The 57,671-nt window shown below is 61.2% G+C and carries 44 protein-coding genes and 2 tRNA genes (1 of these 46 running past the window's edge); 25 read left to right on the forward strand and 21 right to left on the reverse strand.

Features of this window, described 5'->3' with window-relative positions; all coding sequences use genetic code 11:
• The 6 genes from LJ738_RS08985 to LJ738_RS09010 all read right to left on the reverse strand — a co-directional run.
• On the reverse strand, positions 1 to 245 hold a 245-nt coding region (locus LJ738_RS08985), incomplete at its 3' end, for a mannonate dehydratase (protein ID WP_227785999.1).
• 43 nt (positions 246 to 288) lie between these two features.
• Positions 289 to 1,173, reverse strand: a complete 885-nt coding sequence (locus LJ738_RS08990; RefSeq protein ID WP_227786000.1) for an SDR family oxidoreductase — start codon at positions 1,171 to 1,173, stop codon at positions 289 to 291.
• Between the two features lie 6 nt (positions 1,174 to 1,179).
• A complete protein-coding gene (gene bglX / locus LJ738_RS08995) occupies positions 1,180 to 3,432 on the reverse strand; it encodes a beta-glucosidase BglX (RefSeq protein ID WP_227786001.1) in 2,253 nt (750 codons plus the stop codon).
• A 396-nt stretch (positions 3,433 to 3,828) separates the two neighbouring features.
• Positions 3,829 to 5,682, reverse strand: coding sequence for a glycoside hydrolase family 2 protein (locus LJ738_RS09000; RefSeq protein ID WP_227786002.1), 1,854 nt, complete (start codon positions 5,680 to 5,682; stop codon positions 3,829 to 3,831).
• Between the two features lie 240 nt (positions 5,683 to 5,922).
• Complete coding sequence (locus LJ738_RS09005; protein ID WP_227786003.1) at positions 5,923 to 7,503, reverse strand: RagB/SusD family nutrient uptake outer membrane protein; 1,581 nt, start codon at positions 7,501 to 7,503, stop codon at positions 5,923 to 5,925.
• Between the two features lie 26 nt (positions 7,504 to 7,529).
• Complete coding sequence (locus LJ738_RS09010) at positions 7,530 to 10,562, reverse strand: SusC/RagA family TonB-linked outer membrane protein (RefSeq protein WP_227786004.1); 3,033 nt, start codon at positions 10,560 to 10,562, stop codon at positions 7,530 to 7,532.
• Positions 10,563 to 11,053: 491 nt separating this feature from the next.
• Between LJ738_RS09010 and LJ738_RS09015 the strand changes: the two genes are divergently transcribed.
• The 6 genes from LJ738_RS09015 (at position 11,054) to LJ738_RS09040 (ending at position 21,215) form a co-directional block, all read left to right on the forward strand.
• Complete coding sequence (locus LJ738_RS09015) at positions 11,054 to 12,079, forward strand: LacI family DNA-binding transcriptional regulator (RefSeq protein ID WP_227786005.1); 1,026 nt, start codon at positions 11,054 to 11,056, stop codon at positions 12,077 to 12,079.
• Between the two features lie 309 nt (positions 12,080 to 12,388).
• The gene (locus LJ738_RS09020) at positions 12,389 to 14,314 is read left to right on the forward strand and encodes a cellulase family glycosylhydrolase (protein WP_227786006.1); all 1,926 of its coding nucleotides are present in this window, start codon (positions 12,389 to 12,391) and stop codon (positions 14,312 to 14,314) included.
• A 14-nt stretch (positions 14,315 to 14,328) separates the two neighbouring features.
• Positions 14,329 to 16,827, forward strand: coding sequence for a beta-glucosidase family protein (locus tag LJ738_RS09025; RefSeq protein ID WP_227786007.1), 2,499 nt, complete (start codon positions 14,329 to 14,331; stop codon positions 16,825 to 16,827).
• 41 nt (positions 16,828 to 16,868) lie between these two features.
• Positions 16,869 to 19,568 carry a glycoside hydrolase family 2 TIM barrel-domain containing protein gene (locus LJ738_RS09030; RefSeq protein ID WP_227786008.1) on the forward strand — a complete coding sequence of 900 codons (2,700 nt, stop codon included), beginning with the start codon at positions 16,869 to 16,871 and terminating at the stop codon, positions 19,566 to 19,568.
• 36 nt (positions 19,569 to 19,604) lie between these two features.
• The gene (locus LJ738_RS09035; protein ID WP_227786009.1) at positions 19,605 to 20,906 is read left to right on the forward strand and encodes a glycoside hydrolase family 2 TIM barrel-domain containing protein; all 1,302 of its coding nucleotides are present in this window, start codon (positions 19,605 to 19,607) and stop codon (positions 20,904 to 20,906) included.
• A gap of 129 nt (positions 20,907 to 21,035) precedes the next feature.
• On the forward strand, positions 21,036 to 21,215 hold the full coding sequence (locus tag LJ738_RS09040; protein ID WP_227786010.1) for a hypothetical protein: 180 nt from the start codon (positions 21,036 to 21,038) through the stop codon (positions 21,213 to 21,215).
• Positions 21,216 to 21,256: 41 nt separating this feature from the next.
• Here LJ738_RS09040 and LJ738_RS09045 read toward each other — a convergent pair.
• The 3 genes from LJ738_RS09045 to mutS form a co-directional block, all read right to left on the reverse strand.
• A tRNA-Leu gene (locus LJ738_RS09045) sits at positions 21,257 to 21,339 on the reverse strand.
• A 67-nt stretch (positions 21,340 to 21,406) separates the two neighbouring features.
• A tRNA-Gly gene (locus LJ738_RS09050) sits at positions 21,407 to 21,482 on the reverse strand.
• 131 nt (positions 21,483 to 21,613) lie between these two features.
• Positions 21,614 to 24,322 carry a DNA mismatch repair protein MutS gene (mutS, locus tag LJ738_RS09055; protein ID WP_227786113.1) on the reverse strand — a complete coding sequence of 903 codons (2,709 nt, stop codon included), beginning with the start codon at positions 24,320 to 24,322 and terminating at the stop codon, positions 21,614 to 21,616.
• A 281-nt stretch (positions 24,323 to 24,603) separates the two neighbouring features.
• Here mutS and LJ738_RS09060 point away from each other — a divergent pair, with 281 nt between their 5' ends.
• Genes LJ738_RS09060 through LJ738_RS09070 form a run of 3 tightly spaced genes read left to right on the forward strand, consistent with a single transcriptional unit; the run spans position 24,604 to position 26,433 of the window.
• Positions 24,604 to 25,137, forward strand: a complete 534-nt coding sequence (locus LJ738_RS09060) for an RNA methyltransferase (RefSeq protein WP_227786011.1) — start codon at positions 24,604 to 24,606, stop codon at positions 25,135 to 25,137.
• Between the two features lie 49 nt (positions 25,138 to 25,186).
• A complete protein-coding gene (locus LJ738_RS09065; RefSeq protein WP_227786012.1) occupies positions 25,187 to 25,636 on the forward strand; it encodes a hypothetical protein in 450 nt (149 codons plus the stop codon).
• A gap of 14 nt (positions 25,637 to 25,650) precedes the next feature.
• Positions 25,651 to 26,433 carry a J domain-containing protein gene (locus LJ738_RS09070; RefSeq protein ID WP_227786013.1) on the forward strand — a complete coding sequence of 261 codons (783 nt, stop codon included), beginning with the start codon at positions 25,651 to 25,653 and terminating at the stop codon, positions 26,431 to 26,433.
• A 21-nt stretch (positions 26,434 to 26,454) separates the two neighbouring features.
• On the opposite strand, the gene LJ738_RS09075 is transcribed toward LJ738_RS09070, so the two are convergent.
• Together LJ738_RS09075 and LJ738_RS09080 are read right to left on the reverse strand one after the other, a co-directional pair.
• Positions 26,455 to 27,225: a TerC family protein gene (locus tag LJ738_RS09075; protein ID WP_227786014.1), complete on the reverse strand. Its 771-nt coding sequence runs from the start codon at positions 27,223 to 27,225 to the stop codon at positions 26,455 to 26,457.
• Positions 27,226 to 27,319: 94 nt separating this feature from the next.
• A complete protein-coding gene (locus LJ738_RS09080; RefSeq protein WP_227786015.1) occupies positions 27,320 to 27,811 on the reverse strand; it encodes a YajQ family cyclic di-GMP-binding protein in 492 nt (163 codons plus the stop codon).
• Between the two features lie 105 nt (positions 27,812 to 27,916).
• Between LJ738_RS09080 and LJ738_RS09085 the strand changes: the two genes are divergently transcribed.
• Positions 27,917 to 28,378, forward strand: a complete 462-nt coding sequence (locus LJ738_RS09085; RefSeq protein ID WP_227786016.1) for a GNAT family N-acetyltransferase — start codon at positions 27,917 to 27,919, stop codon at positions 28,376 to 28,378.
• Here the strand turns inward: LJ738_RS09085 and LJ738_RS09090 are convergent.
• A complete protein-coding gene (locus tag LJ738_RS09090) occupies positions 28,375 to 28,680 on the reverse strand; it encodes an Mpo1-like protein (protein WP_227786017.1) in 306 nt (101 codons plus the stop codon). The two genes, LJ738_RS09085 and LJ738_RS09090, sit on opposite strands and share 4 nt — an antisense overlap.
• A gap of 131 nt (positions 28,681 to 28,811) precedes the next feature.
• On the opposite strand from LJ738_RS09090, the gene LJ738_RS09095 reads away from it, so the two are divergent.
• Entirely contained in the window at positions 28,812 to 29,318 is a 507-nt protein-coding gene (locus LJ738_RS09095; RefSeq protein ID WP_227786018.1) for a PaaI family thioesterase, read from the forward strand.
• A gap of 267 nt (positions 29,319 to 29,585) precedes the next feature.
• On the opposite strand, the gene LJ738_RS09100 is transcribed toward LJ738_RS09095, so the two are convergent.
• Both LJ738_RS09100 and LJ738_RS09105 read right to left on the reverse strand, forming a co-directional pair.
• Entirely contained in the window at positions 29,586 to 30,587 is a 1,002-nt protein-coding gene (locus tag LJ738_RS09100) for an NYN domain-containing protein (protein WP_317206792.1), read from the reverse strand.
• A gap of 389 nt (positions 30,588 to 30,976) precedes the next feature.
• The gene (locus LJ738_RS09105; protein WP_227786019.1) at positions 30,977 to 31,717 is read right to left on the reverse strand and encodes a metal-dependent hydrolase; all 741 of its coding nucleotides are present in this window, start codon (positions 31,715 to 31,717) and stop codon (positions 30,977 to 30,979) included.
• Between the two features lie 245 nt (positions 31,718 to 31,962).
• Here LJ738_RS09105 and mfd point away from each other — a divergent pair, with 245 nt between their 5' ends.
• The 4 genes from mfd (at position 31,963) to LJ738_RS09125 (ending at position 37,052) form a co-directional block, all read left to right on the forward strand.
• Positions 31,963 to 35,376, forward strand: coding sequence for a transcription-repair coupling factor (mfd, locus tag LJ738_RS09110; protein ID WP_227786020.1), 3,414 nt, complete (start codon positions 31,963 to 31,965; stop codon positions 35,374 to 35,376).
• Positions 35,377 to 35,465: 89 nt separating this feature from the next.
• Positions 35,466 to 35,807, forward strand: a complete 342-nt coding sequence (locus LJ738_RS09115) for a hypothetical protein (RefSeq protein ID WP_227786021.1) — start codon at positions 35,466 to 35,468, stop codon at positions 35,805 to 35,807.
• A gap of 100 nt (positions 35,808 to 35,907) precedes the next feature.
• A complete protein-coding gene (locus LJ738_RS09120; RefSeq protein WP_227786022.1) occupies positions 35,908 to 36,594 on the forward strand; it encodes a DUF6624 domain-containing protein in 687 nt (228 codons plus the stop codon).
• 8 nt (positions 36,595 to 36,602) lie between these two features.
• Positions 36,603 to 37,052 (forward strand): GNAT family N-acetyltransferase, encoded by a 450-nt coding sequence (locus tag LJ738_RS09125; protein ID WP_227786023.1) that lies wholly within the window; start codon positions 36,603 to 36,605, stop codon positions 37,050 to 37,052.
• Positions 37,053 to 37,107: 55 nt separating this feature from the next.
• Here the strand turns inward: LJ738_RS09125 and LJ738_RS09130 are convergent, their stop codons facing one another.
• Positions 37,108 to 37,812 carry a DsbA family oxidoreductase gene (locus tag LJ738_RS09130; RefSeq protein ID WP_227786024.1) on the reverse strand — a complete coding sequence of 235 codons (705 nt, stop codon included), beginning with the start codon at positions 37,810 to 37,812 and terminating at the stop codon, positions 37,108 to 37,110.
• A gap of 101 nt (positions 37,813 to 37,913) precedes the next feature.
• Positions 37,914 to 38,411, reverse strand: a complete 498-nt coding sequence (locus LJ738_RS09135) for a YciE/YciF ferroxidase family protein (RefSeq protein WP_227786025.1) — start codon at positions 38,409 to 38,411, stop codon at positions 37,914 to 37,916.
• Positions 38,412 to 38,819: 408 nt separating this feature from the next.
• Between LJ738_RS09135 and LJ738_RS09140 the strand changes: the two genes are divergently transcribed.
• The 4 genes from LJ738_RS09140 to LJ738_RS09155 all read left to right on the forward strand — a co-directional run bounded on the left by LJ738_RS09140 (position 38,820) and on the right by LJ738_RS09155 (position 42,909).
• Complete coding sequence (locus tag LJ738_RS09140; protein ID WP_227786026.1) at positions 38,820 to 39,818, forward strand: aldo/keto reductase; 999 nt, start codon at positions 38,820 to 38,822, stop codon at positions 39,816 to 39,818.
• Positions 39,819 to 40,076: 258 nt separating this feature from the next.
• Complete coding sequence (proB, locus tag LJ738_RS09145; RefSeq protein ID WP_227786027.1) at positions 40,077 to 41,168, forward strand: glutamate 5-kinase; 1,092 nt, start codon at positions 40,077 to 40,079, stop codon at positions 41,166 to 41,168.
• A gap of 2 nt (positions 41,169 to 41,170) precedes the next feature.
• Positions 41,171 to 42,421 carry a glutamate-5-semialdehyde dehydrogenase gene (locus LJ738_RS09150; RefSeq protein ID WP_227786028.1) on the forward strand — a complete coding sequence of 417 codons (1,251 nt, stop codon included), beginning with the start codon at positions 41,171 to 41,173 and terminating at the stop codon, positions 42,419 to 42,421.
• A 2-nt stretch (positions 42,422 to 42,423) separates the two neighbouring features.
• The gene (locus LJ738_RS09155; protein ID WP_227786029.1) at positions 42,424 to 42,909 is read left to right on the forward strand and encodes a YdeI/OmpD-associated family protein; all 486 of its coding nucleotides are present in this window, start codon (positions 42,424 to 42,426) and stop codon (positions 42,907 to 42,909) included.
• A 289-nt stretch (positions 42,910 to 43,198) separates the two neighbouring features.
• Here LJ738_RS09155 and LJ738_RS09160 read toward each other — a convergent pair whose 3' ends face one another.
• Positions 43,199 to 43,636: a DUF2141 domain-containing protein gene (locus LJ738_RS09160; RefSeq protein ID WP_227786030.1), complete on the reverse strand. Its 438-nt coding sequence runs from the start codon at positions 43,634 to 43,636 to the stop codon at positions 43,199 to 43,201.
• Between the two features lie 189 nt (positions 43,637 to 43,825).
• Here LJ738_RS09160 and LJ738_RS09165 point away from each other — a divergent pair, with 189 nt between their 5' ends.
• Together LJ738_RS09165 and LJ738_RS09170 are read left to right on the forward strand one after the other, a co-directional pair.
• Positions 43,826 to 45,157 (forward strand): NAD(P)/FAD-dependent oxidoreductase, encoded by a 1,332-nt coding sequence (locus LJ738_RS09165; RefSeq protein ID WP_227786031.1) that lies wholly within the window; start codon positions 43,826 to 43,828, stop codon positions 45,155 to 45,157.
• A 240-nt stretch (positions 45,158 to 45,397) separates the two neighbouring features.
• Positions 45,398 to 45,778: a hypothetical protein gene (locus LJ738_RS09170; protein WP_227786032.1), complete on the forward strand. Its 381-nt coding sequence runs from the start codon at positions 45,398 to 45,400 to the stop codon at positions 45,776 to 45,778.
• A 78-nt stretch (positions 45,779 to 45,856) separates the two neighbouring features.
• Here the strand turns inward: LJ738_RS09170 and LJ738_RS09175 are convergent, their stop codons facing one another.
• Positions 45,857 to 48,727, reverse strand: coding sequence for a TolB family protein (locus tag LJ738_RS09175; RefSeq protein ID WP_227786033.1), 2,871 nt, complete (start codon positions 48,725 to 48,727; stop codon positions 45,857 to 45,859).
• Positions 48,728 to 49,111: 384 nt separating this feature from the next.
• Between LJ738_RS09175 and LJ738_RS09180 the strand changes: the two genes are divergently transcribed.
• A complete protein-coding gene (locus LJ738_RS09180) occupies positions 49,112 to 50,449 on the forward strand; it encodes a Gfo/Idh/MocA family protein (protein ID WP_227786034.1) in 1,338 nt (445 codons plus the stop codon).
• 113 nt (positions 50,450 to 50,562) lie between these two features.
• Positions 50,563 to 51,126 (forward strand): YceI family protein, encoded by a 564-nt coding sequence (locus LJ738_RS09185; RefSeq protein WP_227786035.1) that lies wholly within the window; start codon positions 50,563 to 50,565, stop codon positions 51,124 to 51,126.
• Positions 51,127 to 51,256: 130 nt separating this feature from the next.
• On the opposite strand, the gene LJ738_RS09190 is transcribed toward LJ738_RS09185, so the two are convergent.
• The 3 genes from LJ738_RS09190 to LJ738_RS09200 form a co-directional block, all read right to left on the reverse strand.
• Complete coding sequence (locus tag LJ738_RS09190) at positions 51,257 to 53,716, reverse strand: TonB-dependent receptor plug domain-containing protein (RefSeq protein WP_227786036.1); 2,460 nt, start codon at positions 53,714 to 53,716, stop codon at positions 51,257 to 51,259.
• Between the two features lie 181 nt (positions 53,717 to 53,897).
• Positions 53,898 to 54,905, reverse strand: a complete 1,008-nt coding sequence (locus tag LJ738_RS09195) for a fatty acid desaturase (RefSeq protein WP_227786037.1) — start codon at positions 54,903 to 54,905, stop codon at positions 53,898 to 53,900.
• Positions 54,906 to 55,003: 98 nt separating this feature from the next.
• Positions 55,004 to 55,402: a hypothetical protein gene (locus tag LJ738_RS09200; protein WP_227786038.1), complete on the reverse strand. Its 399-nt coding sequence runs from the start codon at positions 55,400 to 55,402 to the stop codon at positions 55,004 to 55,006.
• 359 nt (positions 55,403 to 55,761) lie between these two features.
• Here LJ738_RS09200 and msrA point away from each other — a divergent pair, with 359 nt between their 5' ends.
• Together msrA and LJ738_RS09210 are read left to right on the forward strand one after the other, a co-directional pair.
• Complete coding sequence (gene msrA / locus LJ738_RS09205; protein WP_227786039.1) at positions 55,762 to 56,436, forward strand: peptide-methionine (S)-S-oxide reductase MsrA; 675 nt, start codon at positions 55,762 to 55,764, stop codon at positions 56,434 to 56,436.
• A 152-nt stretch (positions 56,437 to 56,588) separates the two neighbouring features.
• A protein-coding gene (locus LJ738_RS09210) for a PAS domain-containing protein (RefSeq protein ID WP_227786040.1) crosses the window boundary here: on the forward strand, positions 56,589 to 57,671 show its 5' end (the start). The gene runs 3,606 nt beyond the window's last position; 1,083 of the gene's 4,689 nt are visible here — the first part of the coding sequence; the start codon lies at positions 56,589 to 56,591; the stop codon falls past the right edge of the window.

The following is a 57,671-nucleotide window of genomic DNA, read 5'->3' on the forward strand; positions in this document are numbered from 1 at the left end:
TGCTCGAACTGCCCGGTGCGGGTTTTGATGTGCTCGTGCACCGGCACGCTTTCCACCACGCTCCAGGCGAGGCCGGCTGCGGCTACCTCGGCCTGGCGCTTCTGGATTTCGGCCACGGGCCACACCTCCCCGTTTGGGATGTGGTGCAGGGCCGATACGACGTCGGTAGCACCGGCCTGGCGGATGTCCTGGAGGCTGACCGGGTCATTGGGGCCGTACCAGCGCCAGCTTTGGATAATGGGCATATTTTAAACGTTTAAACCGCCATGCAGAGCACACTCTACGTAATTACACGCCGCTGTAGGCGTTGAAGCCGCCGTCAACCATCACTGTTTCGCCGCTCACGAAGCGTGAGGCATCGCTGAGGAGGTAAATGAGGGTACCGGTGAGTTCCTCGGGCTTGCCGAAGCGCTGGAAGGGCGTGTGAGCAATAAACTTATGGGCACGCTCCGTGTGGCCGCCATCGGGGTTCACCAGCAGGCTGCGGTTTTGCTCGGTGAGGAACACGCCCGGCGCAATGGCGTTCATCCGCAGGGCGCCGCCGTAGCGCAGGCCCAGTTCCACGGCCATCCACTGGGTGTAAGCTTCCACGGCTTTCTTGGCCATGGTGTACCCCAGCACCCGCGTCAGGGGCCGCTGCGCAGTCAGCGACGACACGTTGACGATGCTACCTCTGCCCTTTTCGGCCATCACCCGGCCGAACACAGTGGTCGGTATTACAGTGCCGAACAAGTTGAGGTCGACGGCACCGCGGGTTTGCTCGATGCTGAAGTCGAACAGGTCCTGGTCGGGACCCACGGTAGCGCCGGGCATGTTGCCTCCGGCAGCGTTCACCAGCCCGTCGATGGTACCCCACGCGCTGAGGACTTTATCGCAGGCCGCCTGCATCTGGTCCTGGTCGAGCACGTCAGCCAGCACCGCCATGGCCTCACCCCCGGTGGCTTCAATGGCATCAACACGGGCCCGGGCTCGGGCATCGTTGCGGCCGAGGACCACCACGCGGGCCCCGGCTTCGGCCACGGCGAGCGACATGCTCTCGCCTAGTACTCCGGTGGCACCAGTAATGACGATGACCCGGCCGCGTAGGGAAAACTGGTCGAGGGCCGGCAGGTAACGCGGCGCAGCTACGGGCGCACTAGGAGAATGTGTTGGGGTAGATAGGTCCAGATTCATAGTTAATTAAGGCAGTAGTTCGAATTTGCTTTCCAGCCGAATATCATTTGAGGCGCTGCCAATCATTAGCTTGAACTCGCCGGGCTCGGCACCCCACTCCAGCTGCTGGTTGTAGAAGGCAAGTTTGTCGCGGTCGATAGTAAAGGCCACGGCTTTGCTTTCGCCAGCCTGCAGATGCACTTTTTTGAAGTCCTTGAGTTCCTGTAATGGCCGCACCACCGACGCCACCATATCCCGCAAGTAGAGTTGCACCACCTCTTCGCCGGCCACCTTGCCCGTGTTGGTGAGCCTGAGCTGCACCTGCACGTTTTCGGCGGCAGTGAGCTGCGAGCGGCTGAGCTTTAAATCCGAATACTTGAAAGTGGTGTAGCTCAGGCCGTGGCCGAAGGCGAAGCGCGGCGTGTTAGCTCCGTCGATGTAAGCCGATTTGTAGGTGGCATCGCCGGGCTTGGTGATGGGGCGGCCCGTGTTGTACTGCTGGTTATAGGCGATGGGAATCTGGCCTACGGCGCGAGGGAAGGACATGGGCAGCTTGCCAGCGGGGTTGTAGTCGCCGTAGAGCACGTTAGCCAGGGCGTTGCCGCCCTCTGAGCCTGGCCACCAGCCGTATAGAATAGCGTCGGCCTGGTCAGAAATGGCATTGAAAATCAGGGGTCGCCCGCCCAACACGACTACCACAATAGGCTTACCGGTAGCCTTAAGGGCCTGGAAAAGCTCCTCCTGCACGCCGGGCAGATGGATATCAGACCGCGACTTGGCCTCGCCGCTCATGTTCCAGGTTTCGCCCACGGCCAGTACTACCACTTCGGCATTTTTGGCGGTTTCCACGGCCTGGGCGAAGCCAGCGCGGGAGTCGCCGGTTACGTCGCAGCCCTTAGCATAGCGCAGCTGGGTTTTGCTGCCCACTTTTCGGGTCAGGCCTTCCAGTAGGGACACGGTCAGTGTGGTGTCGGAGGCCACCGACCAGCTACCATCGAGGTCGCGCTTGGCTCTCACCAATGGGCCGATGACGGCCACGCTGTGCAGCTGCCGGCTCAGGGGCAGCACGGCTTTTTCGTTCTTGAGCAGCACCATCGACTTTTCAGCCATCTGGCGGGCGGCCACGCGGCTTTGCGGGTCGTTCAGCACCTGCTTCTCACGCTTCTCGTTCGAGAATTTGTAGGGGTCGTCAAAAAGGCCCAGCTCGAATTTCTTGCGTAGCACCCGGCGCACGGCATCATCTACCAGAGCTATGTCAACCTTGCCGGCTTTCACCAGCTCGCCGAGGTGGTTGTGGTAGGCATCGCTCTCCATGTCCATATCGCTGCCGGCCGTAATAGCTTTTTGGGCTGCGTCGGCCTTGTCTTTGGCGTATCCCCACGGCACCTGCTCGGCAATGGAGCCCCAGTCGGAAACCACGAAGCCCTGGTAATTCCACTTGCCCTTGAGAATGTCGCGCTGCAGGTAGCGGTTACCCGTAGCGGGCACACCGTTCAGGGCGTTGAAGGAATTCATAAAGGTAGCCGCGCCAGCATCGAGTGCTGCTTTGAAGGGCGGCAGGTACACCTCCCACAGTTGCTGGGGGCTCAGGTCGACGGCGTTGTAGTCGCGGCCGGCAATGGCGGCGCCGTAGGCAGCAAAGTGCTTGGCACAGGCCAGCACGGCATCGGTGCCGCCCAGCTTTTCGCCCTGAAAGCCCAGCACCCGGGCCCGGGCAATCTGGGAGCCCAGGTAAGGGTCTTCGCCGGCCCCTTCCATCACGCGGCCCCAGCGCGGGTCACGGGCAACGTCGACCATGGGCGCAAACGTCCAGTGCACGCCAGAGGCCGCCGCCTCTCGGGCCGCCAGGTGCGCCGCTTGCCGTATGGCGTCCAAATCCCAGGAGGCCGCCTCGGCCAGCGGAATCGGGAACACCGTCTTGTAGCCGTGAATGACGTCGAGGCCGAACAGCAGCGGAATTTTCAGGCGCGACGCCATGGCCACAGTCTGTACTTCGCGGGTGTCTTTAACGCCTTTCACGTTCAGCACCGAGCCTGCTGTGCCCTCGCGGATGCTGTTGAGCAGCGTGGTTTTGCGGATACTGGCCGGCCCGGTTAGCTGGCTGCCGGTGTACTGCGTCAGCTGGCCCACTTTCTCTTCTAATGTCATCTGGGCCAGCAGGCCACTGATACGTTGCTCAATACTGGCGGTATCGGCTACATGCTTCTGGGCATGACTCGGGAAGCTGACAAAGCCCAGCAGGGCAATGACTAAAGTAGATTTATAAACAGAAAAACGCATTGATTTTAGCTTGGGATGGATTGCGGTGTGGGGCCACCCGGAACGGGAGGCAACTCACTGGCGGCCACTGGTAGCTCGCCCGGTCCGGTGCTTTCTGCATTCACTCACAAAATGCAGAGCGTATTTCCGGCTAAGCAAGCGCCCTCCCCCATTTCCCATTGGGGGTGGCCGCCAGGAAAGCTCCACAAGCCAGGGCGGGTGCCCAGGCCTTGCCACCCGTGGCCATGGTGGCACGTGCAAAGGGCCACAGCGGGTGGACGGATTGTTATTCAACAGCCTGCACGTTTGCTACTGCTCCGGGCGCTGAGCTTCCTGGTACGTGGAAGGTCATAGCGGTTAAAATCGGGGCTTCTCTAGGTACTCAGGCGCTGGTTTTTGCTATATGTAGCCGTAGCTTTATCTATGTTCGTACTTTTGAGCCATCTGCCGATAGTAATCCTGTAGCACGAAGAAGGCTTTTTTCTTCTGGCCGGTGCTCGAAATGAGGCCCTTGCGGTTGAATCCGTTCTGGTACACGGGATGCTGGCGGCGGGTGGCGCGGAAGTCGGTCAGAATCCAGGGTGTCATACCGCGCAGGCCGCTGATGCCGCTGAGCATCTTGAGCTGGTTCTGGTACAGCGCCTCCTGGTACTCCTCGCTCCAGCGGGTGTCAGCGTCGCCGTGGTAGCCGGCCAGCGCATCTCCCCCAAACTCGCTGATGACCACCGGCTTGTTGTACTTGATAGTGAACTTGTAGTTGAGCAGGTCGCTCAGCTTGTCGCCCCAATACCACCCGGCATACTCGTTGAAGCTGGTCAGGTCGAGCTCGGCGCCAAGGGCGTCGTCCACTAGTACATTGGGGCCGTCGCGGTGCAACTCCAAAGCCGCCGACACCAGCCGGGTGTCGTCGAGGGCGCGGGCTTTGCGTACCAGGCTGGTCATGAACTTCAGGCGGGCGTCGCCTGGCGGCGTTTCGTTGCCCACTGACCATACCACAATGCTGGCGCGGTTTTTCCCCATGTTGACGAGGTCAGAGAGCTGGGCTTCGGCGTTCTGGTAAGTGGCGGGGTTTTCCCAGGCAATGGTCCAGTACACGGGCACTTCGGCCCACACCAGCAGGCCCATTTCGTCGGCCAGCCGCATCATGGTTTCGGGGTGGGGGTAGTGGGCCAGGCGCACGTAGTTGCAGCCCAGCTCCTTGGCCCAGGTGAGCAGCATGCGCTGGTCGCCCTCGCCGCGGGTGCGGCCGGGGATGAGCGGGTTTTCGTCGTGAATGGAAATGCCGCGCATGAAAATGGGCTTGCCGTTCAGTAGAATGTCCTGGCCCCGCGTCTGAATGGTGCGGAAGCCGATACGGTCCTGCACGGCATCGGGGCCGCTGCTCAGGCGCACGGCGTAGAGCCTGGGGCTCTGCGGCGACCACAACTGTAGCTTTTTGGCGGGCAGGCTGAAGGTGGCGCGGCCGTTGGCGTCGGTCTTCAGCGTTTGCCTGATGCCGGCTTCGGCGATGTTCAGGGTCACGGCCTGGCCGCCTTTGCCCTCGCCGCTGAGCTGCACGTAGCCGGCCAGCTTGCCGGGGTCGTTTTTGGCCAGCTGCACCTGGTAGTCGGCGATGTATGTGGCCGGTGTTTCGGCGATGTACACGTCGCGGGTGATGCCGCCGTAGTTCCACCAGTCGGTGTTGATGGTGGGCACGGCCTCGGCGTGGCGGGTGTTGTCGGCCTTCACGATGACGAAGTTGTCACCGGTAGTGCTCAGTCGGTCGGTGATGTCAAACTGAATGGGCGTGAAGCCGCCCCGGTGCATGCCCAGTTTCTTGCCGTTCAGGTACACGTGGGCTTCGTAGTTCACGGCCCCGAAGTACAGGAAGTAGCGTTTGCCGGCCTGGGGCTTCAGCGAAAAGCTCTTTTTGAACCATATGGTGCCTTCGTAGTACAGCAGCTTGGGGTCCTGCGAGTTCCAGTCGCCGGGAATCTGCATCACCGCCGATTTATCAAAGTCGTACTCAATCAGCTCTGGCTCCTTGGGCGAGCTGGGCTTCTGGTTGTCATAGTAGCCGCCCTTGCCCGAGGGAGACTGGTCGAAGGCCATTCGACGGTAGTCGTAAAAGCCGGTTTCGTAGGGGTCGAGAATGTAGTTCCAGCTGCCGTTGAGGCTGAGCAGGCGGCGGCCGGGAGCATTTTGAAGAAGGGTAGGCTGAGCGTAGCCGGGCAGGTAAAGGGCGAGCAACAGCAGCGCCATCAGCAGCCTCAACAGGGTTCGGTTGGTCATCAAGGGAGATAGCTGGGCAGCGGGAATGGCGAAATGGAAATCAACAGCGGCCAGCCCTTGCAGAGGCCGGCCGGCGCGAGGGTAGAGTTTTCCATTTCACCAACCCACCAGCAGGATAAATGGGTGTTCGATTTTGAATAAGCTTACCATATAGACCGTCCTGCTCGGCGGCAGCGATGCGTCGGCTCCGCGCGGCAGGACGGTCATATTTTACTGCTCTGGCTACCCGGTCTATACCGGTTAGTACCCTGGGTTCTGCGTCAGCCCGCCGCCTACGTTCCGGTCGATTTCCGACTGCGGAATGGGCAGCAGCAGGTTTTCGGGGCGCAAGCCGGTGATGGAGCTGCCGTTCAGGCGCGTCACACGGTCGATGAGGGTGCCGGTGCGCACTAGAGTTATGCGGCGGTTTTCTTCGCCGATGAGCTCGCGGGCGCGCTCGTCGAGAATGAAGTTCAGGTCAATGTTGGCGGCCGTAACCTGAGCAGCCTGGGCGCGGGTGCGCAGCACGTTGATGCTAGTGGCGGCACCTGCCGTGTTGCCCTGCTTGAGCTGCGCCTCGGCCAGCAGCAGGTAGGTTTCGCCCAGGCGCATCATCGGCAGGTCCTTCACCGTGGCCAGGCCAAACTCGTCGACGGGGTTGTACATGTTCCACTTGGTGATGTAGGGGGTGATGCGGACGCTGGTATCCGAGCCGGTCACTATCACGCGTTTGCCATACAGGGCGGGCTTGCTGGGGTCGTTGTAGTAGAACTTGCGCTTCAGGTTGTACTTCGAGTTGCGCATGTCGGCGGCGGCATACAGACGGTAGTCCACCCACTGGCTGAGACGCATACGGCCAATGCCCCGGCCACCGAGCGAGTCGGCGATGAGCATGCCCGTGATGTTGTAGTAGCCCGGCACCCACATGCGGCGCTGCTGGCCGCCGTTGCCGTTTTGGCCACCGGGGACGTTCAGCTGCTGCTCAATGCCCCAGATGATTTCGGTGTTGCCCTGGTTGCGGCGCTGGTTGCCGATGATGAACATATCGGAGTAGTAGTCGCCCGGGGCGCTGGCTCGTACGCCAAAGCGGGCCGTGATGAGCTTATACTGGTTGCTGGTCAGGATGGCCTGGCACTGCTGCTCGGCCAGGTTGGCCTGGTTGGTGCGCAGGTACACCTCAGCCAGCAGCTGGCGGGCAGCACCCTGCGTTATGCGGCCCGATGCCGCTTTATTGGCCAGAAATAGATTAGGGATGGCCGTCGTCAGGTCGTTGATGATGGCCGTGTTAACCTCTGCCACCGGCGCGCGGGTAAAGTCGGTGCGCGGTGTGGCTATCGGCTCCAGCACCAGGGGCACGGCACCGTAGAGCGTGGTGAGGAAGTTGTAGGCGTAGGCCCGGTAGAAGCGGGCTTCGGCAGTGATGCGATTTTTGTAGCCTTGGCGCAGCGAGGATGGCGCATTCGCCGCGGCTTGGATGAGGATGTTGGCGTTGTTGATGATGCGGTACGCCGCCGTCCAGTAAAAGGCAGCGCCGCCGTCCTGCGACTGCAGCTTCTCGTAGTTGTAGTAAGGCACTTCCACGCCCTGGGGCATGGCCGGGCTCACGGCATCGGTGCCCACCTGCATCACGCCTAGCAGGCCCTGGGGCTCGGTGGTAGTGTACATGTCGCGCACCACGGCCTGCAGGCCGGTCATGCCGGCCTCAAAGCCCAGGGAGTCAACCAGCGTGGTCTGGGGAGTGTAGAGCGACTGCGGGTTTTCGTCGAGGAAGTCTTTTTTACAGGAGCTAAGGCCCTGGGCCAGGCCCAGAAGGGCAGCGGCGCTGAATAGTATCCGTTTCATTGAAATTGAAAGAGCAGTGGTGGGAATTAACGCAGGCCTAGGTTGACGCCGAAGACGAAGGAGGCCACGTTGGGGAAGTTGGGCTCAGCAAATTGCCCTTCGGTGTTGCCGGCGCCGTAGCCCTGGCCGTAGTTCTGCTCGGGGTCGTAGCCAATCCACTTCTTCCAGGTGTAGATGTTGCGCCCGCTTACGTACACCGAGAGGCTGCCCAGCTTGGCTCGGTCGAGCAGGGCCGTGGGGAAGGCGTAGCTCAACGTCACGTCCTTGAGCCGGGTGTAGCTAGCGTCGGAGGGGTAGCCGTAGCCGCGCGTGTTGGTGTAGATGAGCGAGGGCCGGTCGTTGCTCCGGTTTTCGGCCGTCCAATAGCCGATGTTGGCCGGCTGGTTGATTTTCCAGGCGAAATCGCCCCGGTTCAGAAGGTCGTTGTTTTTGAGGATGCCCTGGGCCGTCTGCACGAATACCCGCAGGCTCAGGCCTTTGTAGGTGAACGTGTTGGTGAGGCCGGCTGTGTAGTCGGGCAGCGTGGAGCCCAGGTACTTTCGGTCAGAGGCGTCAATTTTATGGTCGCCGTTCTGGTCCACAAACTTTAGGTCGCCGGGCTTGGCGCTGGGGTCCTGGCCCGAGGCATCTTCGCCTACTTGCCACACGCCCGCCAACTCGTAGTCGTAGATGGCACCCAGCGGCTTGCCAATGAAGCGCTTACTGCCAATGTCATCGCCGTTCCCCAGCAGCGCCAGCACCCGGTTGCGGTTGGCCGAGATGTTGAAGCTCGTTTCCCAGGTGAAGTCCTTTTGCTGGATGTTCACTGTGTTCAGGGTGGCCTCAATGCCCTTGTTGTTCACCGAGCCAATGTTGTCGAGGATGCTGCCGTAGCCCGTGATGGTGGGCAGCGAGCGCGCCAGCAGCAGGTCTTTGGTAGTAGCGTCGTAGTACTCCAGCGTGCCGCCGATGCGGTTCTTCAGTATGCCAAAGTCGAGGGCAATGTTGCTGCTGGTGGTGCTTTCCCATTTCAAATTGCTGTTGCCCAGGTTGCCGGCCCGCAGGCCCACCGTGGTCACACCACCGGACACGTAATTCACTAGGCCCTGGCCCGTGATGGTCTGATAGGGGTTGATGCCCTCGTTGCCGGTGAGGCCGTAGGAGAGACGCAGCTTGAGCAGGCTCAGGATGCTGTTATCTCTCAGGAAAGCTTCATTTGTGATATTCCAGCCCAGGGCCACCGAGGGGAAGGTCGCGTACTTGTTGGTGCCGGCGCCAAACACCGTGGAGCCGTCGCGGCGGGCGGTGAGGGTGAGCAGGTAGCGGCTGTCGTAAGAGTAGTTCAGGCGGCCCATTTGCGAGAGCAGTGCCCGGCGCTCGTCGTAGGAGCTGATGGTAGCCGGAATGCTGCCCGACCCGATGTTATTGTAGCCCGTGCCGTCGTTGATGTAGCCGCTGCCGTTTTCGGTGGTCGTGATGAATGTGTTTTCCTGGGCGCTGTACAGGGCCGTCAGGTCGAAGTGGTGCTTGCCGAAATCCTTGTTATAGGTCAGGATGTTTTCAAGCGTGTAGTTCCGGCGCAGGTCGTTGGTGATGGACGCGGCCCCGTTGTTGTTGTTGTCCAGGCGCCCGCGGTAGCTGGCATTGTAGTAGGGCCGGTTCGAGTAGTTGCCGTTTAGTCGGTAGGTCAGTCCTTCCACAAACGTGGGCCGCACTTCGAGGTAGGCCGTGCCCACCAGCTGGTTATTGCGGTTGACGCGCTTCTGGGTCAGGTCAATCAGCGGGCTCACGAAGTTGCGTTCCGGATACTCGGGGAAGATGTTGTAGGTGCCGTCGGGGTTGTACACCTGCCCGTAGGGGCTGGAGGCCAGCGCTAGCGACAGGCTGGCGCGCCCGCCGTCGTCGTTGGAGTTGGAGTAGAACGCCGAGGTGCCAATGCGCAGCCAGTTGGTCACGTTGGCGTCCAGGTTCGAGCGGAAGTTTACCCGCTGAAACTGAAAGCCCTTCACGGCCCCCTGCTGCTTGAAGTAGTCCCCCGAGATGTAGTACTTCACGTCGTTGGTGCCGCCCGACACCGACACGTTGTGGTCCTGGATGTAGCCCTGCTGCGACACTTCCTTAATCCAGTCGGTGGTGATGCCGGCGTTGTAGTTGGGCAGCTCGGAGGAGTACGGCGTCGTCTGGGGCGTGATTTTGGCCTGCACGGTGTATGCCTTGTACTTGGCCAGGTATTCCTCACCGCTCATGGGCGTGAGGGTGTTTACCATGTATTCGGGGCCGCCGTAGCCGTTGTAGCGCACCTGAGGCTTGCCGGTTTTGCCGCGCTTGGTGGTTACCAGAATAACGCCGTTGGAGCCGCGCGTGCCGTAAATGGCCGTGGCCGAGGCATCCTTCAGAATTTCAATCGAGGCAATGTCGTTCGGGCTGATGTCGTTCAGGTTGCCCGGAAACAAGGGCACCCCGTCCAGCACGATGTATGGGTCGGCGCTGGCCGTAATCGAGCGCACCCCGCGAATACGGATATTGGGCTGCGAGCCCGGTACGCTGGAACCCGACGTAACCGTGACGCCCGCCACCGCGCCTTGAATGGCCGACGCGACGTTGGCCACGGGCAGCCGCTCAAGCCGGTCCTGCGGCACCGACGTCACCGAGCCGGTCACATCCTGGCGCTTTTGGGTACCATAGCCCACTACCACCACCTCGTCCAAGGCCTTGGTATCGGTGGCCAGCACCAAGTCAATTGTGGTATTCGCCCCCGTTACGGTGCGCTCCTGGCTGACAAAACCCACCGAGCTAAACACCAGGGTGGCATTTTCAGGTACGTTAAGCGAAAAGCGGCCGTCGGGGGTGGTGCTAGTGCCGTTGGTAGTACCTTTTTGCAGCACGGTCACCCCGGGCAAGCCCTCGCCGTTGGCCTGCGTCACGCGGCCGGTCACGGGAACATCAGCCGCGTGGCGGGCCAGGAAGGGTGCTGCCGATGCCGCGCGGGCTGCTAAACCAGGGCTCAGGCTTAGCGCCGGCAACAGGAGCAGTGGCCCCGCAACCCGTCGAAATGCGGAAAAGTGTAATTGACAATTCATATGCTTGGGGGAATTTTGGGAATACTATGGAAGGTTCTGTTGGCAGTAGAAAAACGGCAGGGTAGCTGCCCACCACGCTTTTACTAACCTCAAAAAGCAGAAAAATTTATTGCACTCAGCCCCCTACTTGGCATGACTCACCAGCTGCTTTTAGGCGAGCCGTCGACAGAAAAACCTCGAGTGCCTCCGTGCATTAGGGTTCTGTTTTCTTTTCTCATTTGGGCACCGCTAAGTACTGGACATTAACTTGTGGTTTAATACTGTAAAGTGCGTTTTATCTACGTAAACGTTTGCGGAAAATGAAGTCAATTATTGCCCTTGTAGGTGCGCCCGCTATATGCTTTCTAACAGCTGTAGCAGTTACTACTTGGCCCTCTTTGAGTTTCCCTATGCCTGATTGGCTAAATTGTTAATCAGGACGAAAGTCATTTCGCATGATTTTCCTATTACCATTGTTTCCCATACTTTTTCTGCTCCGCTAATTCTCCGTAATGCCCCCCGTCAACCTAAAGCGCCTGGCCCAGGAGTTGAATCTGTCCATCGCCTCAGTTTCGCGTGCCTTGCAGGACAGCCACGAGGTTTCCTCCCAAACTAAGGAGCGGGTGCGTGCCCTGGCCACCGCGCTTAACTACCAGCCTCATGCCTACGCCAGCAGCCTGCGCCGCAACCTTAGCAAGACCATAGGCGTGGTTATTCCCAAGGTGGCGAACCACTTTTTTGCCCTGGCCATCAACGGCATCGAGGAAGTCGCACGCCAAAGCGGCTTCCAGGTCCTCATTAGCCTTACCCACGACGACTATGCCCGGGAGGTTTCCATTATCCAGCACATGAAAGGCGGGCGGGTTGACGGCCTGCTAATGTCGGTCGCCAGCGGTACCGAGGATTTTGCCCACATCAAAAGCCTGCGCGAAAGCAACATTCCCATAGTGTTTTTTGACCGGGTATGCGCCGAGGTGTCCACGGCCAAAGTCACCACCAACGACTATGAAAGCGCTTTTCAGGCCACTGAGCACCTCATCCAGGCGGGCTGTCGGCGCATTGCCCACCTGCTCATTTCCAACAACCTGTCCATTGGCCAATTTCGCCAGCAGGGCTACCGCGACGCCCTGCTGGCCCATGGCTGCGATGTTGACCCCACCCTCATCCTGCACGGCGTGATGGACAACGAGCAGAACGTGGCACTCATCCGTGACTTGCTGCTGCGCAGGCCCGACATCGACGGCGTGTTTGCGTCCGTCGAGCGGCTGGCCATCAGCACCTACCGCGTGTGCAAGGAGCTAGGGCGGACTATTCCTGATGACATCAAGGTCATTGGCTTCTCCAACCTCGAGGCCGCCTCAATGCTCGACCCGCCGCTGTCGACCGTCACCCAGCCGGCTTACGACATTGGGCGCGAAGCCGCCAAAATTCTGCTCCGCGCCTTGGAGAAGAAGAAGGCCATCCTACCCAGCCAAAGCCAAGTGCTGAAATCGGAGCTGTTTCAGCGCCAGTCCACGGCTGCGGCGCCGGCCCGCTAAGATTTGGCGCGAAAAGCGGAAAGAATTTCTTAATTATCTACGAAAACGTTTACGGCGTTGCGAGCACATCGTAAGGGGGGTTCACCAGCAGGAAAAAGCCGCTTTAAGGCTTTCAAAAGGCGTTGTACTAAGTGCAGGCGTTCGGGTAACACCCCAAAACGGCTGTAACTAGTGGGCCCAATTAGCTCCTTGCCACAAGCCAGCATTCCAGCAGTTGAGGCGAATAGCAGGAAGGCCGTCATCCGGCTCCGCGCCTTTTCGCGCCTGTGGAATTTATGGCCCGGCAGGGAAATCTACTTATCCCGCCTGATGAAGGTTCGTACCAAACCCACCCCATGCCGGCGCCGCAGCCGGCGCGCCAGCACGCATTTTATCTTGGCCCTGTTAAGCCTACTGGCGCTGCTCCCGCGCTGGGGGGCTGCACAGCAGTTGCCCATGTTGCAGGCCAAAGGAGTTCAAATAGTGGACGCCCACGGCAAAGCTATGCTGCTGCGCGGCTGCAACGTGGGCGGCTGGCTGCTGCAGGAGAGCTACATCATCAAAACCGACACGCTGGGCTCGCAGGGGCGCATCAAGCGGGGATTGCTACGCACCATGCCCGAAGCCGAGATGGAGGAGTTTTACCGAAAGTATCGCGCCGGTTACGTGACGAAGGCCGATATTGACTTTATGGGTGCGCAGGGCTTCAACTGCGTGCGCCTGCCGTTTCACTACGACCTGTTTCTGACCGCAGCGCAGCGCAGCGCCCGCACCAAGGCCCTGCGCGACCCAAGCCAGACTGATGCCTACGTGCAGTCGCTCAGCACCTGGTATGATGCCAACGAGCTTTTTGCCGATTCCCAAACCCTTGACGGATTTCGCCTGATTGACCAGGTGCTGAGCTGGTGCGCGGCCAATAAAATGTACGTCATCCTGGACCTGCACGCCGCGCCCGGCGGCCAGGGCACCGACCCCAACATCAACGACAACCTGCTGCCCCTGGACCTGTGGAAGCGCCACGACGCCAAGGGCCGGCTTATTTACCAGGACATCACCGTGAGGCTGTGGGAAAAGCTCTCGGCCCGCTACCGCACTGATGGCCGGGTGGCGATGTACGACTTCATCAACGAGCCGCACAACCTGAACGTCGAGCATGACCTGTCGGCCGACAACACCGAGCTGCACGGGCTGTACGCCCGGCTTATCGCGGCCGTGCGGGCCCAGAACGACCAGCACTTGCTGCTGCTGGAGGGCAACGGCTACGGCAACGAATACACCCACCTCACCCCCGACCAGTTTCCCGCCTCCAGCCGTGCCAACCTGGTGTACAATGGCCACCGCTACTGGTGCACCAACAATCCGAAAGCCACCGACCTCAATCCTAACCAAGTCAACCTCATTGCCAACCTGGCCGCTTTTCGCGACCGGTGGCGGGTACCGGTATGGGTTGGCGAAACCGGGGAGAACTCCAACGAATGGTTCCGGGCGGCCCGGCAGGGGCTGGAGGCCCAGGGCATCGGGTGGTGCCACTGGACGCTTAAGCGCGTGGACGGCCGCACCAGCCTGCTCAACGCCCGGCCTTACGGCAGCATCCTCACGCCCGAGGGCCGCGCCCGGCTGCTGCTCAACGTGGCCTTCGCCAACTGCCAGCCCAACCGCGACGTGCTTGCTGCCCTCACGCAGCCCGTACTGGCGCACGCACCTTTCAAAGTCTTGCGCCTGCCGGGCACTGTGCCGCTGGCCGACTACGATCTGGGCCGCGCTGGCACCGCGTACCAGGACAGCTATTCGGAACGCACCGATTTCCACAACCACACCCCCATCAACGAAGGCGGTGTGTACCGCAACGACGGTGTAGACCTTGACTCCATCACCGATAGCGGCACCCGCGGGGTAGCTGTGGGGCACCTGGCCGCCGGCGAGTGGCTCAACTACACCCTCACCGTAGCCCAGGCCGGCGCCTACAAAGTGCAGCTGCGGGCCGCCAACGGCAGCGCCACCGCCGCCAAGCTGCTGCTGAAGCTGGACGGGGCCGCTGTTGCCACGCTAGCAGTGCCCGGCACGGGCGGCCCTAACAAGTGGGATACTTTTTCTACCAGCGCCTCCTTGCCCGCCGGCCGACACACCGTGCAGTTGTACGTCGAGCAGCCCGCCGCCGAGCTGGCTTGGCTGCGCTTCACCCCCGTGGCCAAAGCTCCGGCATCGCGAAAGCCGGCCGCAACTCAAAAAGCCCAATCGGGGGCGTCTTCCAAGTAAACAACCCAGCGTTCATGCTATTCTTTTCATATGCGGGAAGCCGCTGGCTGGCGGTTGCGGCCGGGCTACTGTTTGCTATTCCAGCTGCAGCGCAGGTTTATAAGAACCCTAAGGCCCCGGTTGAGGAGCGGGTGAAGGCGCTGCTGGCCGATATGACACTGGCCGAAAAGCTGGATTACATCGGTGGCTACAAGTACTTTTCCATTCGGGGCATCGAGCGGCTTGGGCTGCCTGAAATTCTGCTCAGCGATGGGCCCGTGGGTGTTCGCGGCGAAGGCAAGTCCACAGCATACCCGGCCTCCGTGCTCACGGCTGCTTCCTGGGATACGGCCGCGGCGCACGCGCTGGGCCGGGCCCTGGGGCAGGATGCGAAGGCGCGTGGGGTGCACGTGCTGCTGGGGCCGGGTGTGAACATCTACCGGGCGCCCATGAACGGCCGCAACTTCGAGTACCTGGGCGAAGACCCCTACCTGGCGGGTCAAATGGCTGTGAGCTACATCAAGGGGGTGCAGAGCCAGGGCGTGGTGGCCACGGTGAAGCACTTTGCCGGCAACAACCAGGAGTGGGACCGCAACCGCGTCAGCTCCGACATTGACGAGCGCACCCTGCAGGAAATCTACTTGCCCGCCTTCCGGGCGGCCGTGCAGCAGGGCCACGTGGGCGCCGTCATGAACAGCTACAACCTGGTGAACGGTGTGCACGCCACCCAGAACGCCCACCTCAACAACGACATCCTGAAAGGCCGGTGGGGCTTCGACGGCATCCTTATGTCGGACTGGGTGGCGACCTACGACGGCGTGGCCGCCGCCAAAGCCGGCCTCGACCTGGAGATGCCTTCCGCGGCCTTCATGAACAGCAAAAACCTGCTGCCCGCCCTGCAAGCCGGCACGTTGTCGGAAGAAGTCATCAACGACAAGGTGCGCCGCATTCTGCGCATCATCTTCCGGTACGGCTTCTACGACCGGCCGCAGCTGGACCGAACCATTCCAGCCGACAACCCAGCTACGGCGGCCGTAGCACTAAACCTGGCGCGGGGAGGCATCGTGCTACTGAAAAACGAGCAGGACATCCTGCCCCTCAACAGTTCGGTGAAATCGGTGGCCCTCATTGGCCCAAATGCGAAAAGCTACGCGGCCGGCGGTGGTAGCTCGCTGGTGCCGCCTTTTCATTCCGTGTCGCTGTTGCAGGGCCTGCAGGCGCTGGCGCCGGGCCTGAAGGTGAGCTACACGGCCGGTACCCTGCCCCCGCTGGAAGAACTGGCGGAAAAAACGCCGTTTTATGCCGCTGCAGGGTCGCAGGTGGCGGGCCTCAAAGCAGAGTATTTCACCAACCAAAACCTGGAAGGTGCCCCCGCCGCCACGCGCAACGAGGCCGTCATCAATCATGTGTGGCCAGCGGCGCCCGATGTGGCGGGCCTGCCGGCGGACCATTTCGCAGCCCGCTACACCGGGGTTGTGCGCCCCACCAACGCCGGCCTCTACAAGTTCGCGGTGAAAAGCGACGACGGCGTCCGCCTATTCGTCGACGGCAAGCTGGTCATCGACAACTGGCACAACCAGGGCCCTACCCTGCGCAGTGTGGCCCTGCCGCTGGAAGCCGGCCAGGAGCACCCCATCAAGCTGGAATACTACGAAAACGGCGGCGGCGCCCAGGTAACGCTAGGCTGCTACGTAGAGGTACTGGACTTCACGGAGGCGACGCGCGCAGCCACCGCGGCCCAGGTGGCAGTGGTGGCGGTGGGCTTCGACAATACCTCTGAAGGCGAGGGCTCGGACCGCACATTTTCCCTGCCGGAACACCAGGTGGAGCTCATTAACGCCGTGGCCAAGGCCAACCCCAACACCGTAGTGGTGCTCAACGCTGGCGGCAACGTGGACATGACCAACTGGCTGCCGGCCACTAAAGCCTTGGTGCAGGCCTGGTATCCCGGCCAAGAGGGCGGCACGGCCCTGGCCGAAATCCTCCTGGGCAAAATCAACCCCAGCGGTAAGCTGCCAGCCAGCTTCGAGCGCCAGTGGGCCGACAACCCCACGCACGACAACTACTACGACCCCGACGGCGACAAGCGAGTGGCCTACAAAGAAGGCCTCAACGTGGGCTACCGCTACTACGACCAGAGCAAGGTGAAGCCGCAATTCTCCTTCGGGTTTGGCCTGTCATACACCACATTTGGGTACTCCAACCTGAAAGTGGTAAGCAAGGGCAAGGGCGGAGCCACGGTCAGCTTCACCATTACTAATACAGGCAAAGCCGACGGCGCCGAAGTGGCGCAGGTGTACGTGCATCAGGCCAAGAGTCCCGTAGCCCGGCCCTTGAAAGAGCTGAAAGGCTTCACCAAAGTATTCCTCAAAAAAGGCGAGGCGCGCACCGTGACGGTGCCGCTGGACGCGGCGGCTTTTTCCTATTTCAAAACCGCCAAAAATGTCTTCGGCTACGACCCCGGCAGCTTTGATGTTCTGGTGGGCTCGTCGTCGGCTCTCATCAAGCTCAAGGCCTCAGTCCAGGTAAAATAGCCTGTCTGCGCGCCGCTTCATTCTGAAAAACCCACTCCCTGATGCTCAAACTCCTATTACTCTTTCTCGCGCTCACCACCCAGCTAGCCTTACCCGTGCTAGCCCAGCAGCGAGTGGTGCAGTCCATTAACTCCAACTGGCAGTTCCGCAAAGCCGATGGCCAAGACTACACCAAAACCCCGGCCCCGGCCGCCGGCTGGGCGAAGGTTTCCCTTCCTCACACCTGGAACACCGCCGATGTGCTAGACGACCAGCCCGGCTACTACCGTGGCGTGGGCTGGTACCGCAAAACCGTTTTTGCCCCCGCTGCGTGGAAAGGGCAGAGCGTGTACCTGCAGTTTGACGGCGCCAACCAGGAAACCGAGGTGTATGTAAACGGCCAACTGGCCGGCAAGCACGCAGGCGGCTACACGGCATTCCGCTTCCCGGTGAGCAAGCTGCTGAAGTTTAATGCCAACGTTGCAGCCGCCAACGAGGTGCTGGTGAAGGTCGACAACAGCCACAACCCCAGCATCCCGCCGCTGTCGGCCGACTTCACCTTCTACGGCGGCATCTACCGCGATGTGCACCTGCTGGCGGCCAGCCCCGTGCATTTCGACCTGGAGAACTATGCCTCGCCTGGCACTTTCGTCACCACGCCGGCCGTCTCGGCCGAGGCGGCAGAAGTAGTGGTGAACGGCACCGTTGCCAATGATGCGGCCATCGCCCGCAAAGTGACCGTGCTGTCTCGCCTGCTCGACCACCAGGGCCGCACCGTGGGGCAGCAGCGCACCTCGCTACGCCTGGGCCCTAGGCAGAAGCAGCCGTTTCGCCTGGTGTTTGGTAAGCTGAACCGGCCACATTTGTGGTCGCCCGACGACCCGTATCTGTACCGCGTGGTTTCCTCCATTGAGGACGGGAAGAAGCCGCTCGATGAGGTAAGCAGCCCGTTGGGTATGCGCTGGTTTCGCTTCGATGCGGCCACCGGTTTTTTCCTGAACGGCCAGCCGATGAAGCTGGTGGGCACCAACCGGCACCAGGATTTTCAGGGCCTGGGCAACGCCCTGCCCGATGCCCTGCACGAGCGTGACATCCTGTTGCTGAAGCAGATGGGCGGAAATTTTCTGCGCATCTCGCACTACCCGCAGGACCCCACCGTGCTGGCCGCCTGCGACCGCCTGGGCATTCTGGCTTCGATTGAAATTCCCATCGTGAACGAGATTACCGACTCGCCAGCCTTCTTCGAAACCTGCAAATACATGCAGACGGAAATGATTCGGCAAAACTTCAACCACCCTTGCCTCATCATCTGGAACTACATGAACGAAATCCTGCTGCGCATGCCCGAAAGCACCCGCAAGGACGAGGCGGCGCGGCAAGCCTATTTTGGCCGAGTAGCCGACCTGGCCAAGCAGCTCGATGACCTGACCCGGCGCGAGGACCCCAGCCGCTACACCATGATTGTGAACAACGGCGTGTTTGAGCTATACCACCGCGCCGGCCTGACCAAAATATCCCAATTGGTGGGCTGGAACGTCTACGCCGGCTGGTACGGCAACAACACCAAGCTCGAAGACCTGAACAAAATCCTCGACCGCCATCATCAGGAGCTGCCCACTGTGCCGCTGCTGGTGACCGAATACGGTGCCGACGCCGACCCGCGCCTGCACTCCTTCGAGCCCCGGCGCTTCGACAAGACCCAGGAATACGCCAACCTCTACCACCAGTATTACCTAAAGGAGTTCCTGGCTCGCCCATACGTGGTGGGCACGAATGCCTGGAACCTAACCGATTTCAACTCCGAAAGCCGGCAGGAAGCGAATCCGCACGTTAATACTAAGAGCCTGCTCACCACCGACCGTCAGCCCAAAGACACCTACCTGTTCTACCAGGCCCACCTGCTCAAAACGCCGTTCGTAAAAATCGGCTCCCGCAACTGGACGTTGCGCAGCGGCACGGCTGCCGGGGCTGATTCGCTGTTCTGCAAGCAGCCCGTGGAGGTGTATACCAACCAGCCCACCGTGCGCCTGACGTTGAACGGGCACGACCTCGGCACTCGCCCGGCTGAGTTCGGCATCGTCCGTTTCCGGGTACCCTTCGTGGATGGCGAGAACAAGCTGACGGCCCAGGCGCCCGGCCAAACTTCTGACGAGGCCACCATCACCTTTCAGCTGTTGCCGCCGAATCTGACCTCGGAAAAGCTGCCCTTCCACGAGCTCAACGTGAGCCTGGGCGACCAGCGCTACTTCACCGACGCCCCCTTAAGCCAGGTGTGGCTGCCGGAGCAAGCCTACACCCCCGGCAGTTGGGGCTACGTGGGCGGCCGGGCCCTGGTGCAGCCCGGCAGCCTGCCCTACGGCTCGGGCCGCAACATCCTGGGCACCGAGTACGACGCCATCTACGAAACCCAGCGGGTGGGCCTCTCTCAATTCCGCCTCGACGTGGCTGATGGGCAGTACGAGGTGACGCTGCACTTCGCCGAGCTGGAAAGCGTGCCAACGGCCGAACAGCTGATTTACAACCTGGAGAAGCCCGCGGGCCCAGCTGCCCCGGTCAGTCAAACGGGCCGCTCCTTCGACGTGCTGCTCAACGGCCAGGCGGTTCTCACGGGCCTGGGCACAGCCACCGACCTGCAGCCCCTGCAAGCAACGAACTTTAAGTTTCCGGTGCAGGCGAGCGGCGGGCAGGGCATTCGGGTTGATTTCAAGGCGGCGGTTGGCGAAGCCATATTAAATGCCATTCAGGTTAAGCGTCTGTACTAACCCTGCCTTTCCATGACTTTTATTGCTGTATCCCTCATGAAAAAACGTGCTGTCCTTGCCGGGATGCTGCCGCTGGCAGTCCTGGCCATCTTTCCCCTGGTAGCAACCCGCCCGGCGCCTGCTGCCGCTGTGAAAGTGGAAGTGCGTCAAACCAACGGGCGCTACGAGCTGCTGCGGGCCGGCAAGCCCTACTTCGTGCGCGGCGCCGGCGGAGGCAAGTTTCCCGAGCGCATTGCGGCCTACGGGGGCAATTCCATCCGGACCTGGGGCACGGCCGACGCACCCAGGGTGCTGGACGCCGCCCACGCCAATGGCCTGACCGTGATGATGGGCCTCGACGTCGCCCGCGAGCGGCACGGCTTTAACTACGACGACCCACAGGCTGTGGCCGCGCAGCTGCAGAAAATAAAGGCCGAGGTGCTCAAGTACAAAGACGACCCGGCCGTGCTGCTCTGGGGCATCGGCAACGAGCTAAACCTGGAATACAAAAATCCTAAGGTGTGGGACGCCGTGAACGGCATTGCCCAGATGATTCACGAAGTGGACCCCAACCACCCCACTACCACGGTGCTGGCCGGCCTGAAGCAGCGCGAGGTGGCGCTCATCAAATCCCAATGCCCGGCCGTCGACATCCTTTCCATCAACACCTACGCCGGGCTGGCAGCCATCCCCAAGCAAGTGCGCGAGGCCGGCTGGGCCGGCCCCTACCTGGTGACGGAGTGGGGCCCTACCGGCCATTGGGAAAGCCAGCAGATGCCGTGGAAAGCAGCCGTGGAAGAAACCAGCAGCCAGAAGGCGGCCGTGTACAAAAGCCGCTACGAGGCCTCGGTGGCCCAAGACAAAACGCAGTGCCTGGGCACCTACGTGTTTTTGTGGGGCCAGAAGCAGGAGCGCACGCCCACTTGGTACGGCCTCTTCACCGAAGACGGGCAGGAGTCGGAAGTGGTAGACGTGATGCAGTATCTGTGGAGCGGCAAATGGCCTAAGAACCGGGCCCCGCACATTGCCAGCCTGCGCCTAAACGGTAAGCAAGCCCGCGATACCGTGTACGTGCAGGCCAGCCAGCCCTACCCGGCCGAGGCCGAGGTGACCGACCCCGATAAGGACGCCCTCACCTACCGCTGGGAGTTGCTGCCAGAAAGCACAGACCTCAAAAATGGCGGTGACCGTGAAAGCCGCCCTGCTGCCATTCCTGGGTTACTGTCTGCCGAAAGCAAAGGCCATGCCCTCTTAAAAGCACCTTCGCAAGCGGGTGCTTACCGGCTGTTTCTTTTCGCTTCCGATGGCAAGGGCAACGTAGCAACAGGTAACGTTCCTTTTTATGTAAAGGCTGAATAGAGTCGCCGCGGTGAGATAAACCTTTCGCCAGCACCAGCAATAACTGCGGAACTCCGCCCGCAACAGGTTACAGGACCTCTATTTCAGAAAATGTTCAAACAAATTTTTCCTTTACTGTTACTATCAACTTTGAGTGTTGGCAGCACGACGGCCCAAAAAGCCAGCACGCCCACCCCTAGCGCGCCTTATTCGGCAGCCGGCAAAACGGCCAAGGTCTACACCACGGCGGCCAATACCCCCCAGCGCCTCGCGGCCGGCGACGCCCTCGCCTTTCAGCAAACTCTTTGTCCCCTGAGTGTACCCCAATAAACACAAAACGCCCTTGGTGACATCACCAAGGGCGTTAGTTGTACCAGAGACGGGACTCGAACCCGTACGTCCGTGAAGACAAGGGATTTTAAGTCCCTCGTGGCTACCATTACACCACTCTGGCGTTTGACCCCGGTACGGGGTCAAACAAAAAAGACGTTGCGGTAAAGCAACGTCTTTTTTTCAATTCTTGGAGCGGGAGACGAGGTTCGAACTCGCGACCTCGACCTTGGCAAGGTCGCGCTCTACCAACTGAGCTACTCTCGCGGGAGGTTCATTGCTACTTTCATAGCGCTGAATGGTGCGACAAAGGTAAGGTGATTTTTTGGCGACGCAAGTGCTAAGGGTGGAAATTTTTACTCCACGGGCCTTTTCCGTTCATTTTCAGCTCCTAAAATTTACGCCTTGCCCAAGGTTAGCTTCAATTCGTTCAGCTTCATCAGCGCTTCGATTGGGGTCAGGGTGTTAATGTCGAGGTGCTGGAGCAATTCGCGAATGCGCTCCAAGGCAGGGTCCGAGGGCTCGAACATGCTGAGCTGCACGGTGGGCCGGGGCGCCGTGGCCACGGCCGAGGTCGCCCGCGGGCGCGGAATGGCGGCCTCGGCTTCGGGCCCGGCGGCGGTCACCGCCAGGCGGCTTTTGGCACCGCGGGTGCCGTTGCTCAAGTCGTCGAGCAGGTCGTCAAAGTCGGTTGGGGTGGCGTCTTCGGCGCCGGCGCTGGTGCGCTCCATTTCGAGGTGGTGCATGATTTCGTTGGCGCGCAGCACCACCGAGTGGGGCATGCCCGCCAGCCGGGCCACGTGGATGCCGAAGCTGTGCTCGGAACCGCCGGCCTGCAGCTTGCGCAGGAACAGGATGCGGCCGTCGGCTTCCTTCACGGCCACGTTGTAGTTGCGCACCCGCGGGCACTCGTCGGCCAGCTGGTTGAGCTCGTGGTAGTGAGTGGCAAACAGGGTTTTGGCCTTGGCTTTGGGGTTGTTATGTAAGTGCTCCACAATGGCCCAGGCAATGCTGATGCCGTCGTAAGTGCTGGTGCCGCGCCCGATTTCGTCCATCAGCACCAGGCTGCGGTCCGAGAGGTTGTTGAGGATGGAGGCTGTTTCGGTCATCTCCACCATGAAAGTGCTTTCGCCCTTGCTCAGGTTGTCGGAGGCGCCCACCCGGGTAAAAATCTTGTCGATAATGCCCAACGTAGCCGCATCGGCGGGCACGAAGGAGCCGATTTGGGCCAGCAGCACGATAAGGGCCGTCTGGCGCAGCAGGGCCGATTTGCCGGCCATGTTGGGGCCGGTAATCACCACAATCTGCTGCTCGTCCTGGTTCAGGCAGATGTCGTTCGGGATGTAGCTCTCGCCGGGCGGCAGCTGGCGCTCAATCACGGGGTGGCGGCCGGCGCGGATGTCGAGCACGGTGCCGTCGTTCACCACGGGCTGTACGTAGCGCTGCTGACGCGCCGTGAGGGCAAAGCTGGCCAGGCAGTCCATCACGCCTATGGCCCGGGCGTTCTGCTGAATGTGGGGCACGAAGTCCAGCGCGGCCAGCACCAAATCGGTGTAGATGCGCTGCTCAATGGCGAAGAGCTGCTCCTCAGCGTTAAGAATTTTCTCCTCGTAGGTTTTCAGTTCCTCGGTCACGTAACGCTCGGCGTTCACCAGCGTTTGCTTGCGAATCCAGGAAGCCGGCACCTTGTCTTTGTGCGCGTTGGTGACTTCCAGATAGTAGCCAAAGACCTTGTTGTAGGCCACTTTCAGAGACGAAATCCCGGTATTGCGCTGCTCCCGCACCTGCAGCTGCAGCAGGTAGTCTTTGCCCGAGAAAGCCAGCGCGCGCAACTCGTCCAGTTCGGGGTCGATGCCTGGATTCAGCACGCCGCCCTGGTTGGTGAGCAGCGGAGCGTCGGGTTTGATTTTGGCCAGGATTTCCTGGCGCAGGTTGGTGCAGGGGTTGAGCTGATCGGCCAGCTTCACGAGGGCCTTCACGCCGGAGCCAGCCAGCCGCTCGCGCATGGGCGCAATGGCTTCCAGGGCGCGGGCCAGCTGCAGCAACTCACGCGGATTCACGCGGCGCACGGCCACCTTGCTGATGAGGCGTTCGAGGTCGTTTATCTGGCGCAGGTGCTGGGTGAGGTCGCCCAGTAGCTCCTCATCGGCCACGAGGGCAGCCACGGTATCGAGGCGGCGCTGAATCTGGCTTACCTCCTTCAGGGGGAGCACTATCCACTTGCGCAGCAGGCGGGCGCCCATGGGCGTCAGGGTCTGGTCGAGCACGTCGATGAGGGGCACGCCGCCGGGGTGCTGGGCGTGCACCAGCTCCAGGTTGCGTACTGTGAAGCGGTCGAGCCACACGTACTTGTCTTCTTCCAGGCGGCCCAAGGCGGCCACGTGGCCCAGGTCCGAGTGCTTGGTTTCGGCGAGGTAGTGCAGGATGCAGCCGGCGGCCACGATGCCCTCTTTCAGGGTGTCAACCCCGAAGCCTTTCAGTGAGGTAGTTTTGAAGTGTCGGGTAAGCGTATCGTGGGCGTAGTCGTTGCCGAAAACCCACTCATCCAGCGCGTACGTGCAGAAATCGGGGCCAAAATGCTGCTCAAACTCGCTGCGGCTTTTCTTGCAAAACAGCACCTCGGCGGGGCTGAAATTCTGCAGCAGTTTGCCTAGGTAGTCGAGCGTGCCCTGGGCTACCAGGAATTCGCCGGTGCTGATGTCCAGGAAGGAAATGCCGGCTTCGGCTTTGCCGAAGTGAATGGCGGCGAGGTAGTTGTTGGCGCGGCGCTCGAGCACGTTGTCGTGCATGCTCACGCCGGGCGTCACCAGCTCGGTGATGCCGCGCTTTACGAGGCCCTTGGCCAGTTTGGGGTCTTCGAGCTGGTCGCAGATGGCCACACGCTGGCCGGCGCGCACCAGCTTGGGCAGGTAGTTGTCGAGGGCGTGGTGCGGGAAGCCGGCCAGGGCAATTTCGTTGGGCGTGCCGCCGCCGCGCTTGGTGAGCGTGATGTCGAGAATGCGGGCGGCCGTGACGGCGTCCTCGCCGAAGGTTTCGTAGAAGTCGCCCACCCGAAACAAGAGCACCGCGCCGGGGTGCTGCTGCTTGAGCAGGTAATACTGCTTCATCAGGGGTGTATCGACCGGCGAGCCCGGCGTAATGTGGTCGGGCCCAACGGACTTGATAACGAACTCTTTCTTGGGTGCGGCGGGTGCAGACAAAGCGAAAAACCTGTAGGAACGCGCCTCGGCGCGTTCAATCGTGGGACAAAAGCCGCGCCACCGGGCAGCAGCTTTTCGTGAGAAGAATATCCAGCCAGCGGCATCATCCCGGGCTGCTGTTGCCAACACCCAACGCGCCCGGACGCGTTCCGATGGGTAGTTGGCGCGGCACCGAAGTACCTTTGGGCATGAGAAAACTCACGATGGCCGAGCTAAACCGGGTGGCGGTAGCTGACTTCAAAAGTACGCCCAAAAGCCCGGTGGTATTGGTGCTGGACAACGTGCGGAGCATGCACAACGTGGGCGCCATTTTCCGCACCGCCGATGCCTTTGCCCTGGAGAAAATCTGGCTCTGCGGCATCACGCCGCGCCCGCCGCACCGCGAAATCACCAAGACGGCGCTGGGCAGCGAAGAGTCCATGGCCTGGGAATATGCTCCGGAAACCACGGCTACCGTGGCAGCCCTCAAGGAGGCCGGCTACCAGGTAGTGGCCGTGGAGCAAACAACCGGCAGCGTCACCCTACCCAACTTCCAGCCCGAGCCCGGCCGGCCGCTGGCGCTGGTGCTCGGCAACGAAGTTTTTGGCGTAGATGATGCCGTGCTGTCCCTCTGCGACCTAGCCGTGGAAATCCCGCAGTTCGGCACCAAGCACTCGCTCAATGTGGGCGTGGCCGCTGGCGTGGTGCTTTGGGATGCACTGGTGAAGCTGGGCGTGGTGTAAAATTGAGCTGGCTGTTCGGGCCATTTGGCTCGTTAGCTGTTATAGGCCCATGAACGCCGATTCTTCTCCTCCCGCTTCCGTACGTCCCGATGCCGCGCTGCTGGCCCTGCGCCCCGCCGTGGCGGCAGCTCCGCTCACCCACGAACCAGTGGCCACCGCTGGCGACTTCCTGCACGCCACGCTCCGGCCGGTGCTCAAGATGCAGAACAACCTGCTGCTGGCCGTGGTGGCCGACTTTGTCCTCGACCATCACATGGCCCTGGCCAAAGCCAGCCCAACCGACCAAGAGCGGCAACTCGCCGAACTGCTGACCCGCAACACCAAACTGCGCTACACGGTAATTGGGCTGATAACTGGCTGCTTCACCGACGAGGAATACGCCTTCTACCGCCAGCACCGCGCCGAACTAAACCGCCGGCTGCTGGAACTAGCCCAACGGCGCGTGCTCGACCAAACCAGCCGGGTGGTGGCGCTAGCGGCGGAAGTGCCGGCCAGCTAGTTTCTTCGCGGGGAATGACGCATTACCAGGCTTTGGAGCTGCCCGAACATGCCACGGCAGCCGACATCCGGCGAGCATACCGCCGCTTGGTGCTCCTCACCCACCCCGACCGCACACCCGACCCGGCGGCACATGCCCGCTACCTGGCCATCAACGCGGCCTATGAGGTGCTGAGTGACCCTAGCCGACGCTTTGCTTACGACGCTAGTGCGCATGCCCAACCAACGGCCCCGCCGCCCGCCTCGCCGGGACGGGCCCGTGATGCGGCGCGGAGAGCGGCCCAAGCGGCTCGGCCCCGGCGGGCAGCTGGTCCCCTTACCGAACGCTACGCCTCGGAATATGCCCGGTTCCTACGGCTTTTTCGCCCGCTTTTGGCTGTGTCATTGCTGCTGTGCGCTAGCCTGGCGGTTGACTTTGGGCTGGCCACCGAGCACTTGGAAAAAGTACTGGATGAAGAGAGCATCTTCCACTACGTTCGCCATAATTCCTATTACACCACGCGGTATCAGACCGACCGCGGCACCTTCACTTTACTAGAGAACCTGCGGGTTGGCCCACGGGTGCAAATCCGGCGCACTCCGCTGTGGGGCACGGCTATTACCGCCCGCCTCGCTCCCACTGAGCCCCGCATCCCGTGCTCGTCGGTGTACTACGGCGCGGGGAATTTTTTCTGGGTTGGGCTGCTCCTTACCGCGGCGTTTGGCATTACGCCGCGCTTCAACAGCGACCAGCGGGTGATGGCGGCCCTTACCGCGGTCTTATTTCTGGGGCTGACCCTGATGCAACTGTTCCGATAGTGCCGGCAGCTGCGCCAGCCCCTAGTCGTACTTTGAGTCGCGCAGGTGCACGGGCTTGGTCTTTTTGCGCAGCCGCATGTTGAGCAGCTCCACTATCATGGAGAAAGCCATGGCAAAGTACAGGTAGCCTTTTTCCACCTCTTTGTGGGCGGCTTCCATCACCAGCATGAAGCCAATCATGATGAGGAACGACAGCGCCAGCATCTTGATGGTGGGGTTCTTGTTCACGAAGTTGGCCACGGCACCGCTGAAGCTGAGCATGATGGCCATGGCGAAAATGACGGCTGCAATCATCACCAGCACATTGTCGACCAGGCCAACGGCGGTCAGAATCGAGTCGAAGCTAAAGACGATGTCGATGACGATGATTTGCAGGATGATGCTCATCATCGTGGCTTTTTTGCCGCCGCCCAGGCCGTCCTCGTCTTCCTCGCCCTGCAGCTTGGTGTGGATTTCGGTGGTGCTCTTGTACATCAGAAACAGGCCGCCCGCCATCAGAATAATGTCGCGCCCCGTGACGCCAAACGGCTGGTCCAGCCACGGAAACGGCAAGTCGAACAAGGGCGCCCGCAGCCCCACAATCCAGGAGATACTGAGCAGCAGGCCAATGCGGAATATCAGCGCCAGCAGCAAGCCGATGGTGCGCGCCCGCGCATGCTCGCTCTCGGGCAGGCGGTTCACCACAATGGAAATGAAGATGATGTTGTCAATCCCCAGCACGATTTCCATGAACGTGAGGGTAAGCAAGCTAACCCAGGTGGCGGCGTGGGCAAAGGCTCCGAAATCGTACACAGGAGGAATTATGAGTTTTGAATTATGAGTTATGAATTACAAGTTGACTTCGGATGACTCCTAATTCATAACTCATAATTAATAATTCCTAGAATTAGGACTTCATGTTCACGAACTGCAGCGGCAGCCCAATATCGGATTTGCGCAGAACGGCGATGGCGGCTTGCAAATCATCGATTTTCTTGGCCGTTACCCGCACCTGGTCGTCCTGCATCTGGGCTTCTACCTTCACCTTGGCGTCTTTGATGGCCTTGATGATTTTGCGGCCAAACTCCTTGTCGACGCCGGCGCGCACCTTGATGGTTTTCTTCACAAGCGCCCCGCTGGCCTGCTCGTCGGCCGAGAAGTCGAGGCTGGTGCCGTCGATGCCCTGCTTCACCACGCGGCCCAGCAGAATGTCCTCCAGGGCCTTCAGGCGCATTGTATTCTCCGACGACAGCAGGATGGTGTTTTCCTTTTTATTCAGCTCAATTCCCCCTTTGGTGTCGCGGAGGTCGTAGCGGGTTTGCAGTTCTTTTTGGGCCGTGTTCACCGCATTTTCCAAGGTTTGCGGGTCAACTTTGCTCACGATGTCGAAGGAAGCCATAGCGGGGTGGGACGTAGTTTTGAGATGAGAAAGCGGCCGAAGCCGGGGCGTAAAGGTAACGGCCCGCACCGACCGTAGTTGCGACCGCATCCCATCCCGTCGTTTATGCCCCAGCCCACCGCCGTTCATCCGCCCCGCACCCCCGCCGAGTGGGAGGCCTACTACCAGCTGCGCTACGCCGTGCTGCGCCAGCCCTGGCAGCAGCCCTTGGGCTCGGAGCGCGTGCCCGCCGACGACGAGCCCGGTACCATCCACGCCCTGCTGCTGGCCGACGAGGCCGCTGAGCCACCGGTAGCCCTGGCCGTGGGCATGCTGCAGCCCACCGGCGCCCACCAAGGCCAGGTGCGGTTTATGGCCGTGGCGCCGCAGGCGGTCGGCACCGGCCTGGGCCGCCAGATAATGGCCGCGCTGGAAAATCAGGCCCAGGCCGCTGGCCTCACCGAAATTGTGCTGCACTCGCGGGAGGCTGCCGTGGGCTTTTACCAGCGGCTGGGCTACGCGGTGGTGGAGCCGTCGCACACGCTGTTTGGGGTGATACCGCACTTCCTCATGCGCAAGCAGCTTTAGAACTTCTCGCGGCCGCGCCACAAGTCGGCGTAGAGTCGGAAGTCGCCGAGCAGCGAGAACCACGGGTGCTGGAAGGTGGCCGGCCGGTTGTGCTCCACAAAGAAGTGGCCCACCCAGGCAAACCCATAGGCTGCCACAATGCCCGCCGGCAGCCAGCCCCACTGCCCCGTGATGCCCAGCATCACCACACTGCCCAAAAACAGCGTGGTGCCCACAAAGTGCAGCACCCGGGTGCCGCGCCGGCTGTGCTCCCGCAAGTAGCGCGGATAAAACTCGGCGAAGGTGAGCGGCAAAGCAGACATGGCAGGAATCAGTTATGGAGGCAGAAAATGACGAATTGCCCGGCCGCAGCCGGACGTAAGTTCGGGAAATGACGTCAATTTTTACTCAACTTGCCAGCCCAAACGCTTTCCTTCTGTTTCGCTCCGAATCCGTGTCTGATACCCACCTGCCCGCCCGCCCTACCCCCGAGCTAGCCACCATGGTGGCTGCTTACAACCAGATGAACCACTACGGCCGCGCCAACGGCATGGCCCTGGCCGTGTCCGCCCCCGGCCAGGCCGAGTACCGCATGACCATCCAAGAGGAGCACCTCTCCTCCCCCAATACCTGCCACGGCGGCGTGCTCGCCGGTCTGATGGACGCTGCCCTCGGCGCCTCGGCCCTTTCGCTGGCCTTCACCAGCCTCGAATTTGTATCCACGGTCGAATTCAAGATGAACTACCTGCACGCCGTGCACCTGCACGATGTATTGGTAGCCAAAGGCACGGTGGACCACACGGGCAAAAAGCTCATTGTGAGCAGCTGCGTGATTTACCGCGTGGCCGACGGCAAGGAGGATGTCGCCGTAGCCCGCGGCCTGGGCACCTTCAACCGCTACCCAGCCAACAAACGCGACTTTGCGAACCTGGTGATGCAGCAAGACCAGAAGATGCAATAGTAACGGCGCTTAGGTAGCTTAAGCCACAAAAGGTGTCATATCAGAGCGAAGCATCTTCACCACCCAACTAATCCCAATTCTCTTTTCAGCGCCTGTCATGCTGAGCCTGCGAAGCATCTTATCACGCCTCAACATTTCGTGCTGACCTGATAAGATGCTTCGCTGCGCTCTGCATGACGGCCTTATGGTTACTCACTGAATATAAAAAGCCCCGACTCTAATAGAGTCGGGGCTTTTTATATTCAGTTATTTTGCTTGTATCGGTACTTACAGCTCGGCGGTGGCGGCGTGCACGGGTACGGGCTCGTATTCATCCTCCATGTCGCTGAGCTGCGGTGCAGCTACTTTGCGCACGTTGCGGGCACAGTCTTCGTCGCGGTGGTTGCGGCCCACGGTGAACTCCACCCAGTCGCCTTCGCGCAGGTCGTTGAAGTCACCTTCGGTAAGGTCGGCGTAGCTGAAGAACAGGTTGTTGGGCGGCATCACCACAAAGCCAAAGCCGTTTTTCAGGTTCTTGATGGTGCTCATGCCCAAAGTACCCACGGGGCCGGCGGCGGTGGGGCCAGCGGGCCGCACCAGCTTGGGCGCCGAGGGCGTGCTGGGCGCGAAAGCGGCGGGTTCGGACTGATTGACGAAGAGGGCTTCCACTACTTCGTCCTGGGCCTGCAGGCCGCGGTCGATGACGTCGTGCATGGCCACCGGGTAGGTTACCTGCTCGAGCAGCTGCTGCGAGGCGCGCGTGACGCGGGTTTCGCCTTTGAAGTCTTCGTACTTGAAATCCCAGTTGAGCAGCATCACGCGGGTGCCCACGGTGTTGAGCTTGCGGATGAGGGGCACGTAGTCGCTGTCGCCGGCGATGAGCACCACCACGTCCAGGGTTTTGTGCAGGGCCAGCTCGAGGGCTTCGAGGGAGAGCCACACGTCGATGCCTTTTTCCTGCAGGCGGCCGTCGCGGGTTTTCAGGGCCATGTAGTGCGTTTGCACGCCCAGGTTCATCAGAATGTCGTCGAGCAGGCGGTCGTGGAACAGGCGGTCCTTGTCGCGGGCTTCGGTAGCAGAAAGACGGCCGCGGAAAAAGTGAGCATCGGTAATCTGCGCCAGGCGCACGTCGACATCTTCTTCCTCGGCTACTTGATGACGGATATATTCATGTAATCCTTCCAGGCTGATGCGTGCCTTGCGTTCGTGCTGGAAATAATAATAATCGCTGATTTTTAGAAAATAGTTGCCGTCATAAAAGACACCAACCCGAATTAAGGGGCTGTTCATCTGGTTCATGGTAATGGTTTTAGTAAAGTTAGAAAAGTGTTTAGGTGGGACAAAGAGTGTGGATTGGGTAGAATCGTCGGGCGGTCCGGAGGCTAATGCGCCCCCTGGCAAGTCCCTGACAATCGGTATAGGTCTATCTAAAACGGTAGCCGCGGGTAATGCGAGGCGGGCCCGAAAGTGGTTGCTTTAATAGTGACTTTATAGAATGCCTACTGGCCGGGTTGATTGAAAACGATGGATAGTAACACGAACCAATACAATCACGGCCTTAATAAACTGGCATATCTGCTGCGAAGCTAATGGTATTGGCTGACTTATGCAACAGTATTTGCCGCTCCGAGAGCCCCTTACTGCGCCGCTCGCGAACTGGCTGGGACGGCGGCCCGCGGTTAAAAACCCATGTGGCCCACCACCAGGCCCAAAACCAGCATGGCGTAGCCCGCGCAAATGGCAATTTCCAGCATGTTGCCGGTGGCCGACCCGGTGCTGATAAGGGGGATTTTAAAGGAGTATTCGGATATAGGCAAAAACCATCTAACCCCGGCCTTAGTGAGCGTATCGGCTACAATGTGCGAGAGGTAGCCGCTACCCGCGAATAGCGCCACTCCGTGCCAGCCGAGGTGCTGGTCGGCCAGGTAGCCGATGTAGGTCCAGAGGGCCGTGGCCCAGATGGTGTGCGTCCAGGAGCGGTGCGACGTGAAGGGCGCCAGCGCCACAAACGTTCCCAGTAAACTAAGCCACAATTGTTCGGTATACAGGCCCGCCACCACTGTGCCCAGGCCGGTAAACAGCAGCGCCAGCCGGCGCGCCGAACCGCCCTGCATGCCCACGCCGATGAGCCCGAACGCCAGCGCCGCCGTGTAGTACAGCCGCTGCTCGGCGCCCGGCACCAGCCGCAGGTAGGCATAGGCCGCCAGCGCCAGCGCCCCGGCCGCAAAAGCCCAGCGCACATAATTCTGGCTAAAGCCCAGGCGCTTGCTCAGGCGGCTGTCGGGGTGGTCGAGGTCGGGGGCGAGGCTGGAAAAGCCGGCCAAGGCAATGCCCGGCAGGGAAAACGGGATGCCGGGCACCAGCCCCGCAATGGCCACGCCGGTAATAAGGCCAATGGCCAGATGAGAAGAGCCGCGCATAGAATAGCTGAGGTTATAAATACTGCCGCGAAGCTACTGCCTGCCCTTCGCTGCTCACCGCAGCGGCAAAAGCCAGCTCAACGCGGAGCTACTAGCGTCCGGGATTCTCATATTCTTAGCTTTGCTGGCAGTGAGTACTACGGCCAGGAAACCTTCGCTGCGGCTCTGCTGTATTTACCCCAAGGCCCGACCGGAATTGCTCCGGCCGGGCTACTGTATTTATCCCGCGCCAGTCAAGACATCCTGTGCAAGTAGCTGACTTTCTTCGCCTCTACCGCCTCTCGCCCGAGTTGCAAACCCTGGCTTCTCGCCTGCGCGCGGCCGCCAAGCCCGACCCCGGCAGCGTACGTCTGCACCTGCGCGGCCTCGTGGGCAGTCAGGATGCCGTGGTGGCCGCTGCCGTGGCCCACGCCCAGCACCCGCACGTGTTCGTGCTGCACGACAAAGACGAGGCGGCCTATTTCCTGTCCGATTTGCAGCACCTGCTGCCGGAGGGGCCCGAGGCCCTGCTGTTTCCCAGCTCCTACAAGCGCCCATACCAGTTCGACGAGACCGAAAACGCCAACGTGCTGATGCGCGCCGAGGCCCTGAACCGGCTCAACACGACCCGCGCGGCCACCACGGGCAACAGCGTGTTCATCGTGACCTACCCGGAGGCGCTAACGGAAAAGGTTATCAACCGGCAGAGCTTGGTGAAAAACACCTTTAACGCGAAGGTGGGCGACAAACTGGACGTGAATTTCCTGGGCGAGTTGCTGGGCGAGTACGACTTCGAGAAGACGGATTTTGTGTACGAAGCCGGCCAATACGCCGTGCGCGGCGGCATCGTGGACGTGTTCAGCTACGCCAATGAGCTGCCGTTCCGACTTGAGCTATTCGGCGATGAAATCGAGAGCATCCGCACGTTCAATCCCGAGACGCAGCTCTCGGTGGAGCCGCGGCCCAGCATCAGCATCATCCCCAACGTGCAGACCAAGATGCTGACGGAAACCAGGGAGGCATTCTTTGAATTTCTGCCCCGCACGGCCTGCATTTGGATGAAGGACGTGCGCCAGACGCTGGACGTGGTGACGGAATTGTACGAGAAAGCCGAGGCCAACTTCCAGCAGATGCTGAGCGAGGCCGGCGGCATGCAAATCGTGAGCAAGCCGTCTGATTTGTTCGAATCGGGCAAGAACTTCAAGAAGCTGCTGGATGAATTCGCCGTGGTGGAATTCGGCAAGCGCTTTCACTTCAAAAACGCCGAGACCTTTCAGTTCAGCGCCAAGCCGCAGCCCAGTTTCAACAAGGAGTTTGAGCGGATGGTGAAGAACCTGAAGGAGAACCAGCTCCGCGGCTTCACCACCATCATTACTGCAGATACCGTACGGCAGGCCGACCGGCTGCGGACGATTTTTGACGAGTTGGACAACAACGTCAAGTTTCAGCACTTGCTGCTGGCGCTGCGCGAAGGCTTTATTGATGAGCAGTTGGAACTGGCCGTGTATACCGACCACCAGCTATTTGAGCGCTACTACCGGGCCCAGGAAACGCGCAAGTTCTCCAAGAAAAAAGCGCTGACGCTGCGCGAACTCAAGACGCTGCAGCCCGGCGACTACGTGACCCACCAAGACTACGGCATCGCGCGCTTCGCGGGCCTGACGCAGGTGGAAATCAACGGGCAGATTCAGGAGGCCATTCGGCTGGTGTACCGCGACGACGACTTGCTGACGGTGAGCATTCACTCGCTGCACAAGATTGCCAAGTACAGCGGTGCCGAGGGCTCCCCTCCTACCATGAGCAAACTGGGCTCGCCGGAGTGGGAGAACAAGAAGAAGTCGGTCAAGAAGAAGGTCAAGGACATTGCGGCCGACCTGATTCGGCTGTACGCCAAGCGCAAGACGGCGCCGGGCTTCGCGTTTTCGCCCGATGGCTTCATGCAGGCCGAGCTGGAATCGAGCTTCATCTACGAGGACACGCCCGACCAGGCCAAGGCCACCGAGGACGTGAAGCAGGACATGCAGCAGCCCCACCCCATGGACCGGCTCATCTGCGGCGACGTGGGCTTTGGCAAGACGGAAATTGCCATCCGAGCCGCGTTCAAGGCCGTGGCCGATGGCAAGCAGGCAGCCGTACTGGTGCCCACTACCATTCTGGCCATGCAGCACTACAAGACCTTCCGCGACCGGCTGGCTACACTGCCCGTGACGGTGGAATACATCAACCGCTTTAAGTCGACCAAGCAGATTAAGGAGACCCTGCAGCGCGTGGCCGAGGGCAAAACCGACATCCTCATCGGCACGCACCGGCTCACCAACAAAGACATCAAGTTCAAGGACCTGGGCCTGCTCATTATCGACGAAGAGCAGAAGTTTGGCGTGAAAACCAAGGACAAGCTCAAGGAGCTGAAGGTGAACGTGGATACGCTCACGCTGTCGGCCACGCCCATTCCGCGCACGCTGCACTTCTCGCTGATGGGCGCCCGCGATTTGAGCGTGATTGCCACGCCGCCACCCAACCGGCAGCCAGTGAGCACGGAATTGCACGTATTCGATGAAATCCTGATTCGCGACGCGGTTTCGCGGGAGTTGAAGCGCGGCGGACAGGTGTTTTTTGTGCACAACCGGGTGAAGGACATCGAGGAAATGGCCAACACCATCCTGCGCCTCGTGCCTGATGCCAAAATCACCTACGCTCACGGGCAGATGGACGGCGAGATGCTCGAAAAGCGCATGATGAAGTTCGTGGAGGGTGAATACGACGTGCTGGTGAGCACCAACATCATTGAAAGCGGCTTGGACATCCCCAACGCCAACACCATCATTATCAACCGCGCCCACCTGGCCGGCCTCTCCGACCTGCACCAGATGCGCGGCCGTGTTGGCCGCTCCAACCGCAAGGCCTACTGCTACCTGCTCACGCCGCCGGTGGCTCAACTGCCGGCCGATGCGCGCAAGCGCCTGAGCACGTTGGAAGAGTTTTCGGACCTGGGCGCGGGCTTTAATGTGGCCATGCGCGACCTCGACATTCGCGGAGCTGGCAACCTGCTAGGCGGCGAGCAGTCGGGCTTCATCAACGACTTGGGCTACGAAACCTACCACCAGATTCTGGACGAGGCAGTGCAGGAGCTCAAGGAAACCGAATTCCGCGATTTGTTCCTGGGCGACTCCAACCAGCGGCTGCAACAGGCCGCCGGTGCCGGCCGCATTCAGGAATGCAACGTGGAGACCGACCAGCAGGTTCTCATCCCGGAGAAGTACGTGAGTAACGTGTCGGAGCGCCTGCAGCTCTACGCCAAGCTCGACCGGGCCCAGAAGCCCGCCGACCTGCAAAAGCTGCTCACCAGCATGGTGGACCGGTTTGGCCCGCTGCCGCCCGAGGTGGAGCAACTGGCCGACATTGTGCGGCTGCGCTGGCAGGCCTGCCAGGTGGGCTTCACCAAAATCACGCTCAAGCGCGACACGCTCAAAGGGTTCCTGCCCGCTGATGACGACCACAAAGCCTACTTCCAAGGCGAGCAGTTTGGCACCATCCTCAACTACGTGCAGACGCACGGGCGCACGGCCAGCCTGAAGGAGAAAAAGGAGCAGCTGATTGTGACGTTTGAGGAGGTGCGCTCTATTCAGCAGGCCAAGCGCGTGCTCAGCGAATTGGGCAGCGAAGAAGCGGTGGCGGCGTAAACTGAAGAGTAGCTTTTTCCACCAACACTGGGAATTGGAATGCCGTAAGATTCGGTAATCCTTTTCGCATTTCAATCTCTATCCGTTTTATGAAAAAGCTCCTTGTTCTAGCACTTTTGGCTACCAGCATTGCTTCTGCAGCGGCCCAAACGCCGCGTTCCCGGGAAGGCTCGCACTCGGCGGCCGACCGGGCCGGCAACCGTACCACAGCTAGCCCCGCGGCCAGTCCCACTACCGTAACGCCCAACTATTCAACGGCCGCCAGCCAGCGGAGCGGCAAGAAAATCAACACCGCGCCCGCTACGGGTCCCACGCGCGCCTCGCGGTCCAGCTCCACCACCAAGGCGGCCCGGCAAGGCGGCGCCACGGGCAGCGGCAACAGCGAGACGATGTCGAAAAACAGCAAAGCCACGCCCGGCGTGAAGAGATAGCGCGCTGCTGCGCGGTTTGGCCCGGTCTGCTGCTCGCGCAGCGGGCCGGGCTTATTTTTGGCCGGCCCAACAGCGGGCCCCTTTCCCGAAGCTGCCGCATATGAAAGTCTTCGTTCTGGTGTTGCTGCTGCTTTCCGCGGCAGGGTCGGCCGCGGCCCAAACGCGCTTTAACCCGGCCCTTAAACGCGAGCTGGACAGCATTTACGCTGTCGACCAGAAGTGGCGCAGCATGCTGTTTGACCGGCGCATCAGCCGCCGACCCGACTCGCTGGCCGCGGCCCTAGGCGTGGCCAAGGAACGCCTGGGCCAGTACATCGGACGGCGCATGCAGCAAACCGATTCGGCCAACATCATTCGCGTGCGAGCCATTCTGAAGCAGTACGGCTACCCCGGCAAGTCGCTGGTGGGCGAGCGAACCAACGAGGCCGCTTGGTACGTCATCCAGCATTCCGACGACATCAAGCACTACTTACCATTGGTAAAAAAAGCGGCCCAGCGCGGCGAGCTGCCCTTCCGGCTGTATGCCCAAATGCTCGACCGCCAACTGATGCGCGAGGGCAAGGAACAGCTGTACGGCACGCAGGCCATGGGCTATAGTCCTACCAACCCCGCTACCGGCCAACGCGAAAGCCAGCCGCCGTTTGTGTGGCCCATCAAGGATGCGGCTGGCGTGAATGCCCGCCGCCAGAAAGCCGGTTTCAGCACCACTGTGGAGCAGAATGCGGCCACGCTCGGCATTCCCTACCGCGTGCTCACGCTGAAAGACGTAGCCCGCATGCCCAAATAACCACTCCTATGACCCTCAGCTGGACCATCAAACCCTACGACGAACTCACCCTCACCGAACTCTACGAACTGCTGCGGCTCCGCGTGGAAGTATTTGTAGTGGAGCAAAACTGCCCGTTTCAAGACCTCGACCGGCAAGACGACCAAGCTTACCACCTGCTGGGCTACACCGAGAACAATGAGCTAGCGGCTTATGCCCGCCTCTTCGACGCCGGCCTGAGCTACGAGGAAGTGGCCATTGGGCGGGTGGCCGTGTCGCCTGCCCACCGCCGCCACGGGCTAGGCCAGGAACTTATGCGCCAAGCCATTGCCTACTGCGAAGTGCTGTACGGGCCGCAGCCCATCAAGATTGGCGCGCAGCAGTATCTGGAGCGGTTTTATCAGAGCTTCGGGTTCGTGCAGAGCGGCGAGGGATATCTGGAAGACGGCATTCCGCACATGCCCATGGTGCGGGCATAAAATAAAAAAGCCCTTCCAAACCATGGAAGGGCTTTTTTACATTTATGCAGCCGGATTAAATCTCGCAACCGTCGGGCCCGCAGGCAGGGCCGTCGGCTACCATCACCGGAACCGGTTTGGCGGGCTTGAATTCGTCCCACACCTTTTCCAGCACTTCGCTGAAAAGCTCGGTGGGCTGGGCGCCTGAAACAGCATACTTGTCTTCGAATACGAAGAAGGGTACGCCGCGCACGTTGATTTGCTGGGCCTGGTACTCGTCGTGCCGGACCTCTTCGGCATAGGTGCCGTTGATGAGGGCCACGCGGGCTTCTTCGGCGTCGAGGCCGATTTCCGTGGCCAGTTTCACCAGCGTGTCGATGTCGTTCAGGTCCTGGCCCTGGAGGTAGTAGCCGGCCATGAGGCGCTCTTTGGCTTCGCCCTGCTTGCCGTGTTTAGCCGCCAGGTGGATGAGCTGGTGACCCAGGAAAGTATTGGTGGGCACGGCGTTATCAAAGTCGTACTTCAGCCCAACTTCCTTGGCCATGTCGGCCATGTAGTCACTCATCTCCTTAGCCTTAGCCACGGGGATGCCTTTCTTTTCGGCCAACGACTCATACACGTTGCGGCCGGGGATGGGCTGGTAGTCGGGGGTGAGTTCGAAGCTGCGCCACACCACCTCTACGTTGTCGGCGTGCGGGAATTTTTCGAGGGCCTGCTCAAAGCGGCGCTTGCCGATGTAGCAGAAGGGGCAGACGATGTCGGACCAGATTTCAACTTTCATAGTAGGGTATCCAAGTGGATTGATGTAGGTACAACAATCTAAGCCCTTGAAAAAGTTTGTTCTCTAATCTTGCACTAGCCTAATCAGCTCAATTTCTGCGCTTACATCATCTCAGCTTTCACGTTGACGCGGAGCTTGGCGAGCTCGTTGAGGATTTCGTCGGTTCTCTTTTCCTCATCAAGCGTCAGGCGCAGCAGTTCGGCGGCCTGGGTCATGCCCATGTCTTCGGTCATGCGCACGGCAGTGCCATAGCAGGCAATTTCGTAGTGCTCCATTTTTTGGGCGGCGGCCAGCAACATGGCATCCAGCACCTGGGGCGTGGATTCTTTGCGCATCAGCTTCTCGGCATCGGTGAGCAGGCCTTTCATGGCCGAACAGACCTCGCGGCTGGGCTTGATTTCCATCAGGTCCATGATTTGTTCCAGGCGGGCTACCTGCCGCCGGGTTTCGACGCCGTGCTTTTCGAAGGCTGCCTTCAGCCGGGCTTCGCTGGTGTTTTCGACGAGGGTAGCCAAGCCTTCGAGGCCCAGCTGTTCGGCGCTGTACATCATCTGAATGTCGTGCACGAGCAGGTCGCGCATGGTTCGCAATTGGTTCATGGCAAAGAGCTTTAAGGGTGGGGAATGAAAAAGAGCTTCCGAATTGCAGCCGACCACCAAGGCGATTCTTGGACTATTTCACCGGGCGACTCAGCAGGGCTTTGGCGTCGCAAACGGCGTCTACATTGCCAAGCTGCAATTCGCGAAAGCTGTCGATTTTTACAGGAGCAATAACCTGTTAATTAATAGGGTGACTCATTAACCTACGACAGCTCAACTCTCGGGTTGAAGGCTTTTTTCTTAGGCTTTGGGCGTCAGATTTTTTTTCTGCCTGCCGTACAGCTTGGGGCCGGGCCACAGCCGAGGCTGCCCGCGGGGCGCAACATTCGGCCCGAAACGGCAGTTAGCTGCCCTGTCTGCTCCCCTTCCGGAGCGGCCATGTTTTTTCACTCGACAGCACTTTCCCTCATGGAATATCAAGAATTGGGCACCTCCGGCGTCACCGTTTCCCGCATCACGTTTGGCAGCTGGGCGGCCGGCGGCTGGATGTGGGGCGGCACCGAGCAAAACGACGCCGTGGGCGCCATCCACGCCAGCTACGACCTGGGCGTGACCAGCATCGATACGGCGCCGGTCTATGGCATGGGCTTCAGCGAGCAAATCGTGGGCGAAGCCATCAAAAGCTTGCCGCGCGACAAGGTCCAAATCCTCACCAAATTCGGCATGCGCTGGGACTTGGCCCGAGGCGACTTCGCCATGAAAACCAAGGACAACAACGGCCACGACCTCGACGTGTACAAATACGCGGGCCGCGACAGCATCATCAAGGAGTGCGAAGACAGCCTGCGCCGCCTCGGCACCGACTACATCGACCTCTACCAGCAGCACTGGCCCGACGTGACCACCCCCATCGACGAAACCATGGAGGCCGTGGCACGCCTCATCGAGCAGGGCAAGGTGCGCGCCGCCGGCGTGAGCAACTACTCGGTGGCCCAGATGCAGGAAGCCGAGAAAACCTTGAACATCGTGTCCAACCAAGTGCCTTACAGCATGGTACGTCGCGATATTGAGAAAGACGTGGTGCCGTACTGCATTGAGCATAACAAGGCCATACTGGTCTACAGCCCGCTGCAATTGGGCCTACTCACCGGCAAGATGAAGCCCGACCAGGAGTTCGGCGACGGCGACCTGCGCCGGGGCCACCGCCTGTTCACGCCCGAAAGCGTGACCCGCGTGAATGCCATGCTCAACAAAATCCGGCCGCTGGCCGAAACTAAAAACGCCACCCTGGGCCAGCTTGTGCTGCGTTGGACGCTGGCGCAGCCCGGCATCACGGTGGCGCTGGTGGGTGCCCGCAACCCCGAGCAGGCCGTGCAGAACGCCCGGGCCATCGACCTGCAGCTGTCGTTTGAGGAGATTGATTTTATCAACAAGCAACTGTCGGCGTTGACACCAGCAGCGGTGTAGCCAGCTTCCAGGAGATGGCTCAGTGCTCACACCAGCATTTCGCCTTTACCAATAATCGCGTGTCATGCTGACGCAGGAAGCATCTTATCACGTTCGGACGAATCGTTCAGCGGGGATAAGATGCTTCCTGCCTCAGCATGACACGCGATTGGGTTAGTTGAGGCAGAGGTGCTTCGCTGCGCGCTGCTTGACGTTTTTCCGTCTACCATAATGCGAATGCAAGAGGAGGCGCCAACAGGAGGGCTCTATCTTTGGGCTATGTCCCTTGCCTACCGCCGCCTTGTTGTCAAAATCGGTTCCAACGTCCTGACCCAGGACAATGGCCTGCCCGACCTGGCCCGTATGGAACAGCTAGTGGCTCAGGTGGCCGGGCTGAAAGCGCAGGGAATGGAGGTTATCATGGTATCCTCGGGGGCAGTGGCGGCCGGGCGCAGCCTGATTACGCTGCCTGCCAAGACCGATGCCGTGCGCGGGCGCCAGCTGCTAGCCGCCGTGGGCCAGGTAAAGCTGCTGAGCACCTACGCCGAGCTGTTTGGCCGGCACGGCCTGCTGTGCGCCCAGGTGCTGGTGACCAAAGAGGACTTCCGCGACCGGCAGCACTACCTGAACATGCGCAACTGCTTCCAGGAGCTGCTGCAGCGCGAGGTAATCCCGATTGTGAACGAGAACGACGTCATCGCCGTGACCGAGCTGATGTTCACCGACAACGACGAGCTGGCCGGGCTGATTGCTGCGCAGCTCGACGCCGACGCTTTGGTAATTCTGACCAACGTAGATGGGATTTTTGACGGCGACCCGCGTCTGCCTACGTCCCAGCTCCTGCGCGAGATTGCGCCCACGGCCACCGGCTTTGCCAATTTCGTGACGGCCCAACGCTCGCAGTTCGGTCGCGGCGGCATGCTCACCAAGTGCCACATGGCGCACAAGGTGGCTAAGTTGGGTATCAGCGTGCACATTGCCAACGGCAAAACGGCCGACATCCTGCCTGCCGTGCTGGCCGAAACGGCGGCGCACACCTGGTTCCGGCCCAGCAAAACGGCGTCGGGTAAGAAGAAGTGGCTGGCCAACTCCCAGGATTCGGCCAAAGCCGCCGTGCGCGTAAATGACGGGGCCGTGGCGGCCCTCACAGCTGCGGGCAAAGCCAGTAGCCTGCTGCCGGTGGGCGTGCTGGCCATCGAGGGCACCTTTCGCAAGGGCGACATCATCCGGCTCACCGACGAAAAAGGCCACTTGCTGGGCCTGGGCATTGCCGAGTATGGTTCCGACAAAGCGCTGGAGCGCCTAGGCCAGCAGCACCAGCGGCCGCTAGTGCACTACGACTATTTGTTTCTCACCCCTACCCTTGCCTGACCGTGGAGCTGCGCCCGATTTTTGAAGCCACCCGCCAGGCCAGCCGTGCGCTGGCGGCTTTCGCGCCGGCCGCTACCGACGCCCTGCTGCGCGACCTGGCCGATGCCACCGAAGCCCAAACGCCGTTTCTGCTGGCCGAAAACGCCCGCGACCTGGCCCGCATGCCCACCACCGACCCGCGCCATGACCGCCTGCGCCTCACCGCCGAGCGCCTGCGCGGCATGGCCGATGACTTGCGCAACGTGGCCGGCCTGTCCACGCCACTGGGCCAGGTTATCTCCGAAACTGACCGGCCCAACGGCCTGCACCTGACCAAGGTGCGCGTGCCGCTCGGCGTGGTGAGCATCATCTACGAAGCCCGGCCCAACGTGACCTTCGACAGCCTGGCGCTGTGCCTGAAAACCGGCAACGCCTGCCTGCTCAAAGGCGGCTCCGACGCAGCCTTTTCCAACGCCGCCCTGCTGGAGGTGGCCCGGCCCGTGCTGGAGCGCCACGGCCTGCCCGCCGCCGTGGCCACGCTCCTGCCGCCCGACCGCGCAGCCACGGCTGCCCTGCTGGCCGCGGTTGGCTACGTCGATGTGCTGATTCCGCGCGGCAGCCAGCAGCTCATCAACTACGTGCGGGAAAATGCGCGGGTGCCTGTGATTGAAACCGGAGCCGGCATCGTGCACACCTATTTCGACGAAACCGGCGACTTGAGCAAGGGCCAGGCCATCATCCACAACGCCAAAACCCGCCGCGTGAGTGTGTGCAACTCGCTCGACTGCCTGCTCCTGCACGCCAGCCGGCTCGCGGACTTGCCCGAGCTGCTGGCCCCGCTCGCCACGGCCGGGGTTGAGCTGTTTGCCGATGCGCCGGCCCTCGCCGCGCTGGCGGCCCACTACCCGGCGTCCCTGCTCAGCCTTGCTTCGGAAGAGCATTACGGTACGGAATTCTTGTCGCTGAAAATGGCTGTAAAGACCGTAGGCTCGCTCGATGAGGCCATGGACCACATTGCCCAACACGGCTCGCGCCACAGCGAAGCCATAGTTTCGGAAGATGCTGCGCACATCGATACGTTTCTGCGTACTGTGGATGCCGCCGCCGTGTACGCCAACGCCTCCACGGCTTTCACCGATGGCGCCCAGTTTGGGCTGGGGGCTGAAATCGGCATCAGCACGCAAAAACTGCACGCCCGCGGCCCCATGGGCCTGCAGGAGCTGACCAGCTACAAGTGGCTGGTGCGCGGCGATGGCCACATCAGAACGTCATAAGCATGAGTACTCCTATTATTTTTCGGGCCTCGCTGGAGCCTGGTGGCCCCAGTTTCATGCCCACGCAAACCATCGTGGTGCCGGCCGAGGTGCTGAAACAGTTGGGCGGCAAGACCGCGAAGCGGGTGATTTGCACCGTTCAAGGACATGCGCTACGTCTGGGCCTATTGCCGCTGGAGGGTGGCGGGCGCTACCTCATGCTCAACAAGGACGTGTGCCGCGCTGTGGGCATAGAGTTGGGCCAGGAATTGGTGGTTGCCATTGAGACAGACCCGAACCCCGACCACGTAGACCTGCCCGACGAGTTGGCCGAAGCCCTCGCCGCCTGGCCCGAGGCCGAAACGGCCTTCAATAACTATAGCGGCTCGCACCGCCGCGCCATGGCCCGGCTGGTAGACGAGGCCAAGCAACGCGAGACCCGCGTACGCCGCGCCGTGCAGTTAGTCGAGCGTCTGGGCCGGGGGCTGCACCCGTTTCGGGGCGACTGAGTTGGTTTTCCTGTCATGTAGCGCGCGGTGAATTAGCTCGCTTGCGCCGCTTGTCATGCAGAGCGCAGCGAAGCATCTTATCGCCGCAGAACGAGTCGTCTAAACGTGATAAGATGCTTCCTTCGTCAGCATGACAGACGATTATTGGCAGCCGATTAGAATTACTATCGTGGTAAAGATGCTTCGCTGCACTCTGCATGACAGATGGCGCGGGCAAGATGCCTCGCTGCGCTCGGCATGATGGGCTACTTTTGGCGTGCTACGGGGCGGCCCTTAGGGCAGGCACCACCTAATCCTTGAGCACGATACTCACGACTTTCCCCGGCCCTTCTACCGTGAACTTGCACTCGTTGAAATTGGGCGCGGCCACGGTCGGGTGAACGTTGTTCGAAAATGCGTAGGGCTCGGTGGGGATGCCGATAAAGTTCTTGTCGAGTTTGTCGTTGTTGTTGATGTCCTGCGTGATGGCCACGGCCCAATCACCTTTGGGCAGCTCAATTGGCAACGTAAACTCCAGCTTGCCATCTGGCTTCACTGCCTTGGAAAACGCCCACTTTCCGCTTTTCAGAAACCCCTCGGGGGTATTGTAGAAATACAGCTTTACGGTGGAGGTGCTGGACACCAGCGACGATACCACCACCGTTACGGGCTCGGTTTCGACGGGAGGCGTAGCGGCGCCCAAAAAGCTGCTACCAATCAACAAGGAGCAAAGCGACAGCACTTTCATAAGCGGGAGGCGTAAGGGGGGAGTAACATTATTAAGTACGGGCCAAACGCCCCGCACGCCGAAAAGAGTTCGGACCGAGCAGCTTCACCATAGCTTAAGAACGCCAAACGCCCCTCCCTGCTAAAGGCAGGAGTGTCGTTCCTGCCTTTTCTCATCACTTCATCACGTCTATTCGCACATATTTACCGCATGGAAGGGTTAACCAAAATAGACGACCTCGGCAAGCCACGCGTGGTGATTGTGGGCGGCGGGTTTGCGGGGCTGGAGCTGGCCAAGGCGCTGGCCACCGCCCCAGTGCAGGTAGTGCTTATCGACAAGCAGAACTACCACACATTTCAGCCACTGCTGTATCAGGTGGCTACGGCCGGGCTCGATGCTGATTCGGTGGTCTCGCCATTTCGCAAAATCCTGAGCGAGCAGGAGAACTTCTACTTCCGGCTGGCCGAAGTGCAGGCCGTGGACACGGCCGCCAAACTGGTGGAAACCAGCATCGGGCGGGTGCGCTACGACTACCTGGTGATTGCCACCGGGGCCGAGCCCAATTATTTCGGCGATGCCCAGATGGCGAAGAATGCCATTGACATCAAAAGCGTGGAAGATGCCATTGAGCTGCGCAACACCGTGCTGTCGAATTTTGAGCAGGCCCTGCAGCTCGGCGACATGGAGCAAATCAACAGCCTGCTCGATTTTGTGATAGTGGGCGGCGGCCCCACCGGCGTGGAGCTGGCCGGCGCCCTGAGCGAGCTGCGCAAGCACGTCTTCCCCAAGGACTACCGCGAGCTGGATTTCAAGCAGATGGACATTCACCTGGTGCAGAGCGGGCCGGTGCTGCTCAAGGGCATGTCGGCCCAGGCCTCGCAGGAGGCGCTGGAGTCGCTGCAGAAATTTGGGGTGCAGGTGTGGCTGGAGGCGCGGGTGAAATCCTACGATGGCTTCACGGTCACGCTAAGCACCGGCAAGCAGCTCATCACGCGCACGCTCATCTGGGCGGCGGGGGTCACGGGGGCGCCGCTCGCGGGCCTGCCCCCGGAGTGCCTGCTGCCCGGCAACCGCTACTGCGTAGACGAATACAACAGGATTCTGGGCCACGACCACGTTTTTGCCATCGGCGACATTGCCGCCATGCGCAGCCCGGCTTACCCCGAAGGCCACCCCATGGTGGCGCAGCCCGCGCTGCAGCAGGGCCGCCTCCTGGGCCAAAATATTGCCCGGCTGCTGGTGGGCAAAGCGCCCCAACCGTTTACGTATGACGACAAAGGCGCCATGGCCACCATCGGCCGCAACCACGCGGTGGCCGATGTGATACTATTCGGCAAAGAATACCACTGGGGGGGCTTCCTGGCCTGGCTGGTCTGGAGCTTTATCCACATTATTTCCCTGGTGGGCTTCCGCAACCGCCTCTCGGTGTTCTTCACCTGGGGCTGGAACTACGTCACGCAGGACAAAGGCCTGCGCTACATCCTGGGCAAGACCAGAAAGCCGCTGGTGGAGCAGGAGGTGGTCGAAAAGGCCGTTGTGTAGGCACGTTTTAGCTCAAGCCAGACGCTTGCCGCCAGGGCGCGGCTTAGGTCAGCTCCACTGCGTCTGGCGGGTTGCCACTCTTGACCTTGGCCGGTACAATGTGAGCGCAATCTGAACAATTAGGAGGCGTTACCGTGTCTCAAGGAAACTGTTGAGCCCGACGCAACCTTTGCTTTCGGTCGCCGGTCAAAGAACTTGAATACAGCTTCATACTATCGTTATCTACATATTTTCCAGTTTATGCGCATTCTGCCAGCTCTAAGTTTCGCCCTGCTTTCCCTCACCGTTTTCAGCTGCAAGCACAGCGACTCGGCGGTGCCCTGCTACTCCGGCGTGGTGGTGGGCGATGCTTGCATGGATGGCATTTTGATTGACGTTGACGCGGCCTCGGCCATTGGCAAACCCACCGGCAACTACACCAACGTTATTGCCGCCGTCAATTTTGCCGACCTCAGCAACCTGAACAAAGTGGGCCAGCGCGTGTACTTCACCTACCGCAACGACCCCAACCAGCAGACCGCCTCCCGCTTCTGCACCGCCAACAGCACCCCGCTGCCGGTGCCCCACTTTGTATTGAGCAACCTCTCGGCTACCAGCTGCGAGGCCGGCGCTTCGCACTAAGCCTGATGCATCACTCTGTAAACCACAACGCCCGGCCAAGTTGGTCGGGCGTTGTGGTGAGTGGCTAGGCCGGCCACATCACAGGCGGATATCAAACGCCAGCGGCTCCACTACCACCTGGCGCAGCGCGGAGCTGTACACCACCCGCACCCCGGCCTCGATGGGCGTGCGCAGGCGCAGCACATTGAACAGCACCAGTGCATCGACGCCCACATTGCGGTAATTCTGCTGCCCGATGGTGCCGCGGATGTCATTTCCCTGCGCCACGTCGCCAAAGAAAGTGGCCCGCAGGCGCTGTACGTAGAGCAGACGGCCCAATTCCCAATGCGTGAAGGCCAGCGGCAGGCTGTAGTCGGCGCTGGCTACGCGCAGGTGGTTGAAGCTGGTGTAGCCCTCGCCGCGTGGAAACGACACGGCGGGCACAAACTGGTACTGCGCCTGGTCCTGCCATTGGTAGCCGGCCCGCAGCCGCAGGGCGTGGTGCTTGGCCAGGCCCGGCAAAAACACGCTGCCCTGCGCCGCCCACTGCCGGGCCTGCAGCCCGGTACCGAAGGGCGTGGTGCGCCACGTGCCCAGGAACGTGCCGCCCCGCCGCGGGGCCACGTCGCGGGCGCTGCGCTTGAGCTGATTGGCGTAGCTCACGGTGGTCTGGAGGGCGTTCAGGGGCTGATTTGGGCCGGTTTCGTAGTATTTGCGGGTGGGCAGGTTATAGTCGTATACCTGCTCGTGCAGGTAGTAGGTGCCCACCGACAGCGCCTGAAAAAACTTGGAGTGCGTGAGGTTGATCGGCAGGCGCAGGCCCGCCGTAAGCCGGGTGTAGCGCCACTGGTCGCGGACGGTGCTGCCCCGGTAGAGCACGGCGGCATCGCGCCCGCCGTAGGTCACGTCCACGTCCACTACAGGGTAAAGGGCCTGGTAGCTCACGGCCCCCACCACGCTGGCGGTGCGCTCCACTTGGTCGTAGCCCACGCCGGCAAACACCTGCGTGGTGTTCAGCAAATCCTGCGACCGGACACCCAGGCTCACGGCGTTGCCCGTCGGGCTTTGCACCACCCCGTAGCTGAACAGGTTGAACGCATGCCGCAGCGGCGAATACCGCTGCACGCCGTAGCGCGGCGCATCCGAATTGGGCTGGCTCAACAGGCGCGGTACGAGCTGGCCGGCCGGTTCCTGGGCCGTGAGGGCCTCGGCGTAGGGGCCGACTTTATCGGCTGTGGCGGTGGGCACCGGCACCCAGGCCGTGGAATCGAGCGGCATTTCGACCACCCGCTCTCCTGTGGCCTGGTAGTCGTGAAAAGCCAGCGAGCGGCCATCAGGCGACACCGCGGCGTGATAGGCGCCCAGCGGCCGGGACGTCACCCGGTAGTTCTGGCCGGTGCGCGCGCTCACGGCATACAGGTTGTCGGTGCCCGACTGCGAGGAATTGTACAGCACGAAATCGCGCCAGGGCTGCGGGTTGGCCAGGTTCACGTTGGCCACGGGCAGCAGCGCCTTGGTTGTGCCGGCCGCAGGGTCGAGCACCACAATGGTTTTGCCGGCGGCGCTCAGCGTCACGGCCACCACGTGGCGGCCATCGGGGTGCCAGCGGGGCTGCTGGTAAAAGTCGTTGGCGGTGTTGGGCAGGGTTTGGATTTCGGCGCCAGTTTGCGCATCCAGGATGACCAGGGCGTGGTGGTAAGCGGCATCGGTGCGCGTGGCCACCAGGCGCTGCCCATCGGGTGAGAGGGCCGCGGCGGTATAGCGCGCGCCTTTGCCAATCCGGGTGAGCTGCCCGGTGGCCAGGTTCAGCACCTTCAGCTCCGAGGCGATGCGCTGGCCCCAGCGGGCATCCTGCTGAAATTCGGGCCACACCACCTTGCCCCCGTTCACCGACAGCATTTCAGGAATATTGAGCTGGCCGGGCACAAACACCCGCCGCTCGGCTCCGTGCCGGCTCAACAGCACGAGTTGCGGCACGTCGTCGAGGCCCGACTTCAAGGCCAGCACGGTGCTGTCGGTCACGTACTGCGGGTATTGGTAGCGCGTGAATACTTTCTCCGAAGCATTGGCTATCAGTGCCCGTACCGGCGTGCTAGCAGGTTGGGCGGCCTGCTGCGCCCGCCAGGTCGAGTCAATTTCCGCCATAGTGCGGTCGTAGAGCTGCTCTACCCGGAGGCCGGTGCTGTGCCGGATGCCGTCGGAAAACGAGAACGGATAGAACGGGAACCGGTAGTAATGGTCGAGCACCGACGACCATACGGCCGGGCCGTAGTGCGTTTTCAAATACGACGTCATAAAATAGCCCAACACGTACCAGTTGGGCACATTATCCCGCAGCGAGCCGTTCACGGCCTTCTGGTAGGAGTAGCGGCGGCCGGCCAGCAGGTTGGCCCGCAGCCCCACGTCGAAACTGGGGATGCGCCCGCGCCCGCTGCGCGTGAGGGCGGTTTCGGTGCCCACGGCGTCGCCTTCAAAAAACCACTGCGGCACGCCCACGGCCGCCACGCCCAGCGCGCCGTCGCCCAGCAGCGGGCCCAGCACCCGGCCTATCCCCTGTCGGGCTTTTTCAAACTGGCCCACGTGCCGGTACTCGTGCACGGCCAAGCCGTCGAGCCAGTCCAGCGTGCCCAGGTCGAGGCCCTGCTGCGGTGTGGTGAAAAATTCCGCGTGCCGGGGCAAAAACGTCACAAAGCCATTGCTGACCGTGGTCTGGTTTTGCAGCACCACGCTGATGGGGCGCGGGCTCACCCCGAGGGTAGCCACATCGGGGCCATGCAGCTGCTCGAGCCGCGCGGCCGTGCGCTGGGCCGCCGCGTCGATACCGCCCGCATACAGCACCCGGAAGTGGGGCGTGCGCACCTCCTGCCAGCGCAAGGAAGGCGGATTTTGGCTCAATACAGGAAGGCTTTGGGCTTGAATTCGGCTCAACCCCGACAGGCCCAGCAGCCCGCCTAGCAACAAACGACGCATGAAATTGAAGCTGTCTATGAAATCAGCACTAAAGAACGTCATGCTTCATCTACTGTCCGCTTATCAAAGCATCTCTACTGTGCAACTAATCCCAATCGCCTGTCTTTAATCGTTTGTCATGCTGACGAAGGAAGCATCTTATCACGTTCGAACGATTCGTTCCGCAGCGATAAGATGCTTCGCTGCGCTCTGCATGACAAGAGGCGCGGGAGCATGGCAAGCGGCGCGTCAGTACGACAAGAGGCATAGGAGCATGAGGCTCTGCTTTACCCCTCCTACTCCCAGGTTCCGGCATCGATTGCGCAATTATAGTCAGCTCAACCTGGCGATAATCTTCCAGGATGCGACCAACTTACGGGCCGAAACCATCCTAATTCCCATCCTATGGAACGCCGCTTATTCACGCAGCTTACCGGCACGGCGCTGGCCGGCTCGCTGCTTACCAACAACGCGCTGGCCTCGGCGCTGGCCCTGGCCAAAAAGAAACGGGTGGCCATGGTGGGCACCGGCCACCGCGGCCTGGGCATGTGGGGCACGCCCGTACTGGCCGAACACGGCCGCAGCATGGAGTTTGTGGGCCTCTGCGACATCAACCCCGGCCGCGTGGCCACCGGCAAAAAGATGCTGGGCGTGAGCTGCCCCACCTACACCGACTTCGACAAGATGATGCGGGAAACCAAGCCCGACGTCCTCATCGTAACCACCGTGGATGCCACCCACAACGAATTCATTGTAAAGGGCATGGAGTACGGGGCCGACATCGTGACCGAGAAGCCGATGACCACCGACGAGAAGAAGTGCCAGCAGATTCTCGATGCCGAAAAGCGCACCGGCAAGAAGGTAAAAGTGACCTTCAACTACCGCTACTCGCCGCACCGCCAGAAGCTCTACGAGCTGCTGCGCTCGGGCGTGATTGGCAAAATTGAATCGGCCGATTTCCACTGGTACCTCGACGTGCACCACGGCGCCGACTACTTCCGCCGCTGGCACCGCCTGCGCCAAAACAGCGGCTCGCTGCTGGTGCACAAGGCCACCCACCACTTCGACCTGCTGAACTGGTGGCTGGAGTCGGACCCGGAGGAGGTGTTTGCCTACGGTCAGCTCAATTTCTACGGCAAGAACAACGCCTTCCGGCACACCAACTGCCGCCCCTGCCCGCACAAAGACAAGTGCGCTTTCTACTGGGACATGACCAAGGACAAGCGCCTGATGGCCATTTACGCCGACAACGAGAAGTACGACAACTACCACCGCGACGGCTGCGTGTGGCGCGAAGACATCGACATTTTCGACAAGATGGCCGTGCAAATCAAGTACGCCAACCAGGTGCAGGTCAGCTATTCGCTTACCACCTACTCGCCCTACGAGGGCTACCGCATTGCCTTTAACGGCACCAAGGGCCGCCTCGAAGCCTGGATTAAGGAAAAGCAGCCGTGGGAGGAAGAGCCCTTCGACGAAATCCAGCTCACCACCAGCTTCGGCAAGCGCGAGTTGATTCGCGTTCCCAACAACGAAGAAGGCCACGGCGGCGGCGACGTGCGCCTGCGCAAGCAAATCTTCGCCCCCGATGGCAACGACCCCTACCGCCAGGCCGCCGGCACCCGCGACGGGGCCATGGCCTGCCTCATCGGCATCGGCGCCCGCCACAGCATCGACAGCGGCAAGCCCGTTAAAATCGGAGACTTAACCACAATACAACCTTCGGCCACGCGCGGCGTTTGAACTTTCTCAGGGGGACGGCGTTTGGGCATCAAAGATAATTGATGTACCAACATTTCATGTAGCAACATTTGTTATCTTTGCCTTCAACATTCACCTTTTCAATCTTCACCCCCATGTCCGAGACCGCAACCTCCACCGCCACCAAATGGGTACTCGACCCCACCCATTCCGAAGTGCAGTTCAAAATCAAGCACTTGGTTATTTCCACCGTCACGGGTTCGTTCAAAACCTTCCAGGGCTCGATGCAGACCGAAGGCGACTCGTTTGAAAACGCCAAAATTGAGTTCTCGCTCGACGTGGCCAGCGTGGATACCAACCAGGAGCAGCGCGATGCCCACCTGAAGAGCGACGAATTCTTCGACGCGACTAAGTTCCCACACATCAAGTTCGAGTCGACTTCATTTGTGAAAGAAAGCGGCGACACCTACAAGCTCACCGGCAACCTCACGATGAAAGACGTGACCAAGCCCGTAACCCTGGAGGCCGAATACGGCGGCGAAGCCGTCGATTTCTACGGCAACCACAAGGCAGGTTTCGAGGTATCCGGCAAAATCAACCGCAAAGAGTTCGGCCTGACCTGGGGCGCTGTGACCGAAGCCGGCTCCATCGTGCTCGGCGACGACGTGAAGCTGATTATCAACGTACAGTTCGTGAAGCAGGCACAAGCCGCTGCTTAATTCGCGATGCCATTACGCCAAAGCGGCTGCTTCTTCCGAAGCAGCTGCTTTGGCTTTTTTGCGCCCCGGCATTATGCTGAGCGCAAGCAAGTTTCCAGCTCAATAATGAATCGGGCGCGCGCCACCCGGCCTACTCTACCCGCAAACTTCCGCGGCCTTGCGCCGGCTGGCCGGCACCGGACAAGCCTTCGGCCTGAAGTTGAAAACCGCCTTTGGCGTCAGAAGTAAAGAAGGTTACTTCGGCTTGGCCGGCTGCGTCGGTGCGCACCGAGGGGTTCCAGTAAAGCGTGGCGCGGCGGGTATCAGGAAATTCGCGGTTGGTGTGCGGGGAATCGTAGCGGGGCACGTAAAACTCGCGGCCGCAGTGGTAGCCCGGCATGTTCAGCACAACCACGCCCGGCGCCGACTCGCTCGACGGCTTGTAGGCCGGACTGCCGCGGCGGGTGTATACGCCAATCACGCCGTTGGCTGCCTGGCTGCCGTAAATGGCCGCTTGGGGCCCCTTCAGCACCTCAATGCTTTCTACTTCGGATGCCTGATAATTCGCAATATCCTGAAAGCCGACGGGCGCGCCATCGAGCAGGAACAGGGGACTGGCATTGCCCGTGATGGTGCTGCCGCCCCGAATTATTACACTGGGGTTGCGGATATCGCCCGATACGCTCACCCCCGCCACGCGCCCGCGCAGGTAGTCCAGCACCGTAAGATTGGATTTGGGCAAAGCCGCCATGTTGACCACCGTGGCATCGTCGGGCGAGTGCAGGCGGCGGGAGTCGACAGGCTGGGCCTTGGCCCCCCGGACTGTGACGCCGCCGAGCAGGATGGACCTGGTAGTGTCGAGGCGGAACTTACGCTCGGTGGCCCGCTGCTGCTGGCTGCGGCTCAGGGCTTCGGCCAGCGCTACCGGTGCCTGCAGGGGCAGCGGCGGCAGTGGGCGGGCGGCCACGGGCGGGCCCGCGTCGAGGTGCAGCACCACGGGCCGGGCGTCTTTGGCACGAGCCTGCAAGGTTACGCGGGTGGTGTCGCAGCCGCCGAAGCCGGCGAACAGGAAGTAGCCGCCGGGGTTGCCCACCGCCGTGAGCACCTGCTTGGTGGGCCAAGACTCCAGGAACGTGAGCTTGCTGTTGGGCACGGGCTTGCCGTTGGGCTGCGTCACCTGCCCCGAAATACCCAACGAGCGTTCGACGCCATAGTCACGCACGGGGGCCTGCCCCGCCAGCACGGCCTTCCACACAAAGCGCCGCCAGCCCTGCGTGAGCAGCAGCGCATCGAGGTGCTGGGCCGTTTCGGGGGTGGGATTCTGGAAGTAGTAATTGGGGTTTTCGACGTAGCCGGCCAGGTCGGAAGTGAGCAGCAGGTGCGAGGCAATGTCTTCGGGGCCGGCGCCGGCACCTTCGCTGTCCGTAATCGCCAGCGAGAGGTTGGCCGCGACGGGCTGGCCAGTGGCATCGGCCACCGACACGCGCACCCGCACGGGCTGGCGGGCGCGGTAGCTGGCCCGTTCCGGGGTGAGCGTGACGCGCAAGGCCGACTGGGTTTGGGCAAAGGCCAGCCGCTCGGCCAGCGGGTTGCCCTGGCCATCAAACAAAGTAAAGTGCACAATGCCGCCCGGAAACTTGCTTTTGGAAATGTGCATCGCAAAGGTTTCGGTGCCCGCCATCTGGCTCCGGGCCACGTAAGCCACCGTGCCCCGCACCTGCCCCACCAGCAGCACCGGCCCGGCGCCGCCCCCCTGCTTCTGGATAGCGACCAGAAAATCGTTGGGCAGCGTGACTACGTGCAGGAGGTAGCCCGCTTGCTGCACTGCCGGCAAGGCCACCGTCATGGGCACGGCGGCCGGGGCCACCACGGCGTGGTAGCGCTGGCCTGGCACCGGCGTAAACGTGAAGGTGCCCATGCCCAAATGGCTGCTGCGAAAAGAAGCTACCAAGTGGTTTTCCGCATCAAACACCTGGCCCTGCATGTCGAGACCGTGGGCGTTGTGGTTGGTAGCTTTGAAGGCCACGGTGTTTTCCAGGCCCGCAATCAGGTTGCCGCCTTCGGGGAAAAACTGGACGTCGGGCGGAGCCGCCACGGCGGCAGCGGCGCGAAAAGCCGCCGCCGCTCGCGCCCGCACCGCCCCCGGCTTTGAATCGGGGGCATCGACCGGCGCGGCGGGCCACACGGCCACGCGGCGGGAAAAGAAAAAGTCGGGGCCGGCATTGCGCATCCAGCCGGTGTAGGCGCGCAGGGTGTAGTTGCCGGGAGTCAGAGTGTCGGGCAGGGCGATGTCGCCGGGCGCCAGGCCCGCGTCCAGGAGCAGGTTGCGCCGGGCCACTACCTGGTTGTTGGCATTCAGCAGGTCCACGTGCAGCACTTTGCTCAACGTATCGGGCCGGTGCTGGCGGGCATCTACCACGTAGGCTTTCAGCCAAATGGTTTCGCCGGCGGTGTACCAGGCCTTGTCGAGGTGCAGGTAGGCTTTCTCGGGCAAAGCCGCGCCGTAAAATCGCTGAACGCCCTGCATAATGCGCTGCACCAACTCATCGTTGGGCGGCGTGCGGAAAGCAGCCGCCCCGGCCAGCAGCGCCAACGCGGCGAAAAGAGACAAAAGCCGGCGCGAACGCAAACGGGTAGAAAGCAGCACGTAGTATTGGGTAGAGGATACAGGAAAGCACCACACCCCAACCCGCCGCTTAGAGTGGTCCGGTTAGTATAGGCCAAGCCAAATATAGGCGTACCCAACCATTCTGGTCATGTGCATCTTGGAATCCTCTAAATTAGCGGGGCAGTCAGGAGGCCGACAGCAGTTCCTTGTCCGGCACGCTTTGGTCCTTGAGCGTGGCCGTGCCGCGCTCCTTGCGCATGATGCGGGAATAAAGGCTGATTTCCTGGTCGAACAGGAACTTGAAAAACAGCTTGGTGTAGCTGGTGTGGGCCAGCAGCGGCTCGTAGAACTCGGGGGCCACGCGCTTGAGCTTGGGCAGGTTGTTCCACGGAATGCTGGGCATGTCGTGGTGCTCGTTGTGGTAGCCCACGTTGAGGTTGATGCCGTTGAGCCGGCCGTAGTACGAATAGGTTTCCTGCTCGGGGCTAAGGGTGAGGTAGTGCTCCTGAATCCAGCGGGCGCCGAGCGGGTGCAGCCCCACCGAAAACCAGAAGCTCAGGAACAGGTAGAGCAGCGCCGTCCAGCCCAGGAAGTACACCACGGCCACGTCGAAGGCCAGTTGGGCCACAATATTGGCGGCCACGTACCGGTCGATGGTGGCCACTTCGCGGCAGCGCGCCGTGCGAATAACCTGAAACAGCGGGAAGAAAAACAGCCAGATGGCCTTGCCGATGCTGTAGTTGTGAATCAGCTTGGCCTCGTACCAGTCGGGCAGGTCGGCGTCGAGCTCGTGCACGCCCTGAAAGACGTGGTGCTTGATGTGGAAGTTCTTGAAGCTGATGGCCGTGGGAAACACCGACGGGAAGTTGGCCAGAATGCCGGTGGCCACGTTTTGCCACAGCCTTTTGAACACCAGGTTGTGGGCCGCCTCGTGAATGACCACGAACAGCGTGTGCGAGAAAAACGCCCCCACCAAGTAAGCTACCGGGATGGTCCAGTACCAGGCCTGATTGCGGAGCAGGTAGGCCAGCGCTACCTGGGCGGCCACGCAGCCCAACCCAATGAGTAAGGTGGCGGGGTTGCGCGCCATGAGCTGCTTCACCTCGGGGTGGGCCCGGATGATTTGGCGGGTGCGCCCGCGGTGGGGCTCGGGGGCCGTGGCAACGGTAAAAGCGGTAGGAGCTGGGGCCATAAAGTGCTGAAAACGGGCGCGGCAGAAAGTAGCCGCACGTAAGTAGGCTTTCAGACAAAAATACAGCAAATAGGTTCAGGCCCGGGAGGCGGGAGTCCCTACATCTGCTTCAGCCACTCCCGGGCGGTATCCATATCGTCGAACGTAGCCACTACCGGCCCTTCGGCCGTGAACTGCAGCGTGAGGTCGGTGCTGAGGCGGCTGTAAACATTGGGCGAGTACACCCAAGCAAAGTACTTCAGCCCGGCGGCCGTCATGGCCGGAAACCACTCGCGCCCGCCCCACTCCGAGGCATCGCTCCACATGCTGGTCACGCGCGTGTTGTCGTTTAGCACTTTGCTGCTCCGATGCTCCACCATGAACCGCAGCATTTCCTGGCATCCGTCCTGCACGCTCGTCAGGTTCTGGTCGCCAGTCCAGTCGGCATGCAACCACTCATTCAGGTGGTCATAGGCAATGGTGAGATGAGGGGATTCGTGTAGCGTTTGCAAAGACATAGCATCGGATTAGGGCAGTGCGGCCTGCTACGGCTAATACGTAGCGAAGGATACAGAAAAGCCCAAAATACTTACCCAATATACCACTCAATACTTACAAAGGCGCTTTTCGATACGCATTTATACGTACAAAGTAAAAATATAACTCGAAAAGCTATCCAACTAAACAGGTTCGGGCCTCCTCAAGCTGAACATTATTAACAGCTACTTTCTTGTGTTGCTACTAGCCACGCAAGCCAGACAGCAGCCTACTTCGTATAGAATTACTGAGGCGCTGGCTCCGGTGAAAGGTTTGCTTCCGACGGGCGTCTACCTCCACAAAACGCCGGTTTCGGCACTATTTCTGTCTTCTCTTTTCCATGAAAAACCGATTGAAATCCTTTGCCAGCGCCGGCCTGCTGGCGCTCACGGTGGCGTGCGGCTCGCAGCAGCCAGCCGATGCTCAGAACCCGCCGCGCTCCACCGCCGGCTTCGCCCCAACTAACCTGAAGGGCCTGGCAATAGCCACCTTTGCCGGGGGGTGCTTTTGGGCCCAGGAGGAGGCTTTTGAGCAGATAAAGGGCGTGAAGCAGGTGGTGAGCGGCTACGCCGGCGGCACCAAAGCCAACCCCACCTACGAGGAAGTAGCCGACAAAACCACCGGCCACACCGAAACCGTGCAGATCTACTACGACCCCAAGGTGGTGAGCTACCAAAAGCTGGCCGACATCTTTTTCACGGCCTCGCACGACCCCACCCAGCTCAACCGCCAGGGCCCCGACGCGGGCCCCGAGTACCGCTCGGTGGCATTCTACCGCACGCCGGAGGAGAAGCAGATTCTGGAGGCCACCATTGCCCGGGTCAATGCCTCGAAAGAATACAGCGGCAAAATTGTGACCCAGGTGGTGCCCTTCCAGAAATTCTGGCCGGCCGAGGCCTACCACCAGGGCTACTACCGCCTGCACCCCGAAAACCCATACATCGCCCACGTATCGGCCCCCAAAGTCGAGCACGTGCAGAAGGCCTTCCCCAAAGATTTGAAGAACCCACTGTAAAGGCTGGTCCGCCTTTGCAGCGTTTAACATGATAGCCCCGGCCGCCCTGGCCGGGGCTTTTTTGGGCTGATACCCCACGCACCCGAGCCAGCGAGTATCTTTGAAAACAGAAGCTGCCCACCGCTTGCGGCGTTTCGCTGCTCTCGCCCTGTATGTCCCCTTCCGCGACACGTGCCCTAGACTTTGAGCTGCTGTTTGCCGCGCTGCCTACTCCGTTTGTGGCACTGGCGCCCGATGGCACCATTCTGGCGCAGAATACGTCCATGGCTGCCCTGCTCGGTGGGGCCAGCGGCTTGGTGGGCCAGCCCCTGGCCGCCTTGGCCGAAGCGCTGGCCGCCACCGGCAACATCCTGGTAGCGCCCGATGTCTGGGATGCGGGCCTGCGGGCGGCTCAGGCCGGCGCCCCCCAAGTCCTCACGCCTGAATGGGCTGGCGAAATACCTTCGAAAGCAGCAGCGGACGCACCAGCCCCCTCCTACTGGGAAGTTACCCTGCAGCCCGTGCATGCCCCAGCGGCTAATGGCCAAGCTCTGGGCGAGTTGCGCTACATCCTGCTGCGCCTGCTGGACGTGGCCACGCAGCTGCGCACGGCCCATAGCCAGGCACAACTGCAAGATCAGCGGCTGCGCATCCAGCGCATCCTGGACCAGCTGCCCCTGACCATCAGCACGATGGAGGGGCCCAATCTGGAGTTTACGTTTCTCTCGGCCCAGGCCCGGGCCACCATGGGCGAGCGCGCGGCCCTGGGCCGCACCGTGGCCGATAGCATGCCCGAAATAACGGCCCAAGGCTACCTGCAGATGCTCCAGCAGGTGCGCGACAGCGGTCAGCCGTTGTTTGGCCACGAAGAACGTACCGAGCTGTGGGACCCGGCCACCGGCCAGCTGCAGGAGCGCTACCACAACTTTGGGTACCTCCCTTTGTATGGCGAGCAGGCCACGGGCGTGCTGGCCTACGGCCTCGACGTAACCGAGCAAGTGCAGGCCCGCCAGCGCAACGAGGCCCTGACGGCCGATGCCCAGGCCGCCGACCAGCGCCTGCGCCGCGTGACCGAAAGCCTGCCCACCATCACCTTCATCACCAACCAGGACCGGCAGATACTCTACGTGAGCCCCCAGTGGTTTGCCTACACCGGCACTGCCCCCGAGGACCTCGACCGGGAATGGATGGCGCGGCTGCACCCCGACGACATCCCCAATGTGCTGGAGCAGTACGAGGCCGCTTTGGCCGCCGGC

The organism is Hymenobacter plasmatis (assembly GCF_020711255.1).
Lineage (GTDB): Bacteria > Bacteroidota > Bacteroidia > Cytophagales > Hymenobacteraceae > Hymenobacter.

Coding starts and splice junctions, on each gene's coding strand:
- LJ738_RS09035 (WP_227786009.1), top strand. CDS start 19,605: ATGAAAAAACGTGCTGTCCTTGCCGGGATGCTGCCGCTGGCAGTCCTG.
- LJ738_RS09090 (WP_227786017.1), bottom strand. CDS start 28,680: ATGTCTGCTTTGCCGCTCACCTTCGCCGAGTTTTATCCGCGCTACTTG.
- LJ738_RS09105 (WP_227786019.1), bottom strand. CDS start 31,717: ATGCGCGGCTCTTCTCATCTGGCCATTGGCCTTATTACCGGCGTGGCC.
- LJ738_RS09025 (WP_227786007.1), top strand. CDS start 14,329: ATGCTATTCTTTTCATATGCGGGAAGCCGCTGGCTGGCGGTTGCGGCC.
- LJ738_RS09080 (WP_227786015.1), bottom strand. CDS start 27,811: ATGGCTTCCTTCGACATCGTGAGCAAAGTTGACCCGCAAACCTTGGAA.
- LJ738_RS09000 (WP_227786002.1), bottom strand. CDS start 5,682: ATGACCAACCGAACCCTGTTGAGGCTGCTGATGGCGCTGCTGTTGCTC.
- LJ738_RS09155 (WP_227786029.1), top strand. CDS start 42,424: ATGAGTACTCCTATTATTTTTCGGGCCTCGCTGGAGCCTGGTGGCCCC.
- LJ738_RS09100 (WP_317206792.1), bottom strand. CDS start 30,587: ATGAACAGCCCCTTAATTCGGGTTGGTGTCTTTTATGACGGCAACTAT.
- LJ738_RS08990 (WP_227786000.1), bottom strand. CDS start 1,173: ATGAATCTGGACCTATCTACCCCAACACATTCTCCTAGTGCGCCCGTA.
- msrA (WP_227786039.1), top strand. CDS start 55,762: ATGAAAAACCGATTGAAATCCTTTGCCAGCGCCGGCCTGCTGGCGCTC.
- LJ738_RS09175 (WP_227786033.1), bottom strand. CDS start 48,727: ATGCGTCGTTTGTTGCTAGGCGGGCTGCTGGGCCTGTCGGGGTTGAGC.
- mutS (WP_227786113.1), bottom strand. CDS start 24,322: ATGAAGCAGTATTACCTGCTCAAGCAGCAGCACCCCGGCGCGGTGCTC.
- proB (WP_227786027.1), top strand. CDS start 40,077: ATGTCCCTTGCCTACCGCCGCCTTGTTGTCAAAATCGGTTCCAACGTC.
- LJ738_RS09015 (WP_227786005.1), top strand. CDS start 11,054: ATGCCCCCCGTCAACCTAAAGCGCCTGGCCCAGGAGTTGAATCTGTCC.
- LJ738_RS09185 (WP_227786035.1), top strand. CDS start 50,563: ATGTCCGAGACCGCAACCTCCACCGCCACCAAATGGGTACTCGACCCC.
- LJ738_RS09065 (WP_227786012.1), top strand. CDS start 25,187: ATGAACGCCGATTCTTCTCCTCCCGCTTCCGTACGTCCCGATGCCGCG.
- LJ738_RS09165 (WP_227786031.1), top strand. CDS start 43,826: ATGGAAGGGTTAACCAAAATAGACGACCTCGGCAAGCCACGCGTGGTG.
- LJ738_RS09180 (WP_227786034.1), top strand. CDS start 49,112: ATGGAACGCCGCTTATTCACGCAGCTTACCGGCACGGCGCTGGCCGGC.
- LJ738_RS09200 (WP_227786038.1), bottom strand. CDS start 55,402: ATGTCTTTGCAAACGCTACACGAATCCCCTCATCTCACCATTGCCTAT.
- LJ738_RS09125 (WP_227786023.1), top strand. CDS start 36,603: ATGACCCTCAGCTGGACCATCAAACCCTACGACGAACTCACCCTCACC.
- LJ738_RS09030 (WP_227786008.1), top strand. CDS start 16,869: ATGCTCAAACTCCTATTACTCTTTCTCGCGCTCACCACCCAGCTAGCC.
- LJ738_RS09130 (WP_227786024.1), bottom strand. CDS start 37,812: ATGAAAGTTGAAATCTGGTCCGACATCGTCTGCCCCTTCTGCTACATC.
- LJ738_RS09085 (WP_227786016.1), top strand. CDS start 27,917: ATGCCCCAGCCCACCGCCGTTCATCCGCCCCGCACCCCCGCCGAGTGG.
- LJ738_RS09135 (WP_227786025.1), bottom strand. CDS start 38,411: ATGAACCAATTGCGAACCATGCGCGACCTGCTCGTGCACGACATTCAG.
- LJ738_RS09020 (WP_227786006.1), top strand. CDS start 12,389: ATGAAGGTTCGTACCAAACCCACCCCATGCCGGCGCCGCAGCCGGCGC.
- LJ738_RS09195 (WP_227786037.1), bottom strand. CDS start 54,905: ATGGCCCCAGCTCCTACCGCTTTTACCGTTGCCACGGCCCCCGAGCCC.
- LJ738_RS09115 (WP_227786021.1), top strand. CDS start 35,466: ATGAAAAAGCTCCTTGTTCTAGCACTTTTGGCTACCAGCATTGCTTCT.
- LJ738_RS09010 (WP_227786004.1), bottom strand. CDS start 10,562: ATGAATTGTCAATTACACTTTTCCGCATTTCGACGGGTTGCGGGGCCA.
- LJ738_RS09005 (WP_227786003.1), bottom strand. CDS start 7,503: ATGAAACGGATACTATTCAGCGCCGCTGCCCTTCTGGGCCTGGCCCAG.
- LJ738_RS09140 (WP_227786026.1), top strand. CDS start 38,820: ATGGAATATCAAGAATTGGGCACCTCCGGCGTCACCGTTTCCCGCATC.
- LJ738_RS09070 (WP_227786013.1), top strand. CDS start 25,651: ATGACGCATTACCAGGCTTTGGAGCTGCCCGAACATGCCACGGCAGCC.
- LJ738_RS09060 (WP_227786011.1), top strand. CDS start 24,604: ATGAGAAAACTCACGATGGCCGAGCTAAACCGGGTGGCGGTAGCTGAC.
- LJ738_RS09120 (WP_227786022.1), top strand. CDS start 35,908: ATGAAAGTCTTCGTTCTGGTGTTGCTGCTGCTTTCCGCGGCAGGGTCG.
- LJ738_RS09170 (WP_227786032.1), top strand. CDS start 45,398: ATGCGCATTCTGCCAGCTCTAAGTTTCGCCCTGCTTTCCCTCACCGTT.
- bglX (WP_227786001.1), bottom strand. CDS start 3,432: ATGCGTTTTTCTGTTTATAAATCTACTTTAGTCATTGCCCTGCTGGGC.
- LJ738_RS09160 (WP_227786030.1), bottom strand. CDS start 43,636: ATGAAAGTGCTGTCGCTTTGCTCCTTGTTGATTGGTAGCAGCTTTTTG.